This window comes from Enterococcus gallinarum, from assembly GCF_021496385.1.
GTDB lineage: Bacteria > Bacillota > Bacilli > Lactobacillales > Enterococcaceae > Enterococcus_D > Enterococcus_D gallinarum.
Genome location: NZ_CP050816.1, coordinates 837,988 through 894,376, shown reverse-complemented (window position 1 = coordinate 894,376; position 56,389 = coordinate 837,988). Strand labels below are relative to the sequence as shown.

The 56,389-nt window shown below is 40.2% G+C and carries 69 protein-coding genes and 2 pseudogenes (2 of these 71 running past the window's edge); 9 read left to right on the top strand and 62 right to left on the bottom strand.

All coding sequences use genetic code 11. The features are described 5' to 3' along the window. The 24 genes from secY to thiD form a co-directional block, all read right to left on the bottom strand. Positions 1–209, bottom strand: partial view of a preprotein translocase subunit SecY gene (gene secY, locus HED61_RS04450; RefSeq protein ID WP_003128017.1) — the start only. 1,087 nt of this gene lie to the left of the window's left edge; only the first 209 of its 1,296 coding nucleotides appear in the window; the start codon lies at positions 207–209; its stop codon lies beyond the left edge, outside the window. Then, positions 209–649, bottom strand: a complete 441-nt coding sequence (rplO, locus tag HED61_RS04445) for a 50S ribosomal protein L15 (protein ID WP_003128016.1) — start codon at positions 647–649, stop codon at positions 209–211. Before rplO ends, secY begins: the two co-directional genes overlap by 1 nt. A gap of 40 nt (positions 650–689) precedes the next feature. After that, a complete protein-coding gene (gene rpmD, locus HED61_RS04440) occupies positions 690–869 on the bottom strand; it encodes a 50S ribosomal protein L30 (RefSeq protein WP_003128015.1) in 180 nt (59 codons plus the stop codon). A gap of 13 nt (positions 870–882) precedes the next feature. Continuing rightward, complete coding sequence (gene rpsE / locus HED61_RS04435) at positions 883–1,383, bottom strand: 30S ribosomal protein S5 (RefSeq protein ID WP_003128014.1); 501 nt, start codon at positions 1,381–1,383, stop codon at positions 883–885. Positions 1,384–1,403: 20 nt separating this feature from the next. Then, positions 1,404–1,760 (bottom strand): 50S ribosomal protein L18, encoded by a 357-nt coding sequence (gene rplR, locus HED61_RS04430; RefSeq protein WP_003128013.1) that lies wholly within the window; start codon positions 1,758–1,760, stop codon positions 1,404–1,406. 55 nt (positions 1,761–1,815) lie between these two features. Further along, positions 1,816–2,352, bottom strand: coding sequence for a 50S ribosomal protein L6 (gene rplF / locus HED61_RS04425; RefSeq protein WP_003128012.1), 537 nt, complete (start codon positions 2,350–2,352; stop codon positions 1,816–1,818). Between the two features lie 31 nt (positions 2,353–2,383). After that, the gene (gene rpsH / locus HED61_RS04420; protein ID WP_003128011.1) at positions 2,384–2,782 is read right to left on the bottom strand and encodes a 30S ribosomal protein S8; all 399 of its coding nucleotides are present in this window, start codon (positions 2,780–2,782) and stop codon (positions 2,384–2,386) included. Between the two features lie 32 nt (positions 2,783–2,814). Next, complete coding sequence (locus HED61_RS04415; protein ID WP_003128010.1) at positions 2,815–3,000, bottom strand: type Z 30S ribosomal protein S14; 186 nt, start codon at positions 2,998–3,000, stop codon at positions 2,815–2,817. A gap of 18 nt (positions 3,001–3,018) precedes the next feature. Beyond that, complete coding sequence (rplE, locus tag HED61_RS04410) at positions 3,019–3,558, bottom strand: 50S ribosomal protein L5 (protein WP_003128008.1); 540 nt, start codon at positions 3,556–3,558, stop codon at positions 3,019–3,021. Between the two features lie 27 nt (positions 3,559–3,585). After that, positions 3,586–3,897: a 50S ribosomal protein L24 gene (gene rplX / locus HED61_RS04405; protein ID WP_003128007.1), complete on the bottom strand. Its 312-nt coding sequence runs from the start codon at positions 3,895–3,897 to the stop codon at positions 3,586–3,588. Between the two features lie 35 nt (positions 3,898–3,932). Then, the gene (gene rplN, locus HED61_RS04400) at positions 3,933–4,301 is read right to left on the bottom strand and encodes a 50S ribosomal protein L14 (RefSeq protein ID WP_003128006.1); all 369 of its coding nucleotides are present in this window, start codon (positions 4,299–4,301) and stop codon (positions 3,933–3,935) included. 60 nt (positions 4,302–4,361) lie between these two features. Beyond that, complete coding sequence (rpsQ, locus tag HED61_RS04395; RefSeq protein WP_003128005.1) at positions 4,362–4,628, bottom strand: 30S ribosomal protein S17; 267 nt, start codon at positions 4,626–4,628, stop codon at positions 4,362–4,364. Positions 4,629–4,652: 24 nt separating this feature from the next. Continuing rightward, the gene (gene rpmC / locus HED61_RS04390) at positions 4,653–4,841 is read right to left on the bottom strand and encodes a 50S ribosomal protein L29 (RefSeq protein ID WP_002288664.1); all 189 of its coding nucleotides are present in this window, start codon (positions 4,839–4,841) and stop codon (positions 4,653–4,655) included. Further along, entirely contained in the window at positions 4,831–5,265 is a 435-nt protein-coding gene (gene rplP, locus HED61_RS04385) for a 50S ribosomal protein L16 (protein ID WP_003127975.1), read from the bottom strand. The genes rpmC and rplP overlap by 11 nt, the downstream gene beginning before the upstream one ends. A 2-nt stretch (positions 5,266–5,267) precedes the next feature. Further along, entirely contained in the window at positions 5,268–5,924 is a 657-nt protein-coding gene (gene rpsC, locus HED61_RS04380; protein WP_003127974.1) for a 30S ribosomal protein S3, read from the bottom strand. 13 nt (positions 5,925–5,937) lie between these two features. Further along, positions 5,938–6,285, bottom strand: coding sequence for a 50S ribosomal protein L22 (rplV, locus tag HED61_RS04375; protein WP_003127973.1), 348 nt, complete (start codon positions 6,283–6,285; stop codon positions 5,938–5,940). 23 nt (positions 6,286–6,308) lie between these two features. After that, positions 6,309–6,587 carry a 30S ribosomal protein S19 gene (gene rpsS / locus HED61_RS04370; RefSeq protein WP_003127971.1) on the bottom strand — a complete coding sequence of 93 codons (279 nt, stop codon included), beginning with the start codon at positions 6,585–6,587 and terminating at the stop codon, positions 6,309–6,311. A 42-nt stretch (positions 6,588–6,629) separates the two neighbouring features. Beyond that, on the bottom strand, positions 6,630–7,463 hold the full coding sequence (rplB, locus tag HED61_RS04365; protein WP_003127970.1) for a 50S ribosomal protein L2: 834 nt from the start codon (positions 7,461–7,463) through the stop codon (positions 6,630–6,632). 39 nt (positions 7,464–7,502) lie between these two features. After that, complete coding sequence (locus HED61_RS04360; RefSeq protein WP_003127969.1) at positions 7,503–7,796, bottom strand: 50S ribosomal protein L23; 294 nt, start codon at positions 7,794–7,796, stop codon at positions 7,503–7,505. Next, the gene (gene rplD, locus HED61_RS04355; RefSeq protein WP_003127968.1) at positions 7,796–8,419 is read right to left on the bottom strand and encodes a 50S ribosomal protein L4; all 624 of its coding nucleotides are present in this window, start codon (positions 8,417–8,419) and stop codon (positions 7,796–7,798) included. Before rplD ends, HED61_RS04360 begins: the two co-directional genes overlap by 1 nt. Positions 8,420–8,448: 29 nt before the next feature. Beyond that, positions 8,449–9,078: a 50S ribosomal protein L3 gene (gene rplC / locus HED61_RS04350; protein ID WP_003127967.1), complete on the bottom strand. Its 630-nt coding sequence runs from the start codon at positions 9,076–9,078 to the stop codon at positions 8,449–8,451. A 22-nt stretch (positions 9,079–9,100) separates the two neighbouring features. Beyond that, positions 9,101–9,409: a 30S ribosomal protein S10 gene (rpsJ, locus tag HED61_RS04345; RefSeq protein WP_003127966.1), complete on the bottom strand. Its 309-nt coding sequence runs from the start codon at positions 9,407–9,409 to the stop codon at positions 9,101–9,103. Between the two features lie 402 nt (positions 9,410–9,811). Further along, positions 9,812–10,357 carry an ECF transporter S component gene (locus tag HED61_RS04340; protein WP_021150626.1) on the bottom strand — a complete coding sequence of 182 codons (546 nt, stop codon included), beginning with the start codon at positions 10,355–10,357 and terminating at the stop codon, positions 9,812–9,814. Then, a complete protein-coding gene (gene thiD, locus HED61_RS04335) occupies positions 10,350–11,174 on the bottom strand; it encodes a bifunctional hydroxymethylpyrimidine kinase/phosphomethylpyrimidine kinase (RefSeq protein ID WP_219645215.1) in 825 nt (274 codons plus the stop codon). The genes HED61_RS04340 and thiD overlap by 8 nt, the downstream gene beginning before the upstream one ends. A gap of 99 nt (positions 11,175–11,273) precedes the next feature. Here thiD and HED61_RS04330 point away from each other — a divergent pair, with 99 nt between their 5' ends. Together HED61_RS04330 and HED61_RS04325 are read left to right on the top strand one after the other, a co-directional pair. Further along, a complete protein-coding gene (locus HED61_RS04330) occupies positions 11,274–12,710 on the top strand; it encodes an aminotransferase-like domain-containing protein (RefSeq protein WP_005470028.1) in 1,437 nt (478 codons plus the stop codon). Continuing rightward, positions 12,703–13,428: a nitroreductase family protein gene (locus HED61_RS04325; protein WP_219645216.1), complete on the top strand. Its 726-nt coding sequence runs from the start codon at positions 12,703–12,705 to the stop codon at positions 13,426–13,428. Before HED61_RS04330 ends, HED61_RS04325 begins: the two co-directional genes overlap by 8 nt. A gap of 63 nt (positions 13,429–13,491) precedes the next feature. On the opposite strand, the gene tuf is transcribed toward HED61_RS04325, so the two are convergent. The 4 genes from tuf to rpsL form a co-directional block, all read right to left on the bottom strand. Further along, entirely contained in the window at positions 13,492–14,679 is a 1,188-nt protein-coding gene (tuf, locus tag HED61_RS04320) for an elongation factor Tu (RefSeq protein WP_003127959.1), read from the bottom strand. Positions 14,680–14,828: 149 nt separating this feature from the next. Further along, positions 14,829–16,913 (bottom strand): elongation factor G, encoded by a 2,085-nt coding sequence (fusA, locus tag HED61_RS04315; protein WP_003127958.1) that lies wholly within the window; start codon positions 16,911–16,913, stop codon positions 14,829–14,831. Between the two features lie 81 nt (positions 16,914–16,994). Further along, positions 16,995–17,465 (bottom strand): 30S ribosomal protein S7, encoded by a 471-nt coding sequence (gene rpsG / locus HED61_RS04310; protein ID WP_003127957.1) that lies wholly within the window; start codon positions 17,463–17,465, stop codon positions 16,995–16,997. Positions 17,466–17,530: 65 nt separating this feature from the next. Then, positions 17,531–17,944, bottom strand: coding sequence for a 30S ribosomal protein S12 (gene rpsL / locus HED61_RS04305; RefSeq protein ID WP_003127956.1), 414 nt, complete (start codon positions 17,942–17,944; stop codon positions 17,531–17,533). A 329-nt stretch (positions 17,945–18,273) separates the two neighbouring features. Between rpsL and rpiA the strand changes: the two genes are divergently transcribed. From rpiA to HED61_RS04285, 4 genes are all read left to right on the top strand, one after another. Then, positions 18,274–18,948, top strand: a complete 675-nt coding sequence (rpiA, locus tag HED61_RS04300; RefSeq protein WP_003127952.1) for a ribose-5-phosphate isomerase RpiA — start codon at positions 18,274–18,276, stop codon at positions 18,946–18,948. Between the two features lie 159 nt (positions 18,949–19,107). Continuing rightward, positions 19,108–19,692: a recombinase family protein gene (locus tag HED61_RS04295; RefSeq protein WP_003127951.1), complete on the top strand. Its 585-nt coding sequence runs from the start codon at positions 19,108–19,110 to the stop codon at positions 19,690–19,692. 231 nt (positions 19,693–19,923) lie between these two features. Beyond that, positions 19,924–20,610, top strand: a complete 687-nt coding sequence (gpmA, locus tag HED61_RS04290; protein WP_003127950.1) for a 2,3-diphosphoglycerate-dependent phosphoglycerate mutase — start codon at positions 19,924–19,926, stop codon at positions 20,608–20,610. A gap of 131 nt (positions 20,611–20,741) precedes the next feature. Continuing rightward, complete coding sequence (locus HED61_RS04285) at positions 20,742–21,389, top strand: SGNH/GDSL hydrolase family protein (RefSeq protein WP_227173404.1); 648 nt, start codon at positions 20,742–20,744, stop codon at positions 21,387–21,389. 87 nt (positions 21,390–21,476) lie between these two features. Here the strand turns inward: HED61_RS04285 and HED61_RS04280 are convergent, their stop codons facing one another. The 13 genes from HED61_RS04280 to HED61_RS04220 form a co-directional block, all read right to left on the bottom strand. Continuing rightward, entirely contained in the window at positions 21,477–22,664 is a 1,188-nt protein-coding gene (locus tag HED61_RS04280) for an iron-containing alcohol dehydrogenase (protein WP_003127948.1), read from the bottom strand. Positions 22,665–22,853: 189 nt separating this feature from the next. Then, the gene (gene deoD / locus HED61_RS04275) at positions 22,854–23,558 is read right to left on the bottom strand and encodes a purine-nucleoside phosphorylase (RefSeq protein WP_003127946.1); all 705 of its coding nucleotides are present in this window, start codon (positions 23,556–23,558) and stop codon (positions 22,854–22,856) included. A 55-nt stretch (positions 23,559–23,613) separates the two neighbouring features. After that, positions 23,614–24,432 (bottom strand): purine-nucleoside phosphorylase, encoded by an 819-nt coding sequence (locus tag HED61_RS04270; protein WP_005470023.1) that lies wholly within the window; start codon positions 24,430–24,432, stop codon positions 23,614–23,616. A gap of 10 nt (positions 24,433–24,442) precedes the next feature. Beyond that, complete coding sequence (deoB, locus tag HED61_RS04265) at positions 24,443–25,609, bottom strand: phosphopentomutase (RefSeq protein ID WP_005470022.1); 1,167 nt, start codon at positions 25,607–25,609, stop codon at positions 24,443–24,445. 171 nt (positions 25,610–25,780) lie between these two features. Continuing rightward, positions 25,781–26,734, bottom strand: coding sequence for an ABC transporter permease (locus HED61_RS04260; protein ID WP_003127943.1), 954 nt, complete (start codon positions 26,732–26,734; stop codon positions 25,781–25,783). Continuing rightward, positions 26,734–27,885: an ABC transporter permease gene (locus HED61_RS04255; RefSeq protein WP_021150638.1), complete on the bottom strand. Its 1,152-nt coding sequence runs from the start codon at positions 27,883–27,885 to the stop codon at positions 26,734–26,736. The genes HED61_RS04260 and HED61_RS04255 overlap by 1 nt, the downstream gene beginning before the upstream one ends. Continuing rightward, positions 27,878–29,419, bottom strand: coding sequence for an ABC transporter ATP-binding protein (locus tag HED61_RS04250; protein ID WP_373368159.1), 1,542 nt, complete (start codon positions 29,417–29,419; stop codon positions 27,878–27,880). The genes HED61_RS04255 and HED61_RS04250 overlap by 8 nt, the downstream gene beginning before the upstream one ends. A gap of 267 nt (positions 29,420–29,686) precedes the next feature. Next, positions 29,687–30,808, bottom strand: coding sequence for a BMP family lipoprotein (locus HED61_RS04245; RefSeq protein WP_003127940.1), 1,122 nt, complete (start codon positions 30,806–30,808; stop codon positions 29,687–29,689). 66 nt (positions 30,809–30,874) lie between these two features. After that, a complete protein-coding gene (locus tag HED61_RS04240) occupies positions 30,875–31,273 on the bottom strand; it encodes a cytidine deaminase (protein WP_003127939.1) in 399 nt (132 codons plus the stop codon). A 21-nt stretch (positions 31,274–31,294) separates the two neighbouring features. After that, positions 31,295–31,957, bottom strand: coding sequence for a deoxyribose-phosphate aldolase (deoC, locus tag HED61_RS04235; RefSeq protein WP_005470021.1), 663 nt, complete (start codon positions 31,955–31,957; stop codon positions 31,295–31,297). Positions 31,958–31,969: 12 nt separating this feature from the next. Then, entirely contained in the window at positions 31,970–33,271 is a 1,302-nt protein-coding gene (locus tag HED61_RS04230; protein WP_003127936.1) for a pyrimidine-nucleoside phosphorylase, read from the bottom strand. A 123-nt stretch (positions 33,272–33,394) separates the two neighbouring features. Continuing rightward, on the bottom strand, positions 33,395–34,414 hold the full coding sequence (locus HED61_RS04225) for a LacI family DNA-binding transcriptional regulator (RefSeq protein WP_003127935.1): 1,020 nt from the start codon (positions 34,412–34,414) through the stop codon (positions 33,395–33,397). Between the two features lie 244 nt (positions 34,415–34,658). Continuing rightward, positions 34,659–35,261, bottom strand: coding sequence for a class I SAM-dependent methyltransferase (locus tag HED61_RS04220; RefSeq protein WP_003127934.1), 603 nt, complete (start codon positions 35,259–35,261; stop codon positions 34,659–34,661). A 316-nt stretch (positions 35,262–35,577) separates the two neighbouring features. Here HED61_RS04220 and coaA point away from each other — a divergent pair, with 316 nt between their 5' ends. Together coaA and guaA are read left to right on the top strand one after the other, a co-directional pair. After that, entirely contained in the window at positions 35,578–36,501 is a 924-nt protein-coding gene (gene coaA, locus HED61_RS04215) for a type I pantothenate kinase (protein ID WP_003127932.1), read from the top strand. Between the two features lie 81 nt (positions 36,502–36,582). Further along, the gene (gene guaA, locus HED61_RS04210; protein ID WP_021150643.1) at positions 36,583–38,148 is read left to right on the top strand and encodes a glutamine-hydrolyzing GMP synthase; all 1,566 of its coding nucleotides are present in this window, start codon (positions 36,583–36,585) and stop codon (positions 38,146–38,148) included. 241 nt (positions 38,149–38,389) lie between these two features. On the opposite strand, the gene HED61_RS04205 is transcribed toward guaA, so the two are convergent. From HED61_RS04205 to HED61_RS04135, 15 genes and pseudogenes are all read right to left on the bottom strand, one after another. Further along, positions 38,390–39,184, bottom strand: coding sequence for a metallophosphoesterase family protein (locus tag HED61_RS04205; RefSeq protein WP_219645217.1), 795 nt, complete (start codon positions 39,182–39,184; stop codon positions 38,390–38,392). Positions 39,185–39,212: 28 nt separating this feature from the next. Continuing rightward, a complete protein-coding gene (locus HED61_RS04200) occupies positions 39,213–39,569 on the bottom strand; it encodes a hypothetical protein (protein ID WP_002392594.1) in 357 nt (118 codons plus the stop codon). 26 nt (positions 39,570–39,595) lie between these two features. Further along, on the bottom strand, positions 39,596–40,078 hold the full coding sequence (locus tag HED61_RS04195) for a protein-tyrosine phosphatase family protein (protein ID WP_104670556.1): 483 nt from the start codon (positions 40,076–40,078) through the stop codon (positions 39,596–39,598). A gap of 14 nt (positions 40,079–40,092) precedes the next feature. Next, on the bottom strand, positions 40,093–41,262 hold the full coding sequence (locus HED61_RS04190) for a site-specific integrase (RefSeq protein ID WP_015543572.1): 1,170 nt from the start codon (positions 41,260–41,262) through the stop codon (positions 40,093–40,095). 19 nt (positions 41,263–41,281) lie between these two features. After that, on the bottom strand, positions 41,282–41,491 hold the full coding sequence (locus HED61_RS04185) for a DUF3173 domain-containing protein (RefSeq protein ID WP_002392591.1): 210 nt from the start codon (positions 41,489–41,491) through the stop codon (positions 41,282–41,284). Further along, positions 41,488–42,300 carry a rolling circle replication-associated protein gene (locus HED61_RS04180; protein ID WP_015543571.1) on the bottom strand — a complete coding sequence of 271 codons (813 nt, stop codon included), beginning with the start codon at positions 42,298–42,300 and terminating at the stop codon, positions 41,488–41,490. The genes HED61_RS04185 and HED61_RS04180 overlap by 4 nt, the downstream gene beginning before the upstream one ends. Positions 42,301–42,468: 168 nt before the next feature. Beyond that, positions 42,469–43,782 (bottom strand): FtsK/SpoIIIE domain-containing protein, encoded by a 1,314-nt coding sequence (locus HED61_RS04175; protein ID WP_219645218.1) that lies wholly within the window; start codon positions 43,780–43,782, stop codon positions 42,469–42,471. 4 nt (positions 43,783–43,786) lie between these two features. Continuing rightward, complete coding sequence (locus HED61_RS04170; protein WP_104670554.1) at positions 43,787–44,128, bottom strand: hypothetical protein; 342 nt, start codon at positions 44,126–44,128, stop codon at positions 43,787–43,789. A 284-nt stretch (positions 44,129–44,412) separates the two neighbouring features. Next, entirely contained in the window at positions 44,413–44,559 is a 147-nt protein-coding gene (locus HED61_RS04165; protein ID WP_181034856.1) for a hypothetical protein, read from the bottom strand. Between the two features lie 98 nt (positions 44,560–44,657). Next, a complete protein-coding gene (locus tag HED61_RS04160) occupies positions 44,658–45,149 on the bottom strand; it encodes a hypothetical protein (protein WP_104670624.1) in 492 nt (163 codons plus the stop codon). Beyond that, positions 45,133–46,095: a hypothetical protein gene (locus tag HED61_RS04155; protein WP_123840500.1), complete on the bottom strand. Its 963-nt coding sequence runs from the start codon at positions 46,093–46,095 to the stop codon at positions 45,133–45,135. Before HED61_RS04155 ends, HED61_RS04160 begins: the two co-directional genes overlap by 17 nt. 58 nt (positions 46,096–46,153) lie before the next feature. After that, complete coding sequence (locus HED61_RS04150; protein WP_219645219.1) at positions 46,154–46,456, bottom strand: hypothetical protein; 303 nt, start codon at positions 46,454–46,456, stop codon at positions 46,154–46,156. Between the two features lie 479 nt (positions 46,457–46,935). Then, positions 46,936–47,727 (bottom strand): annotated as a pseudogene (locus tag HED61_RS04145) (DUF2264 domain-containing protein); the annotation flags it as partial. A gap of 448 nt (positions 47,728–48,175) precedes the next feature. Beyond that, positions 48,176–49,378 carry an acyltransferase family protein gene (locus tag HED61_RS04140; protein WP_021150649.1) on the bottom strand — a complete coding sequence of 401 codons (1,203 nt, stop codon included), beginning with the start codon at positions 49,376–49,378 and terminating at the stop codon, positions 48,176–48,178. A 180-nt stretch (positions 49,379–49,558) separates the two neighbouring features. Further along, a complete protein-coding gene (locus tag HED61_RS04135; RefSeq protein ID WP_003127927.1) occupies positions 49,559–50,041 on the bottom strand; it encodes a hypothetical protein in 483 nt (160 codons plus the stop codon). Positions 50,042–50,536: 495 nt separating this feature from the next. On the opposite strand from HED61_RS04135, the gene HED61_RS04130 reads away from it, so the two are divergent. After that, a complete protein-coding gene (locus HED61_RS04130) occupies positions 50,537–51,187 on the top strand; it encodes an SDR family oxidoreductase (protein ID WP_003127925.1) in 651 nt (216 codons plus the stop codon). Positions 51,188–51,316: 129 nt separating this feature from the next. Here HED61_RS04130 and HED61_RS04125 read toward each other — a convergent pair. The 6 genes and pseudogenes from HED61_RS04125 to HED61_RS04100 all read right to left on the bottom strand — a co-directional run. Then, positions 51,317–52,155, bottom strand: a pseudogene (locus HED61_RS04125) (Cof-type HAD-IIB family hydrolase). A 336-nt stretch (positions 52,156–52,491) separates the two neighbouring features. Beyond that, entirely contained in the window at positions 52,492–53,019 is a 528-nt protein-coding gene (locus HED61_RS04120; RefSeq protein WP_219645220.1) for a GNAT family N-acetyltransferase, read from the bottom strand. Positions 53,020–53,352: 333 nt separating this feature from the next. Then, complete coding sequence (locus HED61_RS04115) at positions 53,353–53,952, bottom strand: alpha/beta hydrolase (RefSeq protein ID WP_021150651.1); 600 nt, start codon at positions 53,950–53,952, stop codon at positions 53,353–53,355. Beyond that, positions 53,949–54,593: a flavin reductase family protein gene (locus tag HED61_RS04110; protein WP_003127920.1), complete on the bottom strand. Its 645-nt coding sequence runs from the start codon at positions 54,591–54,593 to the stop codon at positions 53,949–53,951. The genes HED61_RS04115 and HED61_RS04110 overlap by 4 nt, the downstream gene beginning before the upstream one ends. Before the next feature lie 52 nt (positions 54,594–54,645). Then, on the bottom strand, positions 54,646–55,536 hold the full coding sequence (locus HED61_RS04105; protein WP_021150654.1) for a ring-cleaving dioxygenase: 891 nt from the start codon (positions 55,534–55,536) through the stop codon (positions 54,646–54,648). A gap of 13 nt (positions 55,537–55,549) precedes the next feature. Then, positions 55,550–56,389, bottom strand: partial view of a ring-cleaving dioxygenase gene (locus tag HED61_RS04100; protein WP_219645221.1) — the 3' portion only. The gene runs 129 nt beyond the window's last position; 840 of the gene's 969 nt are visible here — the last part of the coding sequence; the start codon falls outside the window, past its right edge; its stop codon occupies positions 55,550–55,552.

Sequence of the window (56,389 nt, the reverse complement as noted above, 5' to 3'; positions counted from 1 at the left end):
AAAATCGAGAATTGCTGCATCGCGCCACCGCTGACCAAGTTCAACATGTTCAGAAACGGTAGATCAGCAATTTCCCGCAAACGGCTTGCGTCTACGCCTGGCACAGTAATATGTGTACCCAGACGAAAGACAAACAAGATAAGTACGGTGAAGAAAATTCTCGATCTAATATCTTTTACTTTAAAGGCGTCCTTTAGTAGTTTGAACATTAGATCACCTCGATTGATCCACCAGCAGCAACGATTGCTTCTTCAGCTGCTTTTGAGAATTTTGCTGCTTTCACAGTCAATTTCTTCGTTAGTTCTCCATTTGCTAATACTTTGATTCCAGCTTTTTCATCTTTGACGATTCCAGCTTCATGCAAAGCAACAGGTGTTACTTCTGCACCGTCTTCAAAGCGGTTTAATACATCAAGATTGATAACTGCATATTCTTTGCGGTTGACATTTGTAAATCCGCGTTTTGGCAAACGACGGAACAATGGTGTTTGTCCCCCTTCAAAGCCTAAACGTACTCCGCCACCTGAACGAGCTTTTTGACCTTTTTGTCCGCGTCCAGCTGTTTTACCGTTACCAGATGAAGTTCCGCGACCAACACGGTTACGTACTTGGCGTGATCCTTCTGATGGTTTTAATTCATGAAGTTTCATAGGTTTGGCACCTCCTTAATCAAACTAGATCTGCTGATCCTTAGACTTCTTCAACGTCCACTAAGTGAGAAACAGTGTTGACCATGCCTTTGATTGCATCATTAGCAGGTTTTACTACTGTTGAATTCAACTTTGTAAGACCTAACGCTTTTACAGTATCGCGTTGGTTTTGGGGACGTCCAATAATACTGCGTTTTAAAGTGATTTTCAATTCAGCCATTATAGTGTCCTCCTTAACCGATTAATTCTTCTACTGATTTGCCGCGAAGTGCTGCCACTTCTTCAGCGCGTTTCAATTGTTTCAACCCTTCAACTGTTGCGCGAACAACGTTGATTGGTGTGTTAGAACCTAAAGATTTAGATGTGATATCCGCTACCCCAGCTAATTCCAATACGGCACGAACGGGTCCACCAGCAGCTACCCCAGAACCTTCTACAGCAGGTTTCATAAGGATGCGTCCGCCGCCGAATACACCGATAACTTCGTGAGGGATTGTAGAACCAACCATTGGTACTTCTACCAAGTTTTTCTTCGCGTCTTCGATTGCTTTACGGATTGCTTCTGGTACTTCTTGTGCTTTACCAGTACCGAAACCTACGTGTCCGTTTTTATCACCGACAACAACTAATGCAGCAAAACGTAGACGACGTCCACCTTTAACAACTTTAGTTACACGGTTAATCGCAACAACGCGGTCTTCTAATTCCAAATGTTTTGGATCAATATAAACCATGAATGGTGTTCCTCCTTCTCTTAAAATTCCAGTCCATTTTCGCGAGCTGCTTCAGCTAAAGCTGCTACACGGCCATGGTAAAGGTATCCACCACGGTCAAAGACTACTACTTTAATACCTTTTGCTGCTGCACGTTCTGCAACTAATTTGCCGACAGCTTGTGCTTGTTCAGTTTTGTTTCCACCTGAAATTTCTTTATCTAAGGCAGAGGCACTTGCTAGCGTCACACCCGCTACGTCATCAATGATTTGAGCGTAGATGTTTTTGTTCGAACGGAACACGTTTAAGCGTGGGCACTCAGCAGTACCAGAGATTTTGTTACGTACACGACGATGTCTTTTCTGACGTGTTTTATTTTTATCTGGTTTTGTAATCACAATTGTCACCTCTTTTTATTTGCTAGCCTAAGCCGCTATTCGTAAATGCTTACGACTATTTACCAGTTTTACCTTCTTTACGACGCACAAATTCGCCAACATAACGAATTCCTTTGCCTTTATAAGGTTCTGGAGGACGAACGCCACGAATATTGGCAGCTAATTCGCCAACAACTTCTTTATCTGATCCTTTGATGATCACAGAAGTGTTTGAAGGAACTTCAATTTCGATTCCAGCTGGCGCTTCGATTTCAACCGGATGAGAGTAACCAACGTTCAATACAAGTTTTTTACCTTGCAATTGAGCACGGTACCCAACCCCGATCAATTCTAACGCTTTTTGGAAACCTTCAGAAACACCAACAACCATGTTGTTGAAGTTTGCACGGGTAGTTCCGTGGATAGTTTTCATTTCTTTACTATCGTTTGGACGAGTGAATGTTACTTCGTTTCCTTCGATATTCATTTTGATATCAGAAGAAAAAGTACGTTTCAATTCACCTTTAGGTCCTTTAACTGTAATGTCGTTTCCATCTTGTTTGATTTCAACACCTGCAGGAAGAACGACGATCTTATTACCGATACGACTCACTTAGAGGCACCTCCTTGTGGATTATTTTAAATTACCATACATAAGCGACTACTTCGCCGCCAACATTTTTTGCTCTTGCTTCTTTGTCAGTGATAACACCTTCAGAAGTTGAGATGATCGCGATTCCTAAACCGTTCAATACTTTTGGCACTTCGTCAGCTTTGACATAAGCACGCAAACCTGGTTTAGAGATACGTTTCAAGTTTGTGATAACACGTTCACCGTTTTTGCCGTATTTCAAGAATACGCGGATCACGCCTTGTTTGTCATCTTCGATATATTCAACATCGCGAACGAAACCTTCACGTTTCAAGATTTCAGCGATATCACGTTTGATTTTTGAAGCAGGTACTTCTAAGCTTTCGTGTTTTACCATATTGGCATTACGTACACGCGTTAGAAAATCTGCGATTGGATCTGTCATGACCATGGGATAATTTACCTCCTTTATGCGAGTATAGTTTACCAGCTAGCTTTCTTCACGCCGGGAATTTGTCCTTTATAGGCAAGTTCGCGGAAGCAAATACGGCAAAGATGAAATTTACGATAAACTGAATGTGGACGTCCGCAACGTTCGCAACGAGTATACTCTTGTGTTGAGAATTTAGCAGGGCGTTTGTTTTTAGCAATCATTGATTTTTTAGCCACGTAGTTCGCCTCCTTTTTTTATTTTTGGAATGGCATGCCTAATTGTGACAACAATTCACGAGATTCTTCATCTGTGTTGGCTGTTGTTACAATAACGATATCCATACCACGTACTTTATCGATCAAATCATAATCTACTTCAGGGAAGATCAATTGTTCTTTGATTCCTAATGTGTAGTTTCCGCGTCCGTCAAACGCTTTTTTGCTGACACCGTGGAAGTCACGGACACGTGGCAATGAAACTGTTACTAACTTGTCTAAGAATTCATACATTCTTTCGCCGCGTAGAGTAACTTTCGCACCGATTGGCATTCCTTCACGTAAACGGAATCCAGCAATAGATTTTTTCGCTTTTGTGATCAATGGTTTTTGACCTGAGATCAATTGTAATTCTTCAACAGCTTTATCTAAGTTTTTTGCATTCGATACAGCATCACCAACACCCATGTTGATAACGATTTTATCAACTTTTGGTGCTTGCATAACTGAGCTGTAGTTAAATTTGTCCATTAATGATGGGACAACTTCTTTTGAATATTTTTCTTTAAGGCGGTTCATCTGTTAGCCCCTCCTTCCTTTATTTGATTATTTATCAAGAACTTCTCCGGTTTTTTTAGAAACGCGGACTTTTTTGCCGTCAACTTCTTTATAGCCTACACGTGTTGCTTCACCGTTCGAAGGATCAACCACCATCACGTTAGAAACATGAATTGGTGCTTCCATCTCGACGATTCCGCCTTGAGGAGCTGTTTGAGAAGGTTTTTGGTGTTTTTTAACGACGTTCACACCTTCAACAACGACTTTGTCTTTCTTAGGAAACGCTGCAAGTACAACGCCTTCTTTGTTTTTGTCTTTACCAGTGATAACTTTAACTTTATCGCCTTTTTTAACAAACATGTTTGTTTCGCACCTCCTTTAGATAAGAATCACTATTACAATACTTCTGGTGCTAGGGAAACGATCTTCATAAAGTTGCCTTCACGCAATTCGCGAGCAACTGGTCCAAAGATACGAGTTCCACGTGGGCTCTTATCGTCACGGATAATAACCGCAGCATTTTCATCAAATTTAATGTAAGAACCGTCTGTACGACGTGCTCCTGATTTTGTACGAACGATAACGGCTTTAACGACGTCACCTTTTTTGACAACCCCACCTGGCGTTGCTTGTTTGACCGTAGCAACGATCACGTCACCAATATTCGCAGTTTTACGACCAGATCCGCCAAGGACTTTGATCGTTAGAATTTCACGGGCACCTGAGTTGTCCGCCACTCTTAATCGGCTTTCTGCTTGGATCACGATGTGTATCCTCCTTTCAGATTTTGCAATTCACAATCTATATAGGAAAATCTCGTGTGATTAGATAATCACTGCCTTTTCAACAATCTCTACTAGACGGAAACGTTTCGTAGCTGATAATGGACGAGTTTCCATAATTTTCACGATATCGCCAACTTTTGCTTCGTTGTTTTCATCGTGTGCTTTGTATTTCTTAGAATAGTTCAGACGTTTGCCGTAGATAGGGTGGTTTTTCTTAGTTTCAACGACAACAGTGATTGTTTTATCCATCTTGTCGGATACCACGCGACCTTGGTAAACTTTGCGTTGATTTCTTTCTTCAGTCATACGCTAAATGGCCTCCTTCCACTATTACTTTGCTTGTTCACGCAATACTGTTTTGATGCGTGCAATCGATTTACGTACTTCTTTGATACGTGCAGTGTTTTCTAATTGTCCTGTAGCTAATTGGAATCTAAGATTAAACAATTCTTCTTTCAATTGTTTTTCTTGATCTAGCATTTCGGCAGTGGTTAATTCTCTGATTTCTTTAACCTTCATTCGATTCACCACCCATTTCCTCACGTTTTACGATCTTTGTTTTCACTGGCAATTTGTGAGAAGCAAGACGTAACGCTTCACGCGCAACTTCTTCGGGAACGCCGGCAATTTCAAACATGATTTTACCACGTTTTACTGGTGATACCCATCCTTCAGGAGCCCCTTTACCAGAACCCATACGTACCCCAATTGCTTTGGCCGTATAAGATTTGTGAGGGAAAATTTTGATCCATACTTTCCCGCCACGTTTCATATAACGAGTCATTGCAATACGGGCAGCTTCGATTTGGCGGTTTGTGATCCAGTGTGATTCAACAGCTTGCAAGCCGTATTCACCGAAAACTACTTCTTTTCCGCCTTTCGCTTCACCGCGCATTTTCCCGCGGAATTCACGACGGTGTTTTACACGTTTAGGTACTAACATGTTTATTTCCCTCCTTTCTCAGTGTTCTTTTTAGTTGGAAGAATTTCTCCACGATAAATCCACACTTTAACTCCTAGTTTTCCGTATGTTGTATCTGCTTCTTCCCATGCGTAATCAATATCCGCACGTAATGTATGAAGTGGAACTGTTCCTTCTGAATAGCCTTCTGAACGAGCGATATCTGCTCCGTTTAGACGACCAGATACTTGTGTTTTGATTCCTTTAGCGCCAGAACGCATTGTGCGTTGGATCGCTTGTTTTTGCGCACGACGGAAAGCAACACGGTTTTCTAATTGACGTGCGATTCCTTCGCCTACTAATTTAGCATCTAAATCTGGTTTTTTGATTTCAACGATGTTGATGTGAACTCGTTTGCCAGTTAATTTGTTTAATTCTTTTCTTAGGTTTTCGACTTCAGATCCGCCTTTACCGATAACCATACCTGGTTTAGCTGTGTGGATTGAAATATTTACGCGGTTTGCTGCGCGCTCGATTTCAATTGTTGACACAGCGGCATCAGCAAGTTTAGATGCGATAAATTTACGGATTTTCAAATCTTCATGTAGAAATTCAGCATACTCTTTTTCAGCATACCATTTTGCATCCCAGTCACGGATGATGCCTACACGCATTCCAATTGGATGTACTTTTTGACCCACTGATTGTCCCTCCTTATTTTTCTGATACGACTACAGTAATATGACTTGTACGTTTGTTGATTGGAGAAGCTGAACCTTTCGCACGTGGACGGAAACGTTTCATTGTTGGTCCTTCGTTGACGAATGCTTCAGAAACAATCAAGTTTTCAACATCTAAGTCAAAATTGTTTTCTGCATTAGCGATAGCTGACATCAAGACTTTCTCGATGATTCCAGCCGCTTTGTTTGGTGTGAACTTCAAGATCGCGATTGCTTCAGCAACGCTTTTCCCTCTGATCAAATCAATAACTAGACGTGATTTACGAGGAGAAACGCGGACTGTTTTAGCAGTTGCTTTCGCTGATGTGATTTGTTCTGCCATTTTTGGATATCCTCCCCTCAAAATTAGCGTCTTGTTTTCTTATCGTCGGCAGCGTGTCCGCGATAAGTTCTTGTTGGTGCAAATTCACCTAGTTTGTGTCCTACCATGTCTTCTTGGATGTAAACTGGTACATGTTTCCGTCCATCATACACAGCAATTGTAAATCCGATAAAACTTGGGAAGATTGTGGAACGACGTGACCAAGTTTTGATCACTTTTTTCTTTTCAGCGCCTTGTTGTGCTTCGACCTTCTTCATCAAATGGTCATCGACAAAAGGTCCTTTTTTCAAACTACGACCCATGGTGTACCTCCTCTCAAAATGTGCGACACATGGTCAAGTAAATTATTTAGTCTTGCGACGACGAACGATAAGTTTGTCTGATTTAGCTTTCTTGTTACGTGTTTTGTAACCAAGTGCTGGTTGTCCCCAAGGTGAAACTGGAGCTTTACGTCCGATTGGAGCTTTACCTTCACCACCACCGTGTGGGTGATCATTAGGGTTCATTACGCTACCACGTACAGTTGGGCGTTTGCGCATCCAACGAGAACGTCCGGCTTTACCGATGTTGATCAATTCATGTTGTTCGTTACCAACAGAGCCAATTGTTGCACGGCATGTTGCCAAGATCATACGTACTTCGCCTGAGTTCAAGCGGATCAATACATATTTTCCTTCTTTACCAAGTACTTGTGCACTTGTACCAGCTGAACGGATCAATTGTCCGCCTTTTCCTGGTTTCATTTCGATGTTGTGGATAACAGTACCAACTGGAATATTTTCTAGTGGTAATGCGTTCCCTACTTTAATATCTGCATCTGGTCCAGAAACGACAGTCATGCCAACTTCTAATCCTTTAGGTGCTAAGATATATGCTTTTACTCCATCCTCGTAATGTACTAACGCAATGTTAGCAGAACGGTTTGGATCATATTCAATCGTTTTAACAGTAGCAACGACATTGTCTTTGTTACGTTTGAAATCGATCAAACGGTATTGACGTTTGTGACCGCCACCTTGATGACGAACCGTGATACGTCCGTTGTTGTTACGACCAGCATTGTTTTTCAATGGCGCTAACAATGTTTTTTCTGGTGTTGAAGTTGTGATTTCAGCGAAATCAGAACTTGTCATATTACGACGGCCGTTTGTGGTAGGTTTGTACTTTTTAATCGCCACGTCTTTTTCCCTCCCATTTAGTATTTAAATATGGTCTGCTTATTCAGCAGCGTCAAAAATTTGGATTTCTTTTGAATCTTCAGTTAAAGTCACAACAGCTTTGCGACGTTTTTTTGTGTATCCTGCATATTTACCCATGCGTTTGAATTTAGGGCGTACGTTGATGATATTCACGTTAGCCACTTTCACTCCGTCAAAGGCAGCTTCTACAGCTTGTTTTACTAAAGTTTTGTTCGCTTTTGTGTCTACTTCGAAAGTATATTTCTTGTCATCCATGGCAAGCATAGATTTCTCAGTGATCACTGGGCGTTTGATGACGTCTAGTAAGTTCATTATGCAAGCACCTCCTCGATCTGAGTAAGAGCAGTTTGTGTTACCAACATTTTATCTGCTGAAACAACATCCAATACGCTCACGTTATCAGCAGTTACTACTGAAACAGATGGCAAGTTGCGTGCAGATAATGCAGCAAAGTCGTTTTCTGTTTCTAAAACTACCAATACTTTTGAGTCAATAGTCAAGTTAGCTAAAACTTGTTTGAATTCTTTTGTTTTTGGTGCATCAAAGCTTAACCCTTCTACTGCTACCAAGTTATTTGAAGCAACTTTTTCTGACAATACAGATTTCATTGCTAAGCGACGAACTTTTTTAGGAAGTTTGTAGCTGTATGAACGTGGTGTTGGTCCGAAGACTACGCCACCTCCACGCCATTGTGGTGAACGGATTGAACCTTGACGAGCACGACCAGTTCCTTTTTGGCGCCATGGTTTACGGCCACCGCCACGAACGGCACTGCGATTTTTCACAGCGTGTGTTCCTTGTCTTAATGAAGCACGTTGCATGATGATTGCATCGTAGACAACTGTTTCATTTGGTTCAATTCCGAAGATTTCTTCGTTCAATGTAATTTCGCCATTTTGGCTTCCATCTTGTTTGAATAATGCTACATTCGGCATTCCTTAGTTCCTCCTTTCTTCCTATCTACTTATTTAGCTTTCACAGCTGATTTGATTGTAATCAATGATTTTTTCGCGCCAGGTACATTACCTTTAATCAAGATAACGTTACGTTCTGCGTCTACACGCACGATTTCCAAGTTTTGGATCGTGATGCGGTTACCGCCCATACGTCCAGCAAGACGTTTGTTTTTGAATACACGGTTAGGTGCAACTGGACCCATTGATCCAGGACGACGGTGATAACGAGAACCGTGAGCCATTGGTCCGCGGCTTTGTCCGTGACGTTTGATAACGCCTTGGAATCCTTTACCTTTCGAAGTGCCGGTTACATCAATGATGTCTCCTGCTTCAAAAATATCAACTTTAATTTCTGAACCTACTTCTAAGCCCTCTAGCTCTACATTCTTGAATTCGCGAATGAAGCGCTTAGGAGCCGTGTTTGCTTTTGCAACATGACCTTTCGCAGGTTTGTTAGACAAAACTTCACGCATATCTTGGTAGCCGACTTGAATTGCTTCGTAGCCGTCATTTTCGATTGTTTTCACTTGTAGCACTACGTTTGGAGTAGCTTCTACTACAGTTACTGGAATCAATTCGCCAGATTCAGTGAAGATTTGAGTCATTCCCACTTTTTTCCCTAAGATTCCTTTGGTCATGATTACACCTCCATCTTAATTATTATAGTTTGATTTCAATATTTACACCGCTTGGCAAGTCTAGCTTCATTAAAGCATCAACTGTTTTTGGTGTTGGATTCACAATGTCGATTAGACGTTTGTGTGTACGCATTTCGAATTGTTCGCGTGAATCTTTGTATTTGTGTGTCGCACGGATGATCGTGTACAAGCTGCGTTCAGTTGGCAATGGAATTGGACCAGATACGCCAGCTCCAGTTCTTTTTGCAGTTTCTACGATTTTATCCGCTGATTGATCTAAAATACGATGTTCATACGCTTTTAAACGGATACGAATTTTTTGTTTTGCCATTGTTTTCCCTCCTTCGCCTATTTTGAAAAGTAGACATAGCTCCACGAAAATTTCCGTCACGCTCGTCCATGGCAAAGCGTCCGGGCGTGTCGCAACCTCTCGTTTCGTAGCCGGCAGTTTTTTCTTTGCTGCCAGTGTGACTTACGCATATACGTAAACAGCACCTTTATGATTATATTATGGATAAACGCTGATTGCAAGCTTTTTTTAATGAAAAGAAACGATTCTTTTGCGTTTTTTTCAGAAAACTTTCTTTTCTCTTGAAAACAACAAAAACCTTGCCTAATGACTTGCTCTAAGCAAAAGCTTTTCCAACAACCATAGCTACTAACGCAAAAGCGCCCCTTCCGGAATAATTCTCCAGAAAAAGCGCTTCAAACCACTAATCATCTCGATTTACTACTAGTTGATTAATCCTTTAGTCACACGTTGGATTGCTGCTTTTAACGGAAAATAAGCAATAGCGACAATCAAAATCGTGGCCACTACATTGATGACTGTTGCCGGCAATTTGATGACCGCTGCCGACCAAGCTCCTGACCAGCTGCTGCCAAGATACCAAAGCATAACAGTATTTTTGATTTGCGTCATAGCAAGTTTCGCCAAGCCAGTAACAGACCCAATAACCACTAACTGCCATATTGCTTGCGGACGTTTTTTAAATAAGAGAAACGCACCATATGCAAAAGCCCCCACAATAAAACTTTCCAAAATAAAATAAGGGGCCTCTGTCGCATACCCATTCAGCAAATCAAAAATCGCAAAGCCTAGTCCCCCAGCAAGGGAGCCTTTCACATAACCTAATAATAAAACTGCTAATAAAAGAACGGCATTCCCCAAGTGCACAAAGGCGCCGGTGGGCAATGGGATCTTGATCATCGTACCAATGACTGTCAACGCTGTAAACAATGCCACAAAGACAATACTTCGAATTCTGTGATCATTCATGTGGTATCATCCTTTCTTCCGCATGATTATAAGCACCGTGCCAGACGTGACCGACATAAGGATTGATCAGAACCCCTTGTCGAATCGCCGCAACGACGAAGTCTTTGGCCAAGCGAATGCTTTCTAGTAACGGCAGCCCTTTTGCTAATCCAGCAGTAATGGCTGCAGAAAACGTACAGCCTGCACCATGGTTGAAATCAGTATCGATCCTCCGGCTTTCTAGAGTAGTAAAAGAGTGTCCATCATAAACTAAGTCAATTGCTTGCGCTCCTGGCAACCGATGACCTCCTTTGACGACGACACACTTCGCGCCTAAATGATAAATCCTTTTCACAGCTTCTTTCATAGCAACAAGGTCTTTTAAGTCCCCCATCCCCGATAAAATTCCAGCTTCAATCAAGTTAGGTGTCACCACATCCGCCAAAGGCAGCAAGTATTCGATCAATGCATCCACACTCTTTGGCTGCAAAATATGTGCGGTCCCTTTACAAGCAATAACAGGATCGATCACCACCTGTTTCACTTGTTGTTGCTGGATCATCTTGGCAGCCTGCGCAATATTGGCTTCATTCCCCAACATCCCTGTCTTAACGGCATCCATTGGTTCCCCCGTGAAAGCCGAAATCAATTGTTTTTCGACCAAAGAAGTGTCCATAGCTGTCACTTCGTGGGTCCATCCCATTGACGGATCCATGGTGACGATCGAGGCAATCGAAGCAAAACCAAAAACACCATACTCTTGAAAGGTCTTTAAATCAGCTTCAATTCCTGCGCCGCCTGTTGAATCGGACCCGGCGATCGTTAATACTTTCTTCATTATTATCGACTCCTTTTATTCAGTATAACCAATGGTCCCCTTGACGAAAACAGCCAATTGGCTTATTTTTATACCATCCAATAAAAAAGGAGGGCTCTAATGACCGATTGGCAAATCGATAAACAGAAGAAGCAACCACTCTATCAGCAAATCGTCACTTACTTTATCGAGGCCATCCAAAATGGCGATTACACACCTGGTGAACAGTTGCCCGCCGAACGAAAACTAGCCACTCAATTCGGGGTCAACCGTTCAACGATCGTCAAGGCACTGGATGAGCTTCGGAGTTTAGGATGGATCACGCGCAAACGAGGCAGCGGCACACAAGTCTCTGAAGGTCGATGGGGCAACCGTCAGACCCCTCTGTCTTATCTCCGCTCGTCTCTATCTAGTCCCTACTTACAGCAAGACCCCTTTGTTGAAGAGATTCAGCGATTGCGCACAAAAGACCAAATTCTCGACCTTTATACAGGTGATCTGCCACAAGAACTGCTTCCTGATTTCCAATTTCCTGCCTTTACTTGGGAGATGATCCGCAACGAAAGCCTGCAAAGCACCCCAGCCGGCTATCCACCATTGCAAGAAGTCTTGATGCGGCACTTGACGGAAGATTTCGGAATCCCCTTATCTGGACAAAAACTCGTGATCACTTCTGGCTCCACGCAAGGTATCACACTGCTTATGCAAGTTTTGTTGACTTCAGGTGATAGTATTCTTACGGAAGATCCTTCCTTTTTGTTTTCATTGCCCTTATTTACAACAATGAATGTCCGCGTTCTCGGAATCAAACAGGACGAAGAAGGGATGCGACCGAAAGACTTAGAACAAGCATTGAAAGAGCAGAAAATCAAATTTGTTTATTTAAATCCGACATTCCAAAATCCCACCGGTCGTACCATGAGCCTTGGCCGCCGCAAAGAAATTATCGCTATTTGCCAGAGGTATCAAGTACCGATCATAGAAGATGATATCTTTAGTGAGTTAGCCTTTACGCCGCAACCCGAAAAATTTAAGGCACTGGCACCAGATTCGGTCATTTATCTCGGATCTTTATCAAAACTCTTTGGGTCTTCTATCAAAATCGGCTGGTTATTAGCTCCTGAAGCATTGGCGGATCAATTTGCTCAAGCTAAAAAAAGGATGTCTATCGAGACAACGATTTTTCCTCAACTGTTAGCTAATCTTGCTCTCCGTTCCATGGAGTACCCTCAACAACAACAGGACTTGCTAAAAAAGATGGCTCAAAAGCAACATGCCTTGATTCAGCGACTGGACGCTTTTTCTGAGGATTGGGCATTCCAACAGACCACTGGGGGACTATACCTCTGGCTGCAATGGCAACACGCCCCACTGAAACGGAGAGACTGGACACTTTTCTTAAAAAATGATTGTCTAGTTGCCCCAGCCTTTCTCTTCAGCAATGATACAAACGGATTTCGTCTGAACTATACACGACTTTCGGAAAATCAACTAGACTTGTTTTGTCAGCAATTCAGAAAAATCACAACACAATTAAAGGAGCATCTGTATGAATGAGACAATTGATCTATTAACCAACCACCGCACTTATCGCCAATTCGATAGCAACTATCAATTATCAAAGGAGCAGTTAGAAGCAATTTTATCTGCTGCACGACAAGCACCTAGCTGGATGAACGGGCAAGCTTATTCCATTCTCGTGATCGATGATCGTTCACTTCGACAACAGCTGGTTACTTGGAATCCAGGTAATCCTCATATCGCTGAAAGTTCTATCTTTTTACTTTTCTTGGCTGATTTAAACCGCACCAAGAAAGTTGCTGAGAAAAAACAAACACCTTATCTGGTTGATGAAGGTCTACAACCATTGTTGATCGCAACAACCGATGCTAGTATCGCTTTACAGTCAGCTGCCATTGCTGCGGAATCTCTTGGTCTAGGAACAGTTATTTCCGGCAGTGTCCGCAAAGACAGCAAAGCGATCGCCGAATTGCTCGAACTGCCAGAATACGTTTACCCTGTGGCTGGATTAAGTATTGGCAAACCAATTGTAGATATTGCTCTCAAGCCTCGCTTGCCTCAAGAGGCGGTAATCCATTACAACAAATACCAGGATTATTCCTATCAAGCGATCGAAGACTATGACCAAATCATGACCGCCTTCGGTGAAGCGAGAGAAACAATGCCTTGGTCCGAAAAATTCGCCAATTTCTACGGCCGTGTCCCTGACCAAGGCTTTGATCAGTTTCTAAAAGATCAAAAATTGATCAAATAAAAATTTTCAAGCAAAAAAAAGCAGAAGCGCTAGCGCTTCTGCTTTTTGCATTTATCAAGTCAATTAAGCTTTGATTTCAGTTACAACGCCTGAACCAACAGTACGTCCGCCTTCACGAATTGAGAAACGAGTTCCGTCTTCGATAGCAATTGGGTGGATCAATTCAACGTCGATTGTTACGTTATCGCCAGGCATAACCATTTCAGTTCCTTCTGGTAATTCAACAACACCAGTTACGTCAGTTGTACGGAAGTAGAACTGAGGACGGTAGTTAGTGAAGAATGGAGTGTGACGTCCACCTTCTTCTTTTGTCAAAACATAAACTTCAGCTTTGAATTTTGTATGAGGTGTGATTGTACCAGCTTTAGCCAATACTTGTCCACGTTGGATGTCTTCACGAGCAACCCCACGTAGCAATGCACCAATGTTATCCCCTGCTTCAGCATAGTCTAACAATTTACGGAACATTTCAACACCTGTTACAGTTGTTTTAGCAGTTTCGTCAGCAATACCAACGATTTCTACTTCATCACCAACGCGAACTTGTCCACGTTCAACACGGCCTGTAGCAACAGTACCACGTCCAGTGATTGAGAATACGTCTTCGACTGGCATCATGAATGGTTTGTCAGTATCACGTTCTGGAGTTGGAACGTATTCGTCAACTGCAGCCATCAATTCCATGATTTTTTCTTCGTATGAAGGATCTCCTTCAAGAGCTTTCAAAGCAGAACCGGCGATTACAGGAACATCGTCGCCTGGGAAGTCATATTCAGACAATAGGTCACGAACTTCCATTTCAACTAATTCTAGCAATTCTTCGTCATCAACCATATCCATTTTGTTCAAGAAAACAACGATGTATGGTACGCCAACGTTACGTGATAACAAGATGTGTTCACGAGTTTGAGGCATAGGACCGTCAGCAGCAGATACTACTAAGATCGCACCGTCCATTTGCGCAGCACCAGTGATCATGTTTTTAACATAGTCCGCGTGTCCTGGGCAGTCTACGTGAGCGTAGTGGCGAGCTTCAGTTTCATACTCAACGTGAGCAGTTGAGATAGTGATTCCGCGTTCGCGTTCTTCTGGAGCACCATCGATTTGGTCGTAAGCAGAAGCTTGTGCCAAACCTTTTTTAGATAATACAGTTGTGATAGCAGCTGTAAGTGTAGTTTTACCATGGTCAACGTGTCCGATCGTACCAATGTTTACGTGGGGTTTAGAACGGTCAAATTTTTCTTTTGCCATTTTAAAATGTTCCTCCTAAAAATACAGTTTATTTTTTATATTTGATAGGTAGAGGGCGCGAAGCCCCCCATCCCTTATCATCGATAATATTGTACACGAAACTTCATAAAAAATATAGCTTTTTACTGAATTTCGCATTTGTGCATCAATTATTCAGCTTTGCCGCCGTTTTTCTTGATGATTTCTTCTTGAACAGACTTAGGTACATCTTCATAGTGATCAAATGTCATCATGAAAGTACCGCGTCCTTGAGTAGATGAACGAAGTGTTGTTGCATATCCGAACATTTCAGCCAATGGAACAATCGCGTTAACGATTTGTGAGTTACCATGCGCTTCCATACCTTCAACACGTCCACGACGAGCAGTTACGTGTCCCATAACATCACCTAAGTAATCTTCAGGAACAGTGATAACAACTTTCATCATTGGTTCAAGAATCACTGGATTAGCTTTCTTCGCTGCAGCACGTAAAGCCATTGAAGCTGCCACACGGAAGGCTGTTTCACTTGAATCGACATCATGGTATGAACCATCGTAAAGCTTGGCTTTGATGTCAACCAATGGATAACCAGCTAGAACACCGTTAGCCATTGAGTCTTCAAGTCCTTTTTCAACTGCTGGGATGTATTCACGTGGAACCACACCACCGACAATTGCGTTTTCGAATTCGAAGCCTTTACCTTCTTCGTTTGGTGTAAATTCGATCCATACGTGACCGTATTGACCTTTACCACCAGACTGACGTACAAATTTACCTTCGGCTTGCGTAGAAGCACGGAATGTTTCGCGGTAAGAAACTTGAGGCGCACCAACGTTTGCTTCAACTTTAAATTCGCGACGCATACGGTCAACAAGGACGTCCAAGTGAAGTTCACCCATCCCTGCGATAACAGTTTCGCCAGTTTCAGCGTTTGTTTCTACACGGAATGAAGGATCTTCTTCAGCAAGTTTTTGTAAAGCCACACCCATTTTATCTTGGTCAGCTTTTGATTTAGGTTCAACAGCTACTTCGATAACTGGTTCTGGGAATTCGATTGATTCAAGGATAACTGGTGATTTTTCGTCACACAATGTATCCCCTGTTGTTGTATCTTTCAAACCAACAGCTGCAGCGATATCGCCTGAATAAACTGTTTGGATTTCTGCACGAGTGTTCGCGTGCATTTGCAGGATACGACCGATACGTTCGCGTTTGTCTTTTGAAGCATTCAAGACATATGATCCAGAGTTCAAGACACCTGAATACACACGGAAGAATGTCAAACGACCTACGAATGGGTCAGTCATTACTTTAAATGCTAGTGAAGCAAAAGGCGCTTCATCGTCAGCAGGACGATCAGTTTCTTCGTCAGTTTTAGGATTGATCCCTTTGATTGCAGGAACATCAAGTGGTGAAGGAAGGTAGTCGATGACTGCATCCAACATCAATTGAACCCCTTTGTTTTTGAAGGCTGAACCACAAAGAACTGGGAAAAATTCAACAGTCAATGTCGCTTGACGGATACCAGCTTTCAATTCTTCTTCAGTGATTTCTTCACCTTCCAAGAATTTCATCATTAGCTCTTCGTCAGTATCTGCAACTGCTTCAACTAATTTTTCGCGCCATTCTTCAGCTAATTCTTTGTACTCTTCAGGAATTTCAGTTTCTTGAATCTCTGTTCCTAAATCGTTTGTATAGATCTCAGCTTTCATTTTTACTAGATCGATGATACCAGTAAAGTCATCTTCCGCACCAATTGGTAATTGGATTGGATGAGCATTTGCTTGCAAGCGATCATGTAAAGTAGATACAGAGTATAAGAAGTCTGCACCGATTTTATCCATTTTGTTACAGAATACGATACGTGGTACGCGGTAATCTGTCGCTTGACGCCAAACTGTTTCAGTTTGTGGTTCTACACCAGATTGTGAGTCCAATACTGTTACAGCACCGTCAAGAACCCGTAGTGAACGTTGTACTTCAATTGTGAAGTCCACGTGTCCAGGAGTGTCGATGATATTTACGCGGTTTTCTTTCCATTGCGCAGTTGTCGCAGCAGAAGTGATCGTGATCCCACGTTCTTGTTCTTGTTCCATCCAGTCCATTTGAGAAGCACCTTCATGTGTTTCCCCAATTTTATGGATTTTACCTGTGTAATAAAGGATACGTTCAGTTGTCGTTGTTTTACCAGCGTCAACGTGGGCCATGATCCCGATATTACGAGTTTTTTCTAGCGAAAATTCTCTTGCCATTCTAGGTTGTTCCCCTCTCATTCTTACTTAAACCTAAGCTAAGGTTGTCTCAGTACCTTCCAATAAAAAGCAGTGAGGATCTTACCAACGATAGTGAGCAAATGCGCGGTTGGCTTCCGCCATTTTGTGTGTGTCTTCGCGTTTCTTCACAGAAGCACCAGTGTTGTTTGCTGCATCCATGATTTCTTTCGCAAGACGTTCTTCCATTGTGTGTTCGCCACGCAAACGAGCGTAGTTTACCACCCAACGAAGACCTAGAGTTGTACGACGTTCTGGACGAACTTCAACTGGGACTTGGTAGTTAGAACCACCGACACGGCGAGCTTTAACTTCCAATACAGGCATAATGTTCTTCATTGCTTGTTCGAAAACTTCCAATGGATCATTTCCTGTAGATTCTTTGATAATGCCAAAAGCATTGTAGATAATATTTGCAGCAACACCGCGTTTACCATCAACCATTACACGGTTGATCAAACGAGTTACTAATTTTGAGTTATAAATAGGATCTGGTAAAACATCACGTTTTGCAACAGGACCTTTACGAGGCATCCGTAACTCCTCCTTCCGAAATATCAGTTCTGATTAAATAGTTTCATTTGTAGTTTGAATCAAAATTAAGCTTTAGGACGTTTTGTTCCATATTTAGAACGAGATTGTTTACGATCGTTAACACCGGCAGTATCCAATGCACCACGAACGATATGGTAACGTACCCCTGGTAAGTCTTTTACACGTCCACCGCGTAGCAATACCACACTGTGTTCTTGCAAGTTGTGACCGATACCTGGAATATAAGCTGTCACTTCAATCAAGTTTGACAAACGAACACGCGCATATTTACGTAGAGCTGAGTTCGGTTTTTTCGGTGTCATAGTTCCCACACGAGTAGCTACCCCACGCTTTTGAGGTGAGTTAACATTCGTTTGAGCTTTTTTGAAACTGTTGTATCCTTTGTTCAATGCTGGTGAATTTGATTTTTCAACCTTGGATTTACGAGGTTTACGTACTAATTGATTAATTGTAGGCATCCCTAGTTTTCCTCCTTCCTTGATTCGCTTTATAGTTCCACACATCCAGGTGGTTCTTTTTTTGCGATAAAAAATAATGCATTCTCTGCATTCTTATCAAATATGCTTTGATAAACAGTCAGCACGTCTCCAACGAGAGACCTGTAGATAAAGCACCTTTGATAGAATACCATGATAAAAAGACTCTGTCAACCATCTCTCCAATGATTTTTTATGAAAGGAGCAACTGCCAAAATTTTATAAAAAAAACTCTCCCTTGCGCCTCCTTTTTACTTCTTCTTACTATATAATAAAGATGAAAATAGTATTTTATTAGAGGTGGGTCAATAATGAATCTAAAAGAGATGGTCGGTATTGAAGCGGCCAGCTATGTCACTGACGGTATGGTCGTCGGTTTAGGAACTGGTTCAACTGCGTATTACATGATCGAAGAATTGGGGCGCAGAGTGAAAGAAGAAAACTTGTCGATCGTTGGTGTACCAACATCCTGGGCATCAAAAAAACAAGCAGAATCGTTAGGGATCCCGGTCAAAACGATCGATGAAGTGGCAAGTGTCGATTTAACGATCGATGGTGCAGATGAGATCAGCGGAGACTATCATGGAATCAAAGGTGGCGGTGCCGCACTGCTTTTTGAAAAAATCGTCGCAACCTACTCTAAAAAAGTTCTTTGGATTGTTGATAAATCAAAGATCGTTGAAAAATTAGGCGCATTCCCATTACCTGTAGAAGTGATTCCCTATGGCAGTCAGCAATTGATGCGATTGTTTACAGAAAAAAACTATCACCCTGTCCTTCGCCTAGCCGAAGATGGCACCCCGCTAAAAACTGATTGCGGTCATTACATCATTGATCTTCATCTACAAACCATCAATGAACCAGTTGCATTGGCTCATGAACTAGATCAAACCGTCGGTGTTGTAGAGCACGGGCTCTTCTTGGATATGGTACATACGATCATCATTGGACAAGAAGATGGACCTGAGACCCGCAGCGTTCGCTGATGCCTCTAGCAACAAAAGGAGCAAGTGCTCCTTTTGTTCGAGGTTCTACGTATTTTTCTTCATTTTTCTAGAGTTAAATTCATTTTTGTGCAAGTTTTCTCTATCATTTATGCCTCATTTATGCTACATTCAAATAAAAAAGAATAGGAAGGAGCGGCTATGAAAGTCATCGGTTATGCTCGCACAACAATTATTGATAAAGAATCAAGTGAACAATTAAACAAACTAAAAGAATTTGGTTGTACAGAATTGTTCCACGAAACCTATGCCTACGAAGAAAACTGTGATAACCACTCATTAGAATCTGTGATTGCTCGTATGCAGTCTGGGGAAACGCTGGTTGTTTCTGAACTTCATCGTTTAGGTAAAACAACCCGGCAATTAACTGAATTGACAGATCTTCTAAGAAAAAGAAACCTTCACCTAGTTTCTCTAGCAGAAAACATCGATACGAGAGAACCCATGGGGGCGATTTATTTCAATTTAATGGAAGGTTTGGCAGCGATGGAACAAGCCTTAATCAAAGAACGGACATTAGTCGGATTGAACAATGCCCGAAAGAACGGCAAAATTGGCGGACGTCCAAAAATCGATCCAAAAACCATCAAAAAAATTCGCCAGCTTTATTACGATAAAAAAGAGACGATTCAATTCATCTCCACAAAATGCGGTGTTTCTGTCGGAACCTGCTATAAATACATAAAACTTTCAGAAGAAGAATTGGATAAAGTATACAGTCATTAATCACTTGTCTGAATCCGGTGCTTCATCTTTTTTTCTGTGCGCCGATCCTGTCAGACAAAATGATTCAGAAATAAAAAAGAACGTCGTGAAGAAAGACGTTTTTTTCTGTTTCTTTTTTTAAGAAACAAGGTTTTACGCTAAATACGTAGAAATTCTTTGCGAAAAAGTGTACAATAAACAGGGAATTGAAAATTTCAGAAAAATATCTAATATCTAAAAGGAGAGTTTTACATGCCAAAATTAGTATTTTCTCGTCACGGACTAAGCGAATGGAATAAATTGAACCAATTTACTGGTTGGGCCGATGTAGATTTAGCGCCAGAAGGTGTCGAAGAAGCAATCGAGGGCGGACGTAAAATCAAAGAAGCCGGCATCGAATTCGATGTTGCCTACACATCTGTATTAACTCGTGCCATCAAAACTTGTAACTACATTTTAGAATATTCTGATCAACTATGGGTGCCAACAATCAAATCTTGGCGTTTGAACGAACGTCACTACGGTAAACTACAAGGATTGAACAAAAAAGAAACTGCTGAAAAATACGGAGACGAACAAGTTCACATCTGGCGTCGTTCCTACGATGTATTGCCTCCATTGATGGATGCATCTGATGAAGGTTCTGCAGCAAACGATCGTCGTTATGCAATGCTTGATCCTCGCGACGTACCTGGCGGCGAAAACTTGAAAGTAACGCTAGAACGTGCATTACCTTTCTGGCAAGATGAAATCGCACCTGCATTGAAAGACAACAAAACTGTTTTAGTTGCCGCTCACGGAAACTCTCTACGTGCGTTAGCAAAACACATCGAAGGTATCTCTGATGAAGACATCATGGATCTTGAAATTCCAACAGGTCAACCACTTGTTTATGAATTGAACGATGATCTAACAGTTGCGAAAAAATATTACTTATAATCATTAACAGCCAAGGCTGTGCTGCAAGTCAGAGCAAGAGTATTCTTCCTGACTGACGGCACAGTCTTTTTTTGATTGGTTTCCTGAGAAATATTCGTTATAATTGAAACCGCATACGAAAGGAGCTTGGAATGATGACCACACTCTGTAAAAATGATACGCTACTATTTCTTGGAGATAGCATCACCGACTGCGGCCGTGATCGACTCGATGCTACGGATCTGGGAAAAGGATTTCCCGCCTTTGTGGCAGCCCATCTAGCTGCAGAATACCCAGATGCAAACTTGTCATTTGTTAACCGCGGCATTAGCGGGAATAAAATTCGCGATATCTTAAATCGCATCGAGGAAGACTGCATTGATTTAAAGCCAGATCTACTGATTTTCTTGATCGGTATCAATGATACCTGGCGCAATATTGGCACCTCCTCTTTCGGCACACCCGAAGCAACTGCGACATTTGCTAGTGATTATCGGCAATTTTTGCAGCAAGTGACCGAAAGTGGGATCAAGAAAATCCTGCTTTTAGAGCCATTTGTTCTTCCTTATCCAGCAGATCGCAAACAATGGCGGAAGGATTTGGATCCCAAGATCCATTCCATTCGTGAACTAGCTGCTGAATTTGGTTGTGACTACCTTCCTTTAGACGGCTTATTCGCTGAACGTACTGTCAAAAAACATTCATCTTATTATACTGGGGAAGATGGTGTCCATCCAACAATCGCCGGACATGGTGTGATCGCACAAGAGATCTTGCGCCGTATCCATTATTCAAGATAATTCTTTGATAGAAGTACGCAGACAAATAATCGGTAGGATACCAATTACCCTACCGATTATTTGTCTATTCTGTCAGGATTTCTTCATTTAGAGATACTCTGAAGGGGTCAAAGCCTCTTGATAAATGGCAATGACATCAGATTCTGTCAACGGTACGTAGGCATTTGTCGCAATTGAACTAAATGCTACTGCTTGTTTGGCCATTTCTTCAAAATGACGATCATCTTCGATCCCCACTTCTGGTAAAGTCATTGGGATCCCACAAGCAAGGAAGAAATCGTATAACTTTTGAATCCCCATCCGAGCTGCCATTTCTGGGACCGCTTCTTCTACTTGGAATACTTCACGGGCAAAGCGAGCCAACTTAGGTGCTGTTGTCTCATTCAACACATGAAGCATCCAGCGGGGCGTCAAGATGGCTAAGCCGATCCCATGAGTAATATCATAAAAAGCACTCAACTCATGTTCCATTGGATGGCACGACCACGCACCGGCTTTCCCACTACCTGTCAACCCATTTAACGCCAATGTACTTGCCCACATCAAGTTTGCCCGAGCATCATAGTCATCTGGGGTATCCAAAGCAATCGGCAAGTTTGTGATTACCGCTTTCAACAGCCCTTCTGCGATGCCGTCTTGTACATCCGTATTCTCTGTTGTACTAAAGTAGTTTTCGATCAGATGACTCATAATATCTGCAGAACCAGCCGCTGTTTGATAGCGATTGACGCTAAAGGTCCAGGTGGGATCTAAGAAAGAAACCTTCGGCAAGAAATTAGGACCGTGGACCCCTAATTTTTGTTTCGCTGTAAGGTTCGTGATAACTGCTCCCCGATTCATTTCACTACCAGTTGCAGCTAATGTCAAAACCGTAACTAATGGCAATGCTGGCCCTTGGTAGCTGCGTTTAGTCACTAAAGTCCAAGGATCTTCCTCACTGCAAGCAGCACCTGCGATCACTTTGCTGCAATCAATCACGGAGCCGCCTCCGACTGCAAGAATCACATCAATTTTTTCAGTGCGGCAGAGTTCTGCCCCTTTTGCTACTGTTTCAATCCGAGGGTTTGGTTCAACTCCTGCTAATTCTGTTACTTGATTGTCATTGTTTTGCAATTGCGCCATGACTTGATCATAAAGTCCGCTTTTTTTGATACTGCCGCCGCCATAGACCAATAGGACATTTTTTCCGAAAGTATTCAATACTTCCGGCAACTCATTTAACCGATCTTTCCCAAAACGTATATCCGTTGTCACCTGAAAAGTAAAATTATTCATGCTCCAACCTCCTTTTCTTTAATTAAACCATTTTCGTCCAAAAGTGCAACTATTCCAACTAGCTAGAAAGATTCAATCAATCATTTAACAAAAAATCACTTTCTGACTGGCTCCCATTGTCTAAGGAGTCAATCAGAAAGCGATACAGGAATAAAAAATTTTTTGTAGGCTGTAGGATAAGAAAAAGGATTAGGAGATAGCTGTTTCTAAGCCAACTTTGATCATATCATTGAATGTTGTTTGTCTCTCTTCCGCTGTTGTTTCTTCTCCAGTGATGATATGATCACTGACTGTGCAGATCGCTAAGGTCTGTACGTGGAATTTTGCTCCTAAATAGTAAAGCGCAGCGGCCTCCATCTCAACACCTAATACACCAAGATCAGCCAATTCCACTGTTTCTGCCATATCATCTTTATAGAAAGTATCTTCCGATAAAATGTTCCCAACGTGGGTGGTAAAGCCGGATGCAATCGCTGTATCATACGCTTTACGCAACAAGTCGAAATCTGCGATTGGCGGAAAATGAAAACTTTGAAAGTTCTTTGCTACCATGGAAGAACTTGTCGCTGCAGCTTGGGCGATCACTAAGTCCCGAACATGAACATCTTTAGAAATCGCGCCACAAGTGCCGACACGAATCAATTTTTTTACGCCATAAGAATTGATCAATTCATGGGCATAAATGGTCGCAGAAGGCATCCCCATACCAGTTCCTTGTACTGATACTCGCTCACCTTTGTAGACACCGGTATAACCGAGCATCCCTCGGACATTGTTATAACAGATCGGGTCTTCTAAAAATGTTTCTGCAATGTATTTTGCGCGTAGAGGATCGCCAGGTAATAAAATCTTATCAGCAATCTCGCCAGCTTTTGCTTCAATATGAACGCTCATCTTTTCGCTCCTTTTCTACTTCTCTTTTATGCTCTTTTTTTAGGGTTTGCTTGTTTTACAGATTCGCTAAAGTTTCTTTGATCAGCGCTTTAAATTCGGCTTTGACCCGTTCTGTTGTCTCTACGACTTCTTCATGGTTCAGGCTTGCTTGCATACCAGCAGCTAGATTGGTGATACATGAAACGCCCAACACTTTCAAGCCACTATGAACAGCTACGATTACCTCAGGAACCGTCGACATACCCACAGCATCTGCACCAATCGTACGAGCAAATCGAATTTCAGCAGGTGTTTCATAAGTCGGCCCAGAAAAGCCCATGTAAACTCCTTCTTTTAAGTGGAGACCTTTTGTTTCTGCAATTTGTTTTGCTGTTTCCCGGTAGCTTGGATGATAAGCCTGGCTCATATCAGGGAATCGTGGTCCCATTTCTTCTTCGTTAGCCCCAATCAATGGATTGTCCCCCATGAAATTGATTTGATCCGTGATCAACATCAAATCACCAGGTTGGAAACTTTCATTCACTCCGCCGCATGCGTTCGTCACAACAAGTGAATGTGCTTCAAGGGCCGCCATTACTCGAACAGGGTAAGTAACTGTCTGCATGGAATGTCCTTCATAGTAATGGAAACGACCTTGCATCGCCAATACTTTTTTTCCAGATAATGTACCATAAACTAGTTGTCCGGCATGCCCGACGACTGTTGAAACTGGAAAATGAGGGATATCGTTATAAGGCAGCACAATTGGATTTTCAATCTCATCTGCTAATTCACCTAATCCTGAACCTAAGATCAAACCAAAATCAATAGATCCTACCCCTTTTTCCTTGATGAATGTCGTTGTTTCCTGCAATTTCTCATGTAATGTTGTCATTTCTCCACCTCTAATTTAAATGATTTAAGAAGCTTTCCCCATTTTCTGTTGCCGGTACTGCAAAGTTTTCTGCAATTGTTGCTGAAATATCGGCATAATGGCCTTGGGGTAGTTGGCCTTGTCCTTTAAATTGTTTGCTGTAAACCAATAATGGTACATATTCTCTTGTATGATCAGTCCCAGTAAAGGTTGGATCATTTCCGTGATCGGCTGTGATCATTAATAAATCATCGTCAGCCATGGCATCCAGAATCTCTGGGATTCTTAAATCGAAATCTTCAATGGCATGAGCATAACCGACAACATCCCGGCGATGGCCGTAAAGCGCATCGAAATCAACTAAATTAGTAAAACTTAGGCCGGTAAAGTCTTGCTTCATCACATTCAATAGCTGATCCACACCATCCATATTGCTCTTTGTTCTTACTGAATCAGTGATTCCTTGACCATTGAAGATGTCATTGATCTTTCCGACAGCGATGACGTCTTTGCCAGCATCTTTCAACGAATCCAACACTGTGTGTCCAAAAGGATCCAGTGCATAGTCATGCCGGTTGCTTGTCCGGGTGAAGTTTCCTGGTTCACCAACATAAGGGCGAGCAATGATGCGGCCGATCATATATGGTTCATCTTTGGTAATATCACGCACATATTGGCAAATGCGATACAATTCTTCCAACGGAATGATTTCTTCATGAGCTGCAATTTGCAAGACTGGATCGGCAGACGTATAAACGATCAAATCGCCTGTTTTCATTTGGTGTTCACCGTAATCATCAATGACTGCTGTACCGGAATAAGGTTTGTTGCAGACGATTTTACGTCCAGAAAATTCTTCGATTTGTTGCAGCAATTCTTGAGGAAATCCGTCAGGAAACACACGAAACGGTTTTTGAATATTCAAACCCATGATTTCCCAGTGTCCAGTCATGGTATCTTTTCCGACAGAGATTTCTTCTAGTTTCGTTGCATAGCCGTCATGGTCTGCTACATTTTTGACACCATCCAGCGGTCGGATCGTACCAAGACCTAACTGTTCCAAATGAGGAATCGTCAATCCAGCTTCTTTGGCGATATGTCCTAATGTATCAGAACCAACGTCACCAAATTTTTCTGCATCGGGCGCTTCACCGATACCTACAGAATCCATTACGATCAAATGTACACGTTTAAACATTCTTTTCCCTACTTTCTTTTATTGTTATTCTTTTCTTATCATACTAGAAATAAGAAAGATTTGCCTTTAAGGATGTTTGAGATATTGGGTTTCTTGCTGCTACACAAAAAAAAGGGCAGGGCACAGCAACACAAACATGTCCCATAGCCCCACCCTTTCATACAGAAAAAATTATTTAGATTTGATGTAGTTCTTACCGTTAGCTTTAGGTCCTGCCGCTTTCCCAAGGAACAGCACTAGAACAATAATTGTTAACGCATATGGTGCTGCTTGTAGATAAACCGCTGGAATGGAGGAAATGATTGGCAATTGTCCGCCAACGATACTGATGTTTTGCGCAAAGCCGAAGAAAATTGCAGCGCCCATCGCACCTAACGGATTCCATTTACCAAAGATCATTGCTGCCATTGAGATAAACCCTTGACCGGCAATCGTTGTTACAGCAAAACGTCCAGCGATTGATTGGGCAAATAACGCGCCACCCATTCCGCCTAGGAAACCGGAGATCAACACGCCAGAATAGCGCATCACATAGACATTGATTCCTAAGGTATCTGCTGCCTGAGGGTGTTCACCCACGGAACGTAGCCGTAAGCCAAATCGTGTTTTAAAGATGACAAACCAAGCAATCACAGAAATCAAGATCGCAAAGTAAGCAGGTAAAAACGTTTGGTTAAAGAAGACTGGACCAATCACAGGAATATCACGCAACACAGGAAAATTGAAATACCCTAATGTTTGTTGAATATTGTCTGTTTGCCCTTTGTTGTAGATGGCTTTAACTAAGAAGACAGCCAGCGCTGGCGCCATCAAATTCATTACGGTACCACTGATAATGTGATCTGCTCTAAAGTTGATGGTGGCTACAGCATGCAGCAGTGAGAAGGCCATTCCTACTAACCCGCCGACTAGCATTCCTAACCAAGGTGTCCATGCACCAAATTGTGACGCAAATTCAATATTGAAAACGATCGAACTGAAGGCACCCATCACCATGATTCCTTCAAGACCTACGTTAACGATCCCGCTTCGCTCTGAGAAAACGCCGCCCAGTGCAGTCAGGATCAATGGTGCAGCATAAATCAACGTTTGTGTGACGATCGAAGAAATTAAACTGATATTCATTAGATGGTTCCTCCTTCCTGATCTTGATTATTTGGCTTTGCTTCAATTTCTTGGACAACAGCGACTTCCTTTTTGCCATCAAAGATTTTAGCTAATACAAAACGAATCACGTAGCTGATCGCAACGAAGAAGATGATGATCGCAATGTCGACATCAACAAGTTCTGAAGGAATCCCTGCAAACTGCATTCCTTGTCCGCCCAGTTTAAGAACACTGAACAGCAATGCAGAAAGTAAAATCCCAATCGAAGACCCGCTGCCTAATAATGAGACTGCCATCCCATCAAAACCAATACTCAATGACGAACCTTGAACGAAGAAGTTTTCAAAAGTTCCCAAACCTTGAACGACGCCACCTAATCCAGCTAATGTTCCAGAGATGATCATTGAAATAATGATTGTCCGTTTGCTGCTCATCCCAGCATACTCAGATGCGGTTGGATTCAAACCAACTGCTCGAATCTCATAACCTAACGTTGTTTTCTTCATCATGAACCAAATCAACACGAGGAAGATCAGTGCCATGAAAATACCAATGTTTAACCGGGAATTGTTGGTCAAATTTGCTAAGAAAGGTGTTTGTAAAGAGGCATTGTCGCCTACCATTTTGGTCACACCTTTTGTTGTGATCATGGATTCATTCATGACGTTATTGACGATATGATTTCCTGTATACAATAAAATATAATTCATCATAATAGTTACGATAACTTCACTCGTACCAAAGAAGGCACGTAAGATACCTGGAATAGCTGCAGCAATTGCACCACAGGCTGCCCCTACAAGAATAGCGGTAGGCAACACGATGATTCGAGGAGCATCTGGCATAGACAATGCGACCCAGATACTTGCTACCCATCCTGCTAATGCTTGTCCAGAAAGACCGATATTAAAGAATCCTGCAGAATTCGCTACTGCGAATCCCAAAGCTGTAAAAATCAGTGGACCAGCTGTAACGAAAATCTCACCAATATTTCTAGCATTCAATCCGCCGTTTTGACCATTGATAAATACGGTACGGAACATTTGAAGATACCCATCGATTGGGCTGTAGCCAAATGCCGCCATGATGATTCCACCAAGGATAAAACCAAGCAGAACAGCAATGATCGGCACAAGCAGGTTCCGAATTTTTTCTTTGCGGTTATTCAACAGAACCACCTACTTCCTCCATTTGTAGCTCGCGTCGGGCTTCTTCTAATGAATAACCCGCCATTAGTAATCCGAGTTCTTTTTCTGATGTCTCTTTCGGATCAACGACGCCAACAATCTCACCAGCATGGATAACGGCGATTCGGTCTGATACGTTCAAAATCTCATCTAATTCGAAGCTGACTAACAAGACAGCTTTGAATTTGTCCCGCTGTTCGATCAAACGTTTATGGATAAACTCAATTGCGCCTACGTCTAAGCCCCGTGTTGGGTTCGCTACGACCAAAAGATCCGGATCACGGCTGATTTCCCGTGCAATAATCGCCTTTTGCTGATTCCCGCCAGAGAGGGCACGAGCAGGAACAATCTCATTGACTGTACGGACATCAAACTCTTGGATCAATCCACGGGCAAATTCATTCATTTCCCCGTAGTCCAGCACGCCATAATTGCTCAGCGGTTTTTGATAATACGTTTGTAAAGCAATGTTTTCTGAAAGCATCATGTCTAGAACCAATCCATATTTATGACGGTCTTCCGGCACATGCCCGACACCTGCCTCCGTTACTTTACGAGGTTTGAAATTTGTAATGTCGTCACCATTCAATAAGACTTTGCCGCTTTCGGATTTTCTTAATCCTGTGATTGCCTGTAGCAATTCCGACTGTCCGTTGCCATCGATTCCGGCAATCCCCAGAACTTCCCCAGCCCGCACTTCCAAACTTAAGCCTTTAACAGCCTCTAGGCCGCGATTTTCTTTTACAACTAAGTTTTCGATAGACAGGACGACTTCTTTTGGTTCTGCAGGTTTTTTCGGTGTTTTGAAGGAAACAGAACGACCAACCATCATATCTGCCAATTGCTGTGACGTTACGTCTTTGACATTGACTGTACCTATTCCTTTGCCTCGGCGAATCACTGTACAACGGTCCGCTACTGCTTTGATTTCATCCAACTTATGAGTAATCAAAATGATGGATTTTCCTTCCCGAACAAGTCCTCTCATAATGACAATCAATTCTTCGATTTCTTGTGGTGTCAGTACTGCAGTTGGTTCATCAAAAATCAGTACATCTGCACCCCGGTATAATGTTTTTAGAATCTCCACACGCTGTTCCATCCCGACTGAGATGTCTCGCACATAAGCATCTGGGTCAACCGATAAGCCATATTGCTCAGAAACCCGTTTGATTTCTTTGCGGGCTTTTTTACGGTCCAACACACCCAATTTATTTGGTTCGCTTCCTAAAATGATATTTTCCGTGACAGTAAACGCGTCAACCAGCATAAAATGCTGATGGACCATACCAATGCCAAGTTTATTAGCTGCTGTAGGGCTAGTAATATTCACTTTCTCCCCATTCATCAAGATATCGCCTGATGTCGGTTCTAACAAACCTGACAGCATATTCATCAAGGTCGACTTGCCAGCTCCGTTTTCCCCAAGCAATGCGTGGATTTCTCCCGGCCTTACTTGTAAGTTGACATCGTCATTGGCTTTGAAGGTTCCAAACTCTTTGGTGATATGGCGCATTTCTACAACATATTTTTCTTCAGCCAAGTTTCTCACATCCTTACTTTCTAATTCGCTCTCACACTCAGTGACACAACAATTTTTAATACAAATAAATGCTATTGCTTAGGATGGTTATTATCCTCATGAAAACTCAACAGCTTTCATCAAGACATTAACCACTAAAGATGTATTAGCAAGACGAGCATCTGAACGATAGCGAATCGCTCAACTCTACTATCGTTCAGAATTTCTTGTCTTTTTTTTTCATTGTTTAAAAAAACTTGCTTATTTTTCTGGTTTTTCTGGCACTTCAACTTTGCCATCGATCACATCTTGTTTTGCTGTTTCGATCGCTGCTTTTGCATCATCTGATAAGAAACCTTCAGTGATATCTACACCGCCGTCTTTCAAACCATAAACGATGTGTTCGCCGCCAGGGAAGTTATCTTCTAATGCACGTGTTGAAATATCTTGTACGGCTGCGCCTACACCTTTAAGTGTTGAAGCCAATGTGAAGTTGTCTTCTTTGCCGTCTTTTGTTTTGTATGCACCTTCGTCTTGTTGGTCGCTATCTACACCGATAACCCAAACTTTTTTGTCTGCAAGGTCAGCTTCGTTCAATTGTTCATTGATTGCTTTTGCTTCTTGGAAGACACCAGCACCAGTACCACCTGAAGCATGGAAGATTACGTCAACGCCGCCTTGGTACATTGAAGCTGCTAGGGCTTTCCCTTTTGCAGGGTCACCAAATGATGCTGCATATTGAGAATCAATTTTAATCTCTTTGCCTAATGCTTTAGAAGCATCTTCGACACCTTTGATAAAACCAGCTTCAAAACGGTCGATTACGACACCTTCTTCACCGCCGATAAAGCCAACTTTGTTTGTTTTTGTTGTATAAGCTGCTGCAAAACCAGCTAAGTAAGCTGCTTCGTTGTCTTTGAAGGTTGCAGAAACAACATTGTCTTTGCCTTCGATGACATCATCGATAATCCCAAATTGAGTATCAGGGTTTTGTGCTGCAGCTGCTTCAATTGAATCTTTCAATAGGTAACCGACACCAAAAATCGTTTTGAATCCGTTTTGGACAGCACCATTTACGTTTGTTGTATATTCTGAAGCTTCATTTGATTGAACGTAGTCATATCCACCAACACCGCGAGCGATGTTATGTTCTTTCCCCCAAGCTTCCAAACCTTCCCAAGCAGATTGGTTGAATGAACGGTCATCTACACCACCGATATCGGTAACGATTGCTACACTGTGTGCTGCATCTGTTTTGCCGTCTGCAGAACCGCCGCCTGTTGAATCAGTCGAACCTGACTTTCCTCCATTGCCACATGCACCAAGTAGTGTCAACCCAGCCACTGCAACAATTCCTAAACTAAATAATTTTGCTTTTTTCATTGCTGTAAAGCCCCCTATAAAATAGTTTTTATTTTTCAACAGCCGCTTCGACTGAATGAACATGGTTTATAGATCTTTGTTCGTAAAATAATATGGCAGCAACCCTTCGACAGTTGTCTCTTTGATTATACCATCGTCTCCCACAAGAGTGACTGGCATATCCGGCTGACAGAACTCAACCATTACTTGGCGGCAGGCGCCACAAGGTGAGATAGGCTCTGGCGTATGACCAGCAACAACTAAGTGTTGAAAGTCTTTTTCGCCTTCTGAAATTGCTTTGAAAAATGCGGTGCGTTCCGCGCAATTCGTTAAGCCAAACGAAGCATTTTCGATATTGATGCCTTGATAGATGGTTCCTTTTTTGGTGACCAAGCAGGCCCCAACTGGAAATTTAGAATAAGGAACGTAAGCTTTGTCTAATGCGGCAACTGCCGTTTCGATCCACTCTTTTTTCGCTTTTGTCATGATGAACCTCACTTTATTGAATTAGTAGCCAGCCCCCGTTGACCCTGTAACGATTGCTACACTTGCACTGGTTCCTAAACGATTTGCTCCTGCTTCGACCATTGCTGCTGCTTCTGCTTCGTTATGGATGCCGCCAGATGCTTTCACACCCATTTCAGGGCCCACTGTTTCACGCATCAGTTTGACATCAGCAACAACCGCTCCGCCAGTAGAGAATCCTGTCGATGTTTTGACAAAATCAGCTCCTGCTGCTTTCGCTAATTCACAGGCCTTTACGATTTCTTCATTGTCTAAAAGTGCTGTTTCAATAATGACTTTCACTAATGCTTTGTCTTTAGCTGCTGCAACAACCGCTTCGATATCCGCTTGAACTTTTTTGAACTGTTTTGATTTCAAGGCACCAATATTAATGACCATATCCACTTCATCGGCACCATTCTTGATGGCATCTGCCGTTTCATAAGCTTTGACTTCTGATGTATTGGCACCTAAAGGAAAGCCGATCACGGTACAAACAGCCGTCGGTTCACCTTTTAATTCTTCTGCTGCCAAAGCTACCCAAGTAGGATTGATACAGACAGAATAAAAGTGATAGGTTTTTGCCTCTTCAATGATGCGCAAGACATCTTCTTTTGTTGCATCTGCCTTTAAAATAGTGTGGTCGATCATGCGATTTAATTCCATTCCACTCGCTCCTTATTCTGTAATGATTTCATGGATCAACGGTGGCTCACCGCCGCTTTCTCCGATTTCAATATTTTGATAGATCAATTCGATGACATCATCGATGGCTTCTGTGTTGCTGTAGATCGTTAACAGTGCTTCACCTTGCTCAACAGACTCTCCCACTTTTTTATGCAGTTTGATTCCTACTGCGTGATCGATGTCTTCTTCTTTGGTTTTGCGGCCGGCACCTAACATCATAGCTGCGATGCCTAGTTCATTGGCAACGATCTTAGTTACGACGCCAGAAGTTTTTGCTGGTAATGCTCTTTGATAATTGGCAGTCAAGATTTGGCTTGGATCATCGATCACTGAATCATCGCCACCTTGATTACGGATCATTTCACGAAATTTAGCCAACGCTTTACCAGAGTGCAGTGCCTCTTCCAATAATGCGCGTGCTTCTTCCAACGATTCTGCTTTTTGGGCTAAAACAACCATTTGGCTGCCTAATGCATAGCACATTTCTTCTAAATCAGCTGGACCGTTTCCTTGCAATGTTTCAATAGCTTCCACTACTTCCAAACTATTTCCAATGGCTTCGCCTAATGGCTGTGACATATCTGAGATCACAGCCATTGTCTGACGGTTCGCTAATTTGCCAATCCGAACCATCGTTTGTGCTAAGCGTTTGGCATCCTCAATTTTCTTCATGAAAGCACCGTCACCAGTCGTCACATCTAACACGATGGCATCCGCACCTGCTGCGATTTTCTTACTCATGATCGAGCTAGCGATCAATGGAATCGAGCTTACGGTCGCTGTGACATCCCGCAACGCATATAATTTTTTGTCTGCAGGGGCCAAATCCCCCGACTGACCGATAACCGCCACTTTGCTTTCGTTTACGAGGCGAATAAACTCTTCTTCTGCAATCTCAATCTGAAACCCGGGAATTGATTCTAATTTATCCAGCGTACCGCCTGTGTAACCAAGTCCACGACCAGACATCTTGGCAACTGGCACACCAACACTTGCTACTAGTGGTGCTAGAATCAACGTGGTAGTATCACCGACACCCCCTGTTGAATGTTTATCTACTTTGATGCCTTCGATTGAAGAAAGATCAATGACTTCACCAGAATTTGCCATAGCTAAAGTTAGGTTTGTGATTTCTTCATCGGACATATCCACATAAAAAATAGCCATCAACAAAGCACTCATCTGATAATCTGGAATACTTCCTTCAGTATACGCAGTTACAATGTAGTCGATCTCTTCCTTTGTCAATGACTTACCGTCACGCTTTTTTTCAATTAAATCCACCATTCGCATCAAAATGACCCTCGCTTCCTCTGACATTATACAATATTTTTCTTGTAGGTAAACCACTTTAGTAAAACGGTTTACTATATAAAACAAAACTATGAAAACACTTACAATTGGAAATATACCGCACTATTTCGCAATTGTCAATGCCTTCACGCTCTCACGAAGAATTAATTTTGTATCAAAAATCTTATTTGGAATTCTTCGAGAAGGAAACTCGATGGCGTCTACCAAAAATTTCGCTGCCGTAAAGCCAATCTCAAAGGTTGGCTGCATCACCGTGGTCAATGGTGGTGTGATGTATTCCGTTAGCTTCAATGCGTCAAAACCAATCACAGAAATATCCTCGGGCACTTTTTTCCCTGCTTCATAGATTGCTTGATAACAGCCGATCGCCATAGCATCATTCCCACAAAAAATAGCCGTAAGCTCGCGGTATTTCAATAATTTCTTGCAGGCATCGTATCCGCCGGTCACTGTTAACTCAGCCGACTCCACGTAACGCCCTTTAAACGGGATCTGATGATCTTTCAACGCATGACGATAACCATTGAAACGTTCTTCCAATTGATAATAACCAGTACTTTCTTTTAGCATACCGATGTTTTGATGGCCATTATTGATCAGATAGCTGACTGCTTGATAAGCGCCTTCGTATTCTTTCACAATCAAACGGCCATTGTCTCTTTGATTGATTCCCCGATCGACGAGAATAATTGGTCGGTCATCAAAAAAACCGCTCTTCAATGAATACTCGTCAGGCAGCTGATGCGGTGTTGCCAAAAGAATACCATCCACTGATCGATGAGACAGCTCTCTCAAATATTGTATTTCTTTTTCTTGGCTATGTCGGGAGTTACACAATACCAGCATATACCCCAATGGATTGAAATAACTTTCTGCTCCTTCAATGATTTTAGAAAAGAAAAAATCCGTAACGTCAGGGACAATCATACCGATCGTTTTTGAGTGGCGATTGATTAGATTCGAAGCAAAAAAATCTGGCTTATAATGGTGCTTATTAACGATATCCAGTACCCGTTTGCGGGTTTCTTCACTGAAACGGCTACCTTTATTGTTCAGAATTTGCGAAACAGTAGTTACAGATACCCCTGCCATTTCAGCAATCTGCTTGATTGTCAGTTTCATTTACTTCTCACCTCTTTCTTGCCTAAAGTGTAGCAAATTTTTTCTAAAAAAAATAGCACCCCTTGCTTTCTTCCAAAATTTTCTTTTTACAAGGGTTAAAAAACAGCTCCATTCCTTAAAAAAATCGACAAAAGAAAACAAAAAATAAAAGACCAGCGATTCTAGGCAGCTCCTAGCAAATGATCGTGGTCTTTAAAAAACAGGTAAACCTATTGTGAACGTGAAAAACGTCTGCTTTGCGCGCTTATTCTTTGTAGCTTTGAATAATATAATACCCTTTGTCTTTTTTGATGATTTCGGCATTACCAAAGGTTTGTTGCATTTTCTTTTGGGCACTGGGGGCACCTTGTTTCTTTTGAATCACGATCGTTAATGTGCCGCCCGTTTTCAATAGCGGCAGAGCCCCTGTCAAGATCTCATGAACAACCTCTTTGCCTGCCCGAATAGGTGGATTGCTAAGAATTGCTGCGTATTCGCCTTGATGCAAGGTTTCGTAAATGTTTGAGGCATGAATGTCGGCATTCTCGATGCCATTTCGTTTCGCATTGCCTTGGGCAAGATCAACCGCCCGCTGGTTGATATCGATCATTTCCACTGGACGCTGGGATGCATAAGCCAATGACAACCCGATCGGTCCATAGCCACACCCCACATCCAAAATCGTTCCCTCTGGTAAATCCGCCCATTCAAAGGCATCAATCAGTACGCGAGAGCCATAATCGACGGTCTCCCGGGAAAATACCCCACTATCTGTCACAAACTGAAATTTCTTTCCTTTTAACTCAAAAGACCATTGTTCAAAATCATGTGCTGTTTCCGGATTTTCTGTATAATAGTGATTTCCCATCTTTGTTCACCCTTTTTTCTTTTAACTAGCGATAGTTCTCGCTTTATCTGTTTGACAATCAAAAGCATTTCATTTGCTGACTCTTTTCCATGATACCGAAATTCCTGCAGAAGTAAACTCCCGATAATCGTTTCCTCAATGAATCTTAGATAATTTTCGTTTCTTTGCCAACGATTTTTCCTGGTTTTTTTATAAGTTCCTGCCATTTCTATGGTAAAATATTTCCGAGCAGCAACCAGATACAGAAAATCAGCCTTTTCTGAAGGCCAAGTACCGGTCTGCAAAGATAGGCAGGTTCTATATGAAGGAGTCGAACATGCAAGAAACCATGAATTTTTATCAAATTCCTCGGGAGCAATGGCAAGGCTTTTACACCAATGGCATGATGCCTTTCACTCAAGAAGAATTAGACAATATCAAAAGTTTGAATGACCGCATCTCGGTCCAAGATGTCGAAGATGTTTACGTGCCACTGTGCCATCTGATCCACCTTTATATGAAAGAATTTGAATCTCTCACGTTAAGTAAAGGACTTTTCTTGCATCGTTATGTCAAAATGCCGCCATTCATTATTGGCATTGCCGGCAGTGTCGCTGTTGGTAAAAGCACAACGGCGCGTTTGGTTCAAAACCTGTTGAGCCGGCTTTTCCCTCGGCGCACCGTGCAACTGATTACTACTGATGGCTTTTTGTACCCAAACGAGGTCCTAGAAGCACGAGGGATCTTGGATCGAAAAGGATTCCCTGAAAGTTATGACATGGAAGCATTGATCAATTTTTTGAACGCGGTGAAGTCTGGAGAATCTGAAATCAAGATCCCCGTTTACTCTCATGAAGTTTATAATATTATTCCGGATACGTTTGAAATCATCAATCAGCCAGATATTTTGATCGTTGAAGGAATCAATACATTACAGCTGCCCGCAAACCAGCAGATTTATGTCAGTGATTTCTTCGACTTTTCGATTTTCGTGGATGCGCAGCCCGATCTGATCGAAAAGTGGTATTTAGAGCGTTTTGAATCTCTTTTGGATACGGCTTTTCAAAAACCAAACAATTATTACTATCAGTATGCGATTGGCGACCGCGGTGAAGCAATCAAAATGGCAAAAGAAGTATGGAAAAATGTGAATTTAAAGAATTTACACGAGTATATCTTGCCTACACGCAGCAGAGCCGATATAATTCTCCATAAAACAAAGCACCATTCAATCGATGAAGTATTCTTGCGAAAATATTGACTGCTTCATTATTCACCCTTATGCTGTTGAAAAGGAATCTTCCTTTTTTCAATAAAACTAAAAGAATAGAGGTAATTTATTGTGACAAACGTTGACAACATGCCAAACGTTGAAAAAATTATCGTACTCGATTACGGTAGTCAGTACAATCAACTGATCACCCGACGTATTCGTGAGTTCGGTGTTTTCTCAGAGTTATTGAGCCACCGCATTACTGCTGAAGAAGTAAAGGCAATGAATCCTAAAGGGATCATCCTTTCTGGCGGTCCAAACAGTGTGTATGATGAGAAGGCATTTGGTATTGATGAAAAGATTTTTGATTTGGGGATCCCCGTGTTAGGAATCTGTTACGGTATGCAGTTGATTACTTATAAATTAGGCGGAAAAGTTGAACCAGCCAAAAACCGCGAATACGGTAAAGCAGAATTGGAAGTCACTTCTGCCGATGCTGCTCTTTTCCAAAATACACCTGTGAAACAAACAGTTTGGATGAGTCATGGCGATTTAGTTACCCAAGCGCCAGCAGGTTTTGACGTCATTGCCACCAGCAAAGACTGTCCAATTGCTTCTATCCAACATGCAGAGCGCAAAATGTATGGTATCCAATTCCATGCCGAAGTCCGTCATTCCGAATATGGCAATGATTTGTTGCGTCACTTTGCAATCGATGTTTGCCAATGTACAGGCGACTGGACAATGGACAACTTCATTGATATGGAGATCGCTAAGATCCGCGAACAAGTGGGTGATAAGAAAGTCTTATTAGGTCTATCCGGCGGTGTTGATTCTTCTGTCGTTGGTGTTCTCTTACAAAAAGCGATTGGTGACCAATTAACGTGTATCTTTGTTGATCATGGTCTATTGCGTAAAGGAGAAGCCGAACAAGTCATGGAAAGTCTTGGCGGAAAATTCGGCTTGAATATTATCAAAGTTGATGCCAAAGAGCGTTTCCTATCCAAATTGGCTGGTGTTTCTGATCCAGAAGAAAAACGCAAGATCATTGGGAATGAATTCGTTTATGTCTTTGATGACGAAGCAACCAAGCTGGCCGGTGAAGAAGGCGTGTCTTTCCTTGCACAAGGGACCCTTTATACCGATGTGATCGAATCAGGAACAGAAACAGCACAAACGATCAAATCTCACCACAACGTAGGCGGTCTGCCTGAAGATATGCAATTCAAATTGATCGAACCATTGAACACATTGTTCAAAGACGAAGTTCGTGAATTAGGAACCCAATTAGGCATGCCCGACAGCATCGTATGGCGTCAACCATTCCCAGGACCAGGTCTAGGTATCCGTGTTCTTGGCGAATTGACTGAAGAAAAATTAGAGATCGTCCGTGATTCAGATGCCATCTTGCGAGAAGAAATCGCCAATGCTGGATTGGATCGCGACATTTGGCAATACTTCACTGTCCTACCAGGTATCCGCTCTGTAGGTGTAATGGGTGATGGCCGTACGTACGATTACACTGTTGGTATCCGTGCAGTCACTTCCATCGATGGAATGACCGCTGACTTTGCCCGCATCCCATGGGAAGTCTTACAAAAAATCAGCGTCCGTATCGTGAACGAAGTCGCACACGTCAATCGAATCGTGTATGATATTACGAGTAAGCCACCTGCAACTGTGGAGTGGGAATAAGAGAAAAGAGCTTAGAATCCTTTATTTAAAAGGGTTTTAGGCTCTTTTTATGCATGATTGCAACCATTTTGCAACCAACCTATATTATTTCTTATTTGTTAAATGTAGAATTCTTGCAAATCATCTATCCAAATTGCACCAAGTAAACCACCGTAACCAAAACCGCAGGCAATCTTAATGCTATTGTTTGCTTTGTAAATTTTGTCATATTTTCAAAAGCCAAATTTCAGTATTCAATACATTAACCTCTATCAAAAGTTTCATTCAGTTTTTCAAATACTTCATCATTTTGCCAACTAAGTTGAATCGGTGTCAGTACACTATCATAAAGTAAAATTTCACCACTACCAACTGTTTTGAAAAAAGGTTTTCTTTTAATTGGAATAATCGTAAACGTATCAATTCCTACAAGTTCAAATTCTCCCTTATGAACGGTTGTGATTTTCGTTTGGGGTGTATGCCCTACAATTTGTTTTTGATACTTTAGATTTGGCAAGCAGCTTAATTCATGGTCAAAATCAGCCCATAATGGACTACCTAAAAAGTATTCCCCACCTCTTGCCTTGCCGACATGGTCTTCTAAATTATCTAAATTATCGATTAAATTTTCATTTATCGTTTCAAAATGCCAATCTTCTAAATCAAAGTCTTGAGTGTAACCAGCATGACTAACCAAATAATCATCTAACAAAAAGGCAATTTGCAAATTTAATTTCAATAGCTTTCGACCGACTGAAAGAAATCCATCTGCATCTTGAAGTGAATACCTTCTAGGTGTAACCGTCAAATAAGACACGTCATGATTTCCTAAGAGGTTTATCACTTCAACACCGAAAACCTTCATCTTTGATTTCCATATGAACAAATAATCCAATTCATTCATGTAAAGGTCAAAGTTTCTTTCTTGCTCGTATGCGTCTGTATAGTCGCCTAGCAAAATCACTCGTTTAATGCCTAATTCTTTAACTTTCTGTTCAACCATTGGTAAGATTATTTGTGCTTTTAAGTGTAAATCTCCCACCAGAATCGTTTTCATATGGTCACCTCATCTATTTAATCAGTTATCAATCGTCCCATATATTTCCCAAACAATTTGGACACTGATAATGAATATCTGTTTTTGTTACATAATTTTTCACTTGAAATAATTTAATAATTTTTTTTAAAACTTGCTTATCTGAAAGATAGCACTTATCTATATAGATAATACTTTGATTGTTTAGTTCATCAAAAATAACTCTTCCTCGGGGTACATTGATATAGTCATCTGTATCAAACTTAAAATTAAGCGAATCGAACAACTCCCAATGATCGATATTACTATCATATAACCCATTTAAATTCCTTCCTTTTTTATAAGGTATATGATTTTCGATAATTTCACCATTACTACAAATAAAAAAAATTCCTATTCTATTCATTGCTCCACAACCTTCTGTGAGACTAATTATTCTAAACTCTTCAATTCATTCATTAACTCCGTAGCAGTATCTTTTGTATAAGGCTTCCCAATCAATAGCCCATATACTTCAATATTCGGAAAGAATAAGGAACTATCTTTTTTATCGTTGAGTTCTTCAATATATCCAAGGCGTTTTAAAATATAATAACCAATTGCTGAGCTTCGACTAATACCCTGCTCACAATGGAGAACAAAGTTTTTATCAGCATATTGGTCTATAAACTCATCTATTATCACCTTATCTTGTTCCGTTAATCGATTGCTACCTTCTGGCGTATTTCGGTCTATTTCATCAGCAAATGACCATTCATCATAAAAAGCTAAAGATAAGGTATCTAAATATCGTTTAGAGGCAGTGTCTTTCACTGGTGGTCTATCGCCAATTCTAATGGCAACAACTTGCTCTTTTGAAATTGGGGGTATCCACTCCAAAAATTTTTTTCGGCTCATGATGGTAACTTTATCCATTGAAAACCACTCCTTTACTTTCGTTTAATATACTGATTAGTAATAAGTTTTCTAGTCACATTAGCTTTTGGAATATCAATTATATTTGTTAGTTTTCTCGCTACTTCTTTATTAGCATTCTCATACAAGTGTCCATATGTTCCCAAAGTTGTTTGTATATCCTCGTGACCTAACCTATCTCGAACAACTAGTGCATTTTCACCCATTGAAATTAACAAGGAAGCATGAGAATGTCTTAGTGCATGGGCTTTAATTCTATGAACACTAGCTAGCTTAGAATGACGTGTTATTACATGATAAGTAGCACTCTTATTTGTTGGCACTCCATTATATGATAGCACATACTTAGAAGGAATATTTTTAGTTTGAAGAGTTTTCCATTGTTTCAGTAATTCAACGGTATCATCATCTAAAGCTATTACTCGATTACTGGCTTTTGTTTTTGGTTCGGTTAAATAGTACTCACTAGCATTCTTGTAATACATGGATTTGTTTACTCTTAATGTTCGATTTTCAAAATCAATATCTTTTTCCCACTCTAATGCTTGAGCCTCTCCAAAACGTAATCCAGTCATAAATAACAACCAAATTAAAACAAAACTAAAATATTCATGGTAATCTGATAAATCAAATGTTGCAATAACTTTTTCAAACTCATCTTTTGTCCAAAAATCTACTTTTTTCTTTACCTTTTTTACATTACCCACTTGTTTAGCTACGTTTTTATTTAACAATCCTAGTGTCACCGCTAAGTCTAGTGATTTTTGAAATAACCCATAAATGTTACGAATATAAGCAGAAGAATAGTTTTCTGATAAAGTGTTTTGCCATTTCTTAATGATGGGTGGTGTAATATCTTTTAATTTTCTGTTGAAGAAATATGCAAAATGGATATCCATAGACGACACTCGATTTTCATATGTCCTTGATTTAACTGAACGTTTGTAATCTGGTTTAAAATACGTTTCGTAAAACTCTTTAAACGACATCGTGCTATTTTTTTTGATAGCAGTATCCGAAAAATCATTCATATAATCATCATAGGCACGCTTTGCCTCTCTTTGAGAATTATATCCACGTCCCCAATGCCTAATGCGTTTTCCTTTTTCGTCATACCCTAAATTAGCTACAAAATACCACTTACCACTTTTTTTATCTTGATAAACATTGGATATTTTAGGCATTAATTTGTTCTCCTTTTATCTAAACATGTTCCATAATAATTCTAAATCCAAGTATCTCTTCAACAGCGGAAACAGGTACTCTCCCTAATCGTTTACTTGCATAATAGGAATATCCTTTATTTACCATTAAATATTTTGCTTTTCGGATAATATCAGAGGATTGGCTTGGCCCGAATCCTAAGTCACATAATTCTTTTTTTGTAATAGTGTTATTAGTCAAGTAAATCACTCCTTTAAAATTTTCGTATAGTGAACAGTTCCTTCTTTAAAATTAAGATATTCTCCTGTAAACTCTTTAAAATCTAGAACTTTCCGTTTATAATCTTTTGTATAAATAATATTTTTATTGGAAAAATCATACGGTTGTGACGTAGTTATTTTCCTAATTTGAGGCGTTTTTAAATTTTGAGATTTAAAAAACGCTTTTTTCTTATGCTCTTTAATTTCGAGGTCTTTTGAAAAATATTTACTCAAATAACGACCTCTATTCTCAACGCTATCAACGTCTACTTTATTGATTTTTACAAAACCATTTTGCCATATTTTTTCTAATTCAGAATTTTTAATATAGCCCAATGAAAAGAAGACAACATGATAATGAATTGAACCCCTTTTTTGTTTTTCCCATGTTGCTAAATACTTAGCACACTGATTACGCTTTTTTAATCTTCTATTTAGCCTTTGGATAAATTTTTTAAATTCATTGTTGGCATAATCTACTGATAATATATTTTCTCGAAAAGTCAACGTCACAAACTTTGTCGCCTCATCAAAATTACAATCAACAATGCGAGCAATTTCCCAACGCATATCTTCATAATGCCGTTGTTTTCTTTTCAAGCTGTCGTATTTTTCACTATTAGACAGTTCTTCAAAAGTACGTTTCTCGATATCATCATCTAACCACTCTAACTGTTTAGACCTTGATTCATCTTCGATATGTCTACTATAAAAAATAGGCTCTTCATACTGATAAACTTCAATATAAGTTGAAGTTTCAATAATTTTTGTATTATAGGCACGTGTTTCTTTATACATCACACACCTCTCAAAAATATATTTTGCGAGCAGATGTTGTTTTATATATCAAGTTAAGTGTCGGGCAAAGAACGCCCGACTGCACCTCTCAAAGTGAGTGAAAAGACTCGGACACTCCGTTTAGTCGCTAAGGCGACTACCTCCCTATTTCACTCACTTTAAGAGGTATTATTGTCGTTTATAGATAATACTTTCCAATTCTGCAATAAAATCAAAATCTTTCATAAATGGTGTTTCAAAGTATTTTTCTTCTCCTTGTCCATCAATCTTGATATATCCTCCACCTTTGACAGAAATAGACTTATGTTCTACGCTAGACGAGCCAAAGCACATCATGGTAGCCTCTTTACTCGCGGTACCTAACAGGGTTCTACAGCCAAGCTGGTCACGTAATGCACCATCTAAAATGGAACTATCTGGACGTTGAAGAATAATTTCAACGAAACACCCCATTGCACGACCTTTTAAAATAAGTGAGTATAGATAAGACATACAATCTGTCCTTAATTTTTTATCGGCACTCTTGATAAATGCTGCAAATTCATCAAATACTAGCACAACAGGTGGTAAGTTGAAATCAACAAAGGTTTTACCGAATGCAGAAACTTCACTGAAATACTGCCTATATCTTGTTTCCATAATTTCTGTTACTTCTCTTAGTACCCTTGCAATGTGATTCGGTTCGCTTACTACTCTATCTTCAAAGCCATGAACATATTTTAATAACGATAAATCTGCTGACTTCGGATCAGCTACATAAATTATTGCACCCATTTGTGCATAAACTAAAATCTTGTATTCAATCCAAACTGATTTTCCACTCCCAGTGTTTCCAATAGTCAAACCGTGACTAACCTTACTGACATCATAAGAAATTTTTTCAGTGACTTGAATGATTGCTCCATTAGTTTTGGGAATGCCATGTGAAAGGTGTAAGCGACTATCTGACACTTTTTCAAAGATATAGTCACAGTATTGAATATCATCATTTATTGTGCAATTAAGACCAAAAATAGCCGATAATTTATTGCTACTAGCATTAGCTAGCTCGTTCCATTTATCACCATTTTTCCAGAATCGGATAATTAGTTCGTTGGGAGTTTCTTTATATAATATAAAAACACTTTCCGTTATTACTTTTCTCTTTACAGCTTTGCCATTGCTGTCTTTTCCTAAAACTTGTATTTCTTCTAGGAAAAGCCGATTATCATTAATAAACCTTTTAATCAAGCTATACGGAGAATTTTCCCAGTTTGTTTTTCTATACATCACAAATTTATAGATTGTACTGGTAAACAGATAACAATAACTAACAAAAACGAAAATGTGTAAAAATCCATTAACTAGTTGTCCTATAATGAAAAGAAAAATTATTAACTCAACACTTAGGACAGCAAGTAAAAAACTCCAACGGTACCGTAGTAGTATGCTTGGTGAAAATGCTGAAACTTCTATAAAATCATCTTTCTGTCTCCATTGCATAATACTAAACCTTAACAACTACACATTTGTCCGCTTTGGAAGACAACTGAATCCAGCCATTTGAAACGTATGGAGTAAATGTTAAATTCTCAAACTTCACATAAGTGTTTTCAGGAATATCTTCTCTCTCCGTATCAAACAGAGGTCGTATTTCTTCAATTTTCACACTAATTTTTTCAAATTTCTTTTCAAGACATACAACTGTGTAATTGTAATGAGTAATTCTATCTGTTTTTTCAAATCCTCCATCACTATTTTTAACCCTTTCAAACGCTGGGTTCAAATCTACTAATAGTAATGAATTACCTACAGTTGCAACAGAATCAATAATTGGTTTAATAGCCATTCTTTCAAATCCTTTCATTTTATATCTATATGACACTATTACCAGTAACTTAACTAGGTGAACCTCTATTTCTCGTGTTCAATCAATCACCCCTAAATTTATTCCACATTATTAAAATAAAGCCTAGAAAATTTCTAATTCTCATTCTGATAAAAAACATTAAACAGACAACTAATGATAAACACCCTATTGTATTTAACAGTCCATTAGTTATACCTTCAACTTTAGTTGCAATAAATCCAAACAAACAGCCAATAATAAGAAAAATAAAAAATTTTAAATTATCAGATTTCATGTTTCTTTTCCTCTTTTTCAATAATTTTCAAAGCATTTAGAATCCCTTTTACTGCATATTCACGTTGCATAATATCGAATTGCAAGTAGTGTTCAATTCCTCTTAGTATTAATTTTACTTTCTCATTTTTATCCATATATGTCTCTTCCTATATGATATAGTGGTTCCACAAGTAAACATTTAGCTCCAAAAAATTTCTAAATAGCTGCTAAACTATTTAGAAAAGCTTTACTTTCATATATCTCCTGTCTGTATTAGACTGTCATAAAAAGCAAAGACTACTAATTTAATAATATAACTTAATAATGGAAGACGTTTCCCTGGTTCATCAATCTTAAATCTATATCTATAATGTTCCAAGCCATCTAAAATATCTTCATCTAAGTAAAACTTAGGTGTAACTGTGGTTTCAGTTTTAAAATCATTTTCCTTAACCGCATGGTTCATTCTTTTTTCAATTTTTGACCAATCTTCATCCGATAAGTTTTGTTTTTCGCAATATCGATATGCCTGCTCCAAAACACTACCACTTGAAACTTTCAAAACAAGATTGAGAGAGACACCATTAACCAATTCATTGAATTGACTTTGTATTTCTTCCTCTAGTTTTTTAATCAAACCATTTTTAATTTCAACTTGCAATTGTCTTTCTCTATATACTATTAGTTTATCAAGCCATATTTTTGTTTCATATGCTAATCTAACCGTTTTATATACTTTTGCCATTGTTGTTCCCTTCTATCCGATTTAAAATTTTTTTCCCTCTATTTTCAATGCTAATATTAACTTGTTCTAAAAACATGATTATTTCTTCACGAGTGACTGGCTTTATTCTTTCAAAATGATTTTTCCAAAAAGGAATTACATTATAATTCTCATCAACATAATCGTTTAAATAATGAGTATTTATGAATGATTCCCAAGAATAGTAATCTGACATATAGCTCTTTATTGATTTGACTGTATATTCCGAAAAACAATTACTTTCTTCTTCAATAAATATTTTTTTTAATGAATTAAGTGATAAATCCCAATAATCAAGATGTGGACAATACCTAGAACTATTAAAACCTTTCGGTACCAATATTAGATTTCCGATAGTGTGAGTTAATTTAGCAAACTTAACTAACTCAAAGCAACTATTTACCTTAATAAATTGGTCAAAATTTTCAATTAGAAATCGATTCCAAGTATATCCTTCCTCAACAATAAACTGCGGAAAATTAGTTTTATAATAACTTATATACTTTTTATGAATCAGTTGATAATCTTTACTATCAAAAGGAGGATACCCATTATCTACTTTAGAAATCGTTAAATTTGTGTTTTTTTGCAATGGGACTTTATTCCTAAGTGATCCGTCAGGAGTAAAAACATCAGGATATTCAATCTGCAAGAAAAATTTATAGGTAGTCCAAAAAGAATTCATAACATCCTTATGATTTTCATTTATTTTTGGAAACACTTTTGTGAAAACATCTTCTACAATCTGATAGTTTTCAATATGTCCTTGATAGAAATTACTATAATCAACTTCACTATCAACATAATTAGCAGATTTTTTTGCTAAGAGTATGTTTTTTATGATTTTTTCAATATTAATATTATATTTCTGATGGCCTAATAATATTCTCTTAAAATCAAAATCCCATGTTAACTCGCTTATGTTCACTATCATCATCCCTTTTTACTTGTGATTAATTATTCTCCACATACATGATAAGATATCTTTATAATGCAACAGAAATAGACAAAGCAGGTTCATACACAGTATAAAACTCATTACCATTGTGTTTTATTTCTAAAATATAATCTAAAAGTTTTCTTCCCGACTCCATCTCATTAAAATAGTACTGAAAAAGAGTTTCCAACTTATAGTGAGATTTATTTTCCCATGCTGGCCAAATTACAGAAAATATTCTTTTCATTTCATCATCAACATAAATATTCTTAATTGACGTAGCCTCTTCATCTAAAATAATAGTTGCCATTAACTTTTTATTTTGACCAAATTTAATGAATATACTAGTCATTGGTTACCTCCTAAATTTTAATAAACTTAATGTTTCTTTGTGGTTCTACATTTATCTTACCATAATATTTATTATTTTCAAGAAATTTATTAAAAAAATTATGCAACCATTTTGCAACCAATACAAGAAACATCTATCAAATTCATACTCTTTCTAACAATCGAAACTCGCTTAATTACAACAAATCAATCCTTATAAATTGTCAATCGCATGGAGTGGGAATAATAAAAGAAACCGTGAATCCTTTGATACTAAGGGATTCACGGTTCTTTTTTGCTTTTGAAGTTCTTTTACTGAAGAAAAGATACTATAGAGAAACAGTTATCATATCATCGTCTGAGATTAGTCGTATTACTTTACATGTTCAACTTCTGCTTTTTAAATAAAAATTAATTTTGTATACTATTCTTAATAAAATGAAAGAAAATCAAAAGAGCTAATATGTTTTTTAGCAATTTTCAGAAGAAAGGAGGGTTCTTTTGAGCAAAACGATAAATCTGACTCCGACCATAAGGCAAAGCTTCACCATCTTCATCAAAGTAGTAAATAAAATCTTGCGCAAATAAAGTAGCCCGCTCAATAAATCGCTCTGACCATTCTGGATCTTCTTCTTTCATAAAAGTAGCATAGATCAAACCGTAATAATGAAAGGCAAAAGCAACATAATAATCGCGTTGCGTTACTTTTCCATCTACGTACCATCCATCACCAATATACATCGAATCGATCAACGCTAATTCTTGTGTAAGTTCGTTTTTTGCCAATGGATCCCCACACTGATACAATGCCACCCGGATCAACACTTTAAAGAATGTCCAATTGTTTTTGGGAATCTTACAGGTTAATGCGTGTGACAACCACTTTTTCAGTGCTTGTTGATTCCTTTCAGGCAATTGCTCCCAAACATATTCTTTATGTAGTAAAAGTGTTAATGCCAATGCCGCTGCTTCAACAATATATTGGTCATAGTCCGTGATCTCTCCCCAATAATTTTCGCTGCCAGGGTCGGTTCCTGTCATTAATTTAGCAACATAGGCATCTCGCAACGGATCATCTTGGCATGCTGTCCAATAAGGTGCGATCCCCCATAGCGGACGTACAAGCGCTTCCATCTCTGCACGCTTCTGATCATATACAGCACCGCTGCTACCTAAATTCAATCCTGGACGATCAGTGGACAAAATAGCTGCCCGCAACGGTTGCATGATTTGTTCAAGTGCCGCTTGGTAATCCTGACGAGTCAAAAAAGGATTCTCTTGTAACGACGTCATTGTCAGCCCTCCTCTATCGATTTACAAAATAGAATAGCAAGCAAACCGGGCTTTTTCAACCGTTCTCATTCTATGAAGCAGTGATAAAAATGAGAGATTTTTCTCTCGTATTTCTCACTTAACCTATTAACAAAAGAATGACCCGTGATTCTATCTCAAAAGAGGAGTCGCAGTCCGAAAAAGTTAACCTGTCAAATATGAAAAGTCTATGATAGATTCCCAGATTTCTCGAATTTTTTTTCATAATTTTTTTCTAAAAAAAAGACCGACACATGTTTTGGCGCTTGAATAAAAAGTTGGCTTTCAAAAAGCTGCAGACAACTTACTCTCGGGCGTGAGACTAAGTAATACCCCATCAAGCTGTATCTGCTAAATAGCTCATAAAGTTTCTCCTGTCGGCTCTTTCTCTCAATAAGGAATGATCCGAGGAGCAGACAAGACAACACCCTTAGTTCTTGACTGCAGGAAGAACCATTCGCCAATTCATAAAAAAGAAGAGTGAAAAGAAACTAGAAATGACCCATATACAGGGAACGAATTCAAACTTAATCACAGCGCTGCTCACTTTGAACTGATACAAGGATCCAGCTAAAATAAGGGTTAGTCCGATACTGGCAAACAGAGTTTTTAACAACAAAGCAGGTCTTAACGGTTTGCTGCGAATGTGGATAATGACCTTAGCAAATACATGGGTTAGGAATAGAATGGTTAGGAAGCTCAATATTCCGGAAGAGAGCATGCTTAGCTTCAATGCTTTACCAGTCTCTTCCACCAGAACAATGCAAATAGGATGGATAAAATAATAATATTGTGACAGTTCTCGTAATTTTTTTAAGCAGGAGTTCTGCGTTGGATTTTTTGAGAGCAGCCAAAGAAATAAGAAAAAACTCAACGGCACAAGCATCAAGATAAAATTCATGTCCAATCTGTGAATGTGAGAAAGGAACAGACCTTCCAACACGAACAAACTTCCAAATAACAAAAGAAAACTAGAACTATGTTTTCCCATTCGGGATAACTTTTCCTGATGATCATAGATGAAAAAGCCAATAAGCGTGAAAATCATGCCAAAGAACAGACCATTTCTAGTCGTAAATGTTAGCCTAATAACCAGATCAAAAAAATCTTTAAACCAACCAGATGGTAGAAGACCATAGTAGGTCTCCAAACTTCCAAATAAATAAAGAACTAGTGAAATGACAAACACTTTTTGATACGAAAAACGTTTCAACAAATTTACTATAAAAATGACCGAAAGGATAAATGCAGGGATGTACCATAAATGATAATAGGTGCCGATATGGACAAATCCAACAAACAAAGCCGCAGGAAGTAGTTCTATTGGCACTTCTTGATTTTGATGAATCCAGTCTAGCCCCATCGGAAGGAAAAGAATGCTCCATACGACGTAAGAGTTGATTAAATGCAGGAAATATTCTTTTAAATATTCCGGTCTCATCTGCATCCCCTTACGGATGAAAAATGAACTGCTAACAAAAAAGAAAGGCACCGCAATACGACAAATAATATTTTTGATAAAAAAATTGGTCTCCGCTTGAGGAATAAGGGTATCACAATGAATCATAATAACCATGATAGCCCCTGCATATTTCATTCTATCCAATGCTGGATAACTCACTCTTTTTCCCATCCTATCCTCCATAAACTGGTAGCCACTTATTTTTTCAGCCTAAATATATCACAGCAGAGAAAAAATATTGTCCACCATAAGTCTGAACTTCTACACTGGAAGATAAGCAAAGAAAAGACGTTAAAACACATTACATCCTTCAAAAAAAGAATGCAGCAGGTTTTAACGCCTTTCAACAGTTTACAGCCATTCTTGCTTTACAACAAAAAATGAGCCGCGAATCTCGCCAGCAAGTTTCGAACGCTGACGAGCGAATTTAAATTTCCCTTCTAGCTCAGCAGGAACCGGCATCCCTTCCGACAGTTTGATACCAACTGCACGTTTCGGAGGCTTTCCTTCACTGGTTCCATGTTTTTCATAGAGTAAATTAAGGACCATGCCACTCTCATAATAGAATTCAGGCCAAAAAAGATCATCATCTTCGTAAAGTGCTACTTCAAGAATGGGTGATTCAAAAACTAGATCCCGTTCTTCTTTTAAGATCTGCTTGATCAGTGCCACCAAATCAGGCTTTTCAGCAGCTGGATAGGTGGTATACACATATTTGTATTTGTTCCAAAAGTAACGCGCTTCATTTGCCCGCAGACCGGCTAATTTTTCTGCAACAGGAGAGCTCTCTAATCCATCCGTCACTACATTTTTAAAATCCACTTCGTAAGCCATTTCTTTTCTCCTTACGTTTATTTGATCAATCACCAATACTAGCTAAATAATGATTATTTGATGGCTTGATTATAACACTAAAGAGGAATGACAGGTCACTAGCTAGCTTAAGGAAATGGTTTAGCCAGTACTAGTTGGTACAGGCAACTGGATAGTCAGTCATTATTGTTTTGGAGGACAAAGAACTAGTTGTCATTGTTTGTCGAATAGTAGGAGGGATGCTATGCTTAATCTAGAAAGATTTTTGATCAATCATCTATCGATATAAGTTTAGCTAAAAAAATTCCCTTCAATCTCTGAAGAGAAAACCAATAACAAAGGGCCATGACCTAAGTAAACATCCAACGAAATGATCTGAGTTGGAGGAGCGGTCGAATACTTTTCATAAAGCTGTGATCAGAATCTATGAGATCACAGAAGCCTGTCTCTTAGTATTCAGATCTTCCGTTTATTAAAATACTTACAGTCATCCCTTTTCTGAAAAGGAGAATCTCTATGAAAGTCTTATTTATTGGTGCATATGGCAAAGTCGGTCAGCATTTCGCCGAGCAACTGAAGAATCATCCACAGATCAAGGAAAAAGCCTTGATCCGAAATCCTGAACAAGTTCCTTTCTTTGAAGAGAAAGGGATCGAGACGGTACTACTGGATTTGGCTTCCAGCTCGATTGAAACGATCGCAGAAGCAGCAAACGAAGTTGACGCTATTGTTTTCAGTGCTGGTGCCGGCGGCAAAGGACTAGAAAAAACGATAGCAGTCGATCTAGATGGTGCCGTCAAAGCCATGGAAGCGGCAAAGAAAGCGGGCGTCAAACGTTTCGTCATGGTCAGCACTTTCAGAAATGATCGGGAAGAACTGTTGAAACAAAATAGTTTGCAGCCTTACACGATCGCCAAATATTATGCGGATGAATGGTTGAGAAGCCGCACCAACTTGGACTGGACCATCGTCCATCCCGGCGGTTTGACAGACGATCCGGGAACAGGCAACGTCAAAGCAGGCAAACGCAATGAGTTCGGCTCGATTCCGCGGGCAGATGTTGCTGCCACATTGATCGCTGTTTTGGAAAATGAAAACAGTATTGGCAAAGAATTTGAAGTCATCAGCGGAGAAACACCAATTGCTGAGGCCATTCACGAATTATAAAACCATCTGATGAAATAGTCCCCTTTCGTTAACAAGCAGTCCCTGCCACTATGTTGTCTCTCAAGCGACAACATAGTGGCAGGGACTTTTAGGGCGAAATGCAGGCTGTGCCTTCTCCAAACAGCATGCTTATCTTGTACCTTTAATCATTGCTAACGCTTGCGAAACATCATCTTCGTCATTTGAAACGGTCACATGATCTGCTAATTCTTTGATTGCTGGATGACCGTTTGCCATGGCAAAACTTATATCCGCGTTCTTAAACATTTCTAAGTCATTTAAACTATCTCCAATAGCGAATTTTGTTGGCTGGTCTAATTCATAAATGCGGCTAAGATGATCAAAAACAAAGCCCTTGGATACGGAGCGAGGAACGATTTCAAGATTGACGGCCGCTGATTCAGTAACAGAGACATTTGGTATATTTTCTATCTGCGGAAATAGCTCTTTTTTTATCTCACGATTAGGGACGAAAACAAACAGTTTATAAACATTAATATTTTTTTGATTGATGATTTCTTCAATCGCATCGTAAGCTGTCGACTGAATGGTATTTTCATAATCAAGTTCATAATTCAGTTCTTCTACAGGAAATTCTTGACCAATCGCATAGAAAATGTTTTTCATCTCTTCTTGATAGTTTTGCGATTCATAGCTGCCTTGATTGGTATATATTTTTGTTGGAAACGCTGAAACGATCTGGCTCACTTCTTTTACAGCTTGGGGATCAAATGGAAAATCAAAAATCAGCTTGTCTTGATCGTACCCAATGGCACCATTCAATCCGACCGCCGGGATCGCTAAATCAGCTTCTTTGAGGATCGCCTGAATATCTCCTACTTCTCGACCCGAACAAATAAAGGGAATCAATCACTGGAAAGCGACTTTAAAGAAGCGGCATTTTTATGACTGATCTTTTGCTCCGAGTTTAGTAGTGTTCCATCCAAATCAATTCCTATTAAATTCATGATATACGCTCCTATATTGTTTTTCTTTATTATACGTTTTAACTTAGGAGTTGACCAATACCTTTCGCACATAGGTTGTTATCTCTACAACAGCGAATTTATTCATATGCCTTGACTTCGCTCAAACAAATGTCCTAATAGTTAGAGCATTGCTCTAACTAGCCAGTTCAAAAAAAGAGGAGAATGAACTAAAACGATGGATATCATCAAGATATTGATTATGAAAGACTCTTGTAACCGATGACTTTAATCAGTATCCTGCTGGAAATCTATTTTTGCGCTATCTGCGATTTTTATCCAGATAGACCTCTTTAATAAGCAATATGATTTAGTGCCTTAATTACTTTTATTCAGGCCATTGTCAGCATCTGCTAATTCATATACCATCACGACTGTCGAACAACGCTCACCGACTTGATTCACCCAATGATCTTTCAAAAAACCGCTTTGTTTGAACCCTACTTTTTCGTATAATTTCAGTGCCGGCTCATTTGTAGAATTGACAGTGATTTCGATTCGATTAAAGCGATTTTGGGCAGCAATCCTTTGCATGCCTTTTTCTAAAGCCGCTTTCCCATAGCCTTGCCTTTGCCTTGACAGTTCACCAATCTTTATATCAAACGTTGCTCCTTTAGCTTCGATAGGCTTGTAGGCAAATTCTCCAATGAGGTGGCCTTTTTCGTCTATAATCAATAAAAACTCACCAGAAACCTCCTCGTAGTAATGAAGCGATTGCTGTACTTCCTCAACGCTCACTGCTAACCCTTGAGGGAAACCGACCGCTGCCATCACCTTTCCGTCTTGCCACCATTTCTGGATCAGTGGGCTATCATCTATTGTTGCTTTTCTTAATGAAATTGCCAATTCTTTTCTCCTTTATTTTTATCAGTTGTCTCTCTCACGAGGGCACATCCAAGAAGAACCTCGTTCGATTATTTCAGATACTTTTGCAGAGCATTCTCACTTCTTCTATGACCTCAATAGAAAGTCTATTTAATAAATTGGTTTGCCTATTAATCAATAGTATGGCATAAAAATAAGCAGCAGTAAACGCTACCTGAATTTCTAAACTTTTTCTATAAAAAAACAGCAGCCACTGGATCTTGTCTGCCCCTTTGGTTGCTGTTTTTTTAAATTGTTGTCTTCAGTTGTGTTTTTTTACAGTATATATAGTGTTAAACCCTGTTTCACAACCAGTTAATCTGCCTTTTCTAACCACTTTCGTGATTTTTCAACCTCTTGATAGGTCAGTTGATGACTTGGGGTCCAAACATATTCTATTTGTGCACGTCGAGACTCAAAAATCGCTTGCACATACTTGCTGTCTTCCACAGAAACGATAGGGTCCTTCAGACCAAAACTCATAAATACGTTTGTTTGTGCCAGTAGGTGATTGGGTAATTTCGATACTGGATACATTGGATGGTACAAAATCGCTTTTTGAAAAAGAACACTGAATTCCAGCAATAGATTGAGCGCAATATTGGCTCCATTAGAGTAACCAACCAAGACAACTTGTTCGATTGAGAAACCTTTTTCTTTAGCGACTTCTTGAATGAATGCTGCCAGTTCTTGCCCCCGGAACATTAAATCTTCTTCATCATAGATGCCTTCTGCTAATCGTTTGAAATAGCGGGGCATGCCATTCTCTAAAACATTGCCTCGAATACCTAGCAATGATGCTTGGGGATCTAGGTCGTGACCTAGATCAAGCAAAGAGCGTTCATCGCCGCCGGTTCCATGTAACAAGACAAGTACGGGAGCAGCTGGTTTTCCTTGGTGAAAGATAAAGTTCATTTGTCCTCCTTCTCGTTTGGTCGTGCCAAATCGAAGATCTCGCCGATCTCAGCATACGAATTTCCCGCAAGTCGGCTAACTGCCGCCAATTTTTTGGGATTGATTTTTCCTTCTTCATAGACCTGTTCATTTATTTGATACCCAGTGATTTTAAGTAAGAGCAGATCCACTTTTATCTCTTCTTTATTTTTTTCCTTGGTTTCTTCCTCGTTAATCGGTACATGTTGGTAAAGGGTGGTTTCAAAGCGAATTTTCGCCTCTTGCAATCCGGGTACGCCAACCGTTTGTGAAGGGACTGGCGTAAAATTTGCGACGGTCAATTCACTTTGTTCTGCAGGTAACAGTGCCGCTGCCTGATTGGCTGCTTCCACATTGCTGCGATCCAAGATATGGATCACTGCTTCCTTGGTCGTGAGTAAGTTACGAGCCGTATCTTTCATCGTGCCCTTTTTTCGCTGAACAGCGATCGAAACGATGGCGGGTTCTGAACTGACGATCGAAAAGAAACTGAAGGGGGCAATGTTTACGGTCCCTTCTGCCGATCGTGTCGTTACGATGGCAACCGGCCGCGGAATGATCGAGCCGATCAATAATTTATAATTTTCTCTTTGCGTCAGATTTTGGGGATCCAAATAAATCATGCAACACCGCTTTCTCTTTTTTGTGTATGATTGATGACTTCCTACTTGTAAATTAAACAGTCAATTTGGGTAAATGAGCTGTGATTTCTCCGCGGCGCTCTTCAAAGTGAGGGGGCAATTTGAGTGCTGTCCCCAGGGTTTCCAATGGTTCATCGATGAGAAATCCCGGAGATTCCGTTGCAATCTCAAAAAGGATCGTACCAGGCTCTTTAAAATAGACGGCTTTGAAGTAGTTACGATCTTTGATTTCTGTAACACCATACCCTTTTGTATAAAGGTCATCTTGCCAGTTGATTTGGCTTTCCTCATTCGGTACCGACCAGGCAATATGATGGACGGTACCGACACCCCAACGACCAGGTCTCAGTGGCTCTGTTGGTAGGAGAATCTCGTGTTTCACTGGTCCGGCAGTCACCAATCGTCGGTTTGATTCTGTCTCCGCTACAACTTGCAGCCCTAGATCATGGGTCAACGTCTTGAATGTTTCCTCTGGCTTAGCGGAAAGTAAGACCGCTCCATGGAACCCAAGAATCGCGTTTGTTTCCGCTGCTTCCCCTTCCACTAGCGCTAAAGACAGTTCATGAGGATCTTGAAGTTCCAATGTTGGTTGCCCAAATAGATGGCTCTCATGAACAGTGACTTGATGATGGGCCAATTGTTGTTTCCAATAGTCGCTGCTGCCTTTAGGAATGCGAAAGGTAATCGTGCCCACCTGTCCGCTACCGACACGACCAGGATGCGCGTTGGCCCATGGGAAAAAGGTAATGATCGTGCCATTTTCAATGGACAGATTGCTGTAGTAGAGATGATACGTATAAGGATCATCAAAGTTGACGGTTTGTTTGACTAAACGCAAGCCTAATACTTCGCGGTAGAAGTCTACATTTTCTTGCGGGTCACCGACGATTGCGGATATATGGTGGATTTGTTGAATGGGTTGCATCATTTTTACCTCCTTAGTTATGGCTGCGAGTGGTATCAAACGGCTTGATCGCTTTTTCGATCATTGCACGTTGGTCTTCCAAAAACGGAGCCAGTGATAATTTTTCGCCCAATGTTTCGTAAGGCTCGTCACCCATGAAGCCAGGTTCATCTGTCGCTAATTCAAAAAGAATATGTCCTACACGTACATACAGCGATTCAAAATAGTAGCGGTCCACATAGCCGGAATTCGCGAGACCCAAATTTTCAAAAACTTCTTGCCATACGGCTAAAGATTGGCGATCGGCTAAACGAAAGGCGACGTGATGCACTTCCCCGTCTCCTTGTTGTGCTTGTGGGCTTGTGGTATCTTCGACTAAGACGATTTCTGCCCCATTGCCCCCCTCGCCAACTTCTAATAGCGTGCGATTTCCTTCTTGATCGATGGCTTTGAATCCAAAGACATTTTCCAGTAATCCCTTGAAATCGGCAAAATAAGAAACGGAGATTTCGACTGGGCCTAAACCATAAATAGCGAATTCTTCTGGAACTGGCCCTTGTTTCCATGGAATACCTGCTTTGACGCCTTGATTGTGTTCATCAGAAATCAATTGGTAAGATTGCTGATCAAAATCCCAGAAGCGCAACACTTTTTTGCCAAATTCTGTTGTGATCGCTTCATGTTTCACATCAAATGTCTCAAAACGCTTTTTATAATAGTCTAATGCAGCATCGGATGGTACGCGAAAGCCTGTACGGGTAATTGAATTTGTTCCTTTACTGCCACGATCGGTATTGGGAAAATCAAAGAATGTCATCGTGGTTCCTGGGGAACCTAGATCATCCGGAAAATATGTGTGGTAGGTATAAATATC

Excerpts from the sequence above, each read along its gene's own strand:
- HED61_RS04110 (WP_003127920.1), bottom strand. The coding sequence starts at position 54,593 with ATGATTTATTTGGATCCCCAAAATCTGACGCAAAGAGAAAATTATAAA.
- rplV (WP_003127973.1), bottom strand. The coding sequence starts at position 6,285 with ATGGCAGAACAAATCACATCAGCGAAAGCAACTGCTAAAACAGTCCGC.
- HED61_RS04295 (WP_003127951.1), top strand. The coding sequence starts at position 19,108 with ATGAAAGTCATCGGTTATGCTCGCACAACAATTATTGATAAAGAATCA.
- HED61_RS04280 (WP_003127948.1), bottom strand. The coding sequence starts at position 22,664 with ATGAATAATTTTACTTTTCAGGTGACAACGGATATACGTTTTGGGAAA.
- HED61_RS04190 (WP_015543572.1), bottom strand. The coding sequence starts at position 41,262 with ATGCCTAAAATATCCAATGTTTATCAAGATAAAAAAAGTGGTAAGTGG.
- HED61_RS04200 (WP_002392594.1), bottom strand. The coding sequence starts at position 39,569 with ATGAATAGAATAGGAATTTTTTTTATTTGTAGTAATGGTGAAATTATC.
- rpmD (WP_003128015.1), bottom strand. The coding sequence starts at position 869 with ATGGCTGAATTGAAAATCACTTTAAAACGCAGTATTATTGGACGTCCC.
- rpmC (WP_002288664.1), bottom strand. The coding sequence starts at position 4,841 with ATGAAGGTTAAAGAAATCAGAGAATTAACCACTGCCGAAATGCTAGAT.
- HED61_RS04115 (WP_021150651.1), bottom strand. The coding sequence starts at position 53,952 with ATGAACTTTATCTTTCACCAAGGAAAACCAGCTGCTCCCGTACTTGTC.
- HED61_RS04240 (WP_003127939.1), bottom strand. The coding sequence starts at position 31,273 with ATGACAAAAGCGAAAAAAGAGTGGATCGAAACGGCAGTTGCCGCATTA.
- rpsG (WP_003127957.1), bottom strand. The coding sequence starts at position 17,465 with ATGCCTCGTAAAGGTCCTGTTGCAAAACGTGATGTTTTACCAGATCCT.
- HED61_RS04225 (WP_003127935.1), bottom strand. The coding sequence starts at position 34,414 with ATGAAACTGACAATCAAGCAGATTGCTGAAATGGCAGGGGTATCTGTA.
- HED61_RS04325 (WP_219645216.1), top strand. The coding sequence starts at position 12,703 with ATGAATGAGACAATTGATCTATTAACCAACCACCGCACTTATCGCCAA.
- HED61_RS04360 (WP_003127969.1), bottom strand. The coding sequence starts at position 7,796 with ATGAACTTACTAGACGTCATCAAACGCCCAGTGATCACTGAGAAATCT.
- HED61_RS04230 (WP_003127936.1), bottom strand. The coding sequence starts at position 33,271 with ATGCGAATGGTGGATTTAATTGAAAAAAAGCGTGACGGTAAGTCATTG.
- HED61_RS04170 (WP_104670554.1), bottom strand. The coding sequence starts at position 44,128 with ATGGCTATTAAACCAATTATTGATTCTGTTGCAACTGTAGGTAATTCA.
- HED61_RS04135 (WP_003127927.1), bottom strand. The coding sequence starts at position 50,041 with ATGGCTTACGAAGTGGATTTTAAAAATGTAGTGACGGATGGATTAGAG.
- HED61_RS04340 (WP_021150626.1), bottom strand. The coding sequence starts at position 10,357 with ATGAATGATCACAGAATTCGAAGTATTGTCTTTGTGGCATTGTTTACA.
- rplX (WP_003128007.1), bottom strand. The coding sequence starts at position 3,897 with ATGTTTGTTAAAAAAGGCGATAAAGTTAAAGTTATCACTGGTAAAGAC.
- tuf (WP_003127959.1), bottom strand. The coding sequence starts at position 14,679 with ATGGCAAAAGAAAAATTTGACCGTTCTAAACCCCACGTAAACATTGGT.
- HED61_RS04175 (WP_219645218.1), bottom strand. The coding sequence starts at position 43,782 with ATGCAATGGAGACAGAAAGATGATTTTATAGAAGTTTCAGCATTTTCA.
- thiD (WP_219645215.1), bottom strand. The coding sequence starts at position 11,174 with ATGAAGAAAGTATTAACGATCGCCGGGTCCGATTCAACAGGCGGCGCA.
- HED61_RS04220 (WP_003127934.1), bottom strand. The coding sequence starts at position 35,261 with ATGGGAAATCACTATTATACAGAAAATCCGGAAACAGCACATGATTTT.
- HED61_RS04195 (WP_104670556.1), bottom strand. The coding sequence starts at position 40,078 with ATGGATAAAGTTACCATCATGAGCCGAAAAAAATTTTTGGAGTGGATA.
- HED61_RS04140 (WP_021150649.1), bottom strand. The coding sequence starts at position 49,378 with ATGGGAAAAAGAGTGAGTTATCCAGCATTGGATAGAATGAAATATGCA.
- HED61_RS04285 (WP_227173404.1), top strand. The coding sequence starts at position 20,742 with ATGATGACCACACTCTGTAAAAATGATACGCTACTATTTCTTGGAGAT.
- HED61_RS04160 (WP_104670624.1), bottom strand. The coding sequence starts at position 45,149 with ATGGCAAAAGTATATAAAACGGTTAGATTAGCATATGAAACAAAAATA.
- coaA (WP_003127932.1), top strand. The coding sequence starts at position 35,578 with ATGCAAGAAACCATGAATTTTTATCAAATTCCTCGGGAGCAATGGCAA.
- rplP (WP_003127975.1), bottom strand. The coding sequence starts at position 5,265 with ATGTTAGTACCTAAACGTGTAAAACACCGTCGTGAATTCCGCGGGAAA.
- rpsH (WP_003128011.1), bottom strand. The coding sequence starts at position 2,782 with ATGGTCATGACAGATCCAATCGCAGATTTTCTAACGCGTGTACGTAAT.
- rpsJ (WP_003127966.1), bottom strand. The coding sequence starts at position 9,409 with ATGGCAAAACAAAAAATTCGTATCCGTTTAAAAGCGTATGAACATCGT.
- rpsL (WP_003127956.1), bottom strand. The coding sequence starts at position 17,944 with ATGCCTACAATTAATCAATTAGTACGTAAACCTCGTAAATCCAAGGTT.
- rplD (WP_003127968.1), bottom strand. The coding sequence starts at position 8,419 with ATGCCGAATGTAGCATTATTCAAACAAGATGGAAGCCAAAATGGCGAA.
- HED61_RS04180 (WP_015543571.1), bottom strand. The coding sequence starts at position 42,300 with ATGTATAAAGAAACACGTGCCTATAATACAAAAATTATTGAAACTTCA.
- rplC (WP_003127967.1), bottom strand. The coding sequence starts at position 9,078 with ATGACCAAAGGAATCTTAGGGAAAAAAGTGGGAATGACTCAAATCTTC.
- rplE (WP_003128008.1), bottom strand. The coding sequence starts at position 3,558 with ATGAACCGCCTTAAAGAAAAATATTCAAAAGAAGTTGTCCCATCATTA.
- rpsS (WP_003127971.1), bottom strand. The coding sequence starts at position 6,587 with ATGGGTCGTAGTTTGAAAAAAGGACCTTTTGTCGATGACCATTTGATG.
- gpmA (WP_003127950.1), top strand. The coding sequence starts at position 19,924 with ATGCCAAAATTAGTATTTTCTCGTCACGGACTAAGCGAATGGAATAAA.
- HED61_RS04270 (WP_005470023.1), bottom strand. The coding sequence starts at position 24,432 with ATGACAACATTACATGAGAAATTGCAGGAAACAACGACATTCATCAAG.
- HED61_RS04150 (WP_219645219.1), bottom strand. The coding sequence starts at position 46,456 with ATGACTAGTATATTCATTAAATTTGGTCAAAATAAAAAGTTAATGGCA.
- fusA (WP_003127958.1), bottom strand. The coding sequence starts at position 16,913 with ATGGCAAGAGAATTTTCGCTAGAAAAAACTCGTAATATCGGGATCATG.
- HED61_RS04205 (WP_219645217.1), bottom strand. The coding sequence starts at position 39,184 with ATGAAAACGATTCTGGTGGGAGATTTACACTTAAAAGCACAAATAATC.
- HED61_RS04165 (WP_181034856.1), bottom strand. The coding sequence starts at position 44,559 with ATGGATAAAAATGAGAAAGTAAAATTAATACTAAGAGGAATTGAACAC.
- deoB (WP_005470022.1), bottom strand. The coding sequence starts at position 25,609 with ATGTTTAAACGTGTACATTTGATCGTAATGGATTCTGTAGGTATCGGT.
- HED61_RS04260 (WP_003127943.1), bottom strand. The coding sequence starts at position 26,734 with ATGAATATCAGTTTAATTTCTTCGATCGTCACACAAACGTTGATTTAT.
- rplO (WP_003128016.1), bottom strand. The coding sequence starts at position 649 with ATGAAACTTCATGAATTAAAACCATCAGAAGGATCACGCCAAGTACGT.
- deoC (WP_005470021.1), bottom strand. The coding sequence starts at position 31,957 with ATGGAATTAAATCGCATGATCGACCACACTATTTTAAAGGCAGATGCA.
- deoD (WP_003127946.1), bottom strand. The coding sequence starts at position 23,558 with ATGAGCGTTCATATTGAAGCAAAAGCTGGCGAGATTGCTGATAAGATT.
- rpsQ (WP_003128005.1), bottom strand. The coding sequence starts at position 4,628 with ATGACTGAAGAAAGAAATCAACGCAAAGTTTACCAAGGTCGCGTGGTA.
- HED61_RS04245 (WP_003127940.1), bottom strand. The coding sequence starts at position 30,808 with ATGAAAAAAGCAAAATTATTTAGTTTAGGAATTGTTGCAGTGGCTGGG.
- HED61_RS04130 (WP_003127925.1), top strand. The coding sequence starts at position 50,537 with ATGAAAGTCTTATTTATTGGTGCATATGGCAAAGTCGGTCAGCATTTC.
- HED61_RS04330 (WP_005470028.1), top strand. The coding sequence starts at position 11,274 with ATGACCGATTGGCAAATCGATAAACAGAAGAAGCAACCACTCTATCAG.
- rpiA (WP_003127952.1), top strand. The coding sequence starts at position 18,274 with ATGAATCTAAAAGAGATGGTCGGTATTGAAGCGGCCAGCTATGTCACT.
- HED61_RS04250 (WP_373368159.1), bottom strand. The coding sequence starts at position 29,419 with ATGCGCCATATCACCAAAGAGTTTGGAACCTTCAAAGCCAATGACGAT.
- rpsE (WP_003128014.1), bottom strand. The coding sequence starts at position 1,383 with ATGGTTTATATTGATCCAAAACATTTGGAATTAGAAGACCGCGTTGTT.
- HED61_RS04105 (WP_021150654.1), bottom strand. The coding sequence starts at position 55,536 with ATGCAACCCATTCAACAAATCCACCATATATCCGCAATCGTCGGTGAC.